Source organism: Nocardiopsis sp. iso_25, from assembly GCF_056173305.1.
Window position 1 is genome coordinate 4057951 of the sequence record NZ_CM149667.1, and the last position, 57671, is coordinate 4115621.

Sequence of the window (57671 nt, forward strand, 5' to 3'; positions counted from 1 at the left end):
CTCGACGGCGAACCCGCGCTCGTCCTTGGACGTCGCACCGACGTGTTGGCGGTCAACAGGATGGGCGCAGCGCTTTTCGCCGACTTCGAAGGCATGCCTCCCGCCCACCGCAACTACGCGCGCTGGATATTCCTCGACGAGGAGGCCCGCACGCTGTTCGTGGACTGGGACGACCAGGCCCGCGCAGCGGTCGAGAGCCTGCGGTTCGAGGTCGGCCGAGATCCCGACGACCGCGCCACCATCGCGCTCGTCGCCGAGTTGCGCGAACACAGCCGCGAGTTCGACCGGTGGTGGGAGCAGCATCGGGTGCACCAGCGCACCCACGGCTCGAAGCGTCTTCGCCACTCACTCGTCGGCGACCTGACCGTCGAGTACGAGACCCTCAACCCGCCCGGCGACACCGACACCACACTGTTCATCTACACCACTGAGGCCGACTCGCCGTCACGGCGGGCTATGGACATCCTCGCCAGCTGGACCGCGTCCAGCTCGGGAATCGGGATACAGCGCCAGAGCCGGGGCACCGACAGCGTCACCGACCAGGACTGAGCACCGCCTCCCAGAACACGGCCCGGAACCGCGCTGACACCCCCTCCGCCACCGGACGGACCGTGTGCAGCCGTTCGCCCGTGTGCGCGCCCCAAGTCCCCCGCGCTCTCCTCGGGCGCGCGTTCCCGGACGGCGGTCGCCCGTCCGGGAGCGCGGGGGCCGGTGGCCTACCCGAGGTTCTTGCTGTCGGTGTCCCACTCGGTGGAGCACAGGCCGCAGTCGTCGCCGACGAACTCCTGCCGGGCCCCCTGGTCGCCCTTGAGCTGCCACTCCAGCCAGGCGACGCCGACGCGGCCGTACTCACCGCCGTCGGGCTCGGCGAAGGTGCCGTAGTGGCCGACGTCGAGGTGGCCGATGAAGGCGGGCAGCCCCTGCGGCAGCCGTGCGTAGTCGTCCAGGGCGTTCTCGTAGGCGATGTCGCCGGGGCCGCCGGTGAAGTAGGCGACGGGGGCGTGCAGGTCCTCCAGCAGGTCGTTGTCGCGGTCGGTCAGCAGGCCGCTGTTCCACAGCACGGTGGTGTCCACGCGCGGGTCGTCGGCGACCTCGTAGGTCTCCAGGCCGCCGCAGGACTGGCCCATGATCGCGACGCTGTCGGTGTCGATGTGGCCCCGGTACTCGCTGAACAGGCGGTCGTTCTCCTCGATCGCCCAGTCGACCGCCTCGGTGAGCATCTCGGGGTCGGTGCTGCCGAAGCCGCCGGGGCGGCCGTTGGCGATGACCAGGAAGCCGTGCGAGGCGAACTCGGTGAGGATGTTCTCGAACCACGTCCCGTCGGCCCGGCAGGCGCCGTTGCCCCAGGCCACGATGGGCAGCCGCTCGTCCTCGGGCAGGTCCACGGGCCGGTAGACGGTGTGGTCGCGCAGGCGCAGGGTGGTGACGTACTCGGCGTCGTAGGGCCCCGTCCCGCCCAGGACCCGCACGGGGTCGGCGGCGGCCGTCCCGGGGGCGAGGGCGGCGACCGTCGCCAGGCCGAGGAGGACGGACGCCGTTCGGCGTGCCAGTGGTGATCCCATCTCATTCTCCTTGGGGGTGCGCGAAATGCGGGGGTTTGTCTTCCAGCGCGCTGGACACCGAATATCGGACGCCCCGCGGGGGCTGTCAACACACCCTCGCGCACGACACGTGGTTCCACCGATACACCCGCCGGGCCTGCGTTTTCTCCGCTCGGTGACGACGTGCGCACCTGACCAGGAAAGGAGCGGGCCGGGGAAAGGGAAAACGGCCCCGCGCGAAAAGGCGACGGTTTCTCCGACTCCGGCCGGAACACGGACGGATTCTTCCGCGACCGGAACGGCACGGCGCCGACCGATCGCGCCCCGGCGGCCCGCGCGGACTGTCGACGGTCGTCCGCACACTGGGGGAAGCCCACGCACCACGACCCGAACCCGAAGATCTCCGACCACGATCGCGGTAGTGTTTCTTCACGCTGAGACTCCCGGAGGGTGCTCTGTGCTCATCGACCCCCACCATCGAGACGACCGGCTGGCCCGGATCGGAACGTCCTGGAGAATCCTGGAGAAGGCCCTGCGCCGGGGCGAGGAGGGCTGGCGCAGCGCCACCCCGAGCCACGGGGTGGACGCCCCCTCCCAGTACGCCCACCGCTGGCGGCTCGCCGCGCTGCGGGACGAGCAGAAGCTCCACCACGGCTGGGACAACGCCCGCCTCCTGCAGATCGAACTCACGGTCGACGCCGAACGCACCACCGCCATCCAGACCCTGAGCGGCGACCACCACACCGGCAGCCCGAACCCGGCAGCCGTACCCCGCAACCGGCACCCGCGCGGCCCCAAGGGCCAGCGCCTGCTCACCGGGCACGGCGAACACGAACAGCTCACCCTGTTCCCCGAGACACCCCCGACCAGGCACAACGAGGTGTCCCTCGACGGCTGCGAGGAACTGGAGGTGTGGGTGCTCCTGGTCCACCGTGTGGACGACGCCGGGGACGGCCGCGTCTTCTGGCATAGTGAGTTGTCCCGGCCCCACCCGCCCAACGCACGGGGCTACATCACCGGGTGGCACGAGCGCGTCCCGCTCCCCGCCCTGGAGATCGGGACCGTGGCCCTCCCGGAGGGCGACGAGGAGCCGGAGGGACTCGACGTCCCCGTCAACTTCCGCTAACGACGACCGTGCCCGGCGGGTCCGCGCCCGCCGGGCCGTGGACAACGACAAGGCAGCCGCACACCATGGTCACGCCGTCACGCATCCGGCTCGCCCGGGAGCGCAGGGGACTCACCCTCGCCCGGTTGGCACGGATGAGCGGGATCTCGCAGCAGAGCCTGTCGGGTTACGAGAACGCGCACGCCGTCCCCACGGCGGACACGCTCGCCGCCATCGCGGGCGCCCTCGGGTTCCCCGCGGCGTTCTTCACCGCCGACGAGGTCGAGGAGGTCCCCTCCGAGGCCGTGGCCTTCCGGGCCAGGACCAAGACCTCGATGCGCAAACAGAAGGCCGTGCGCTCCCAGGCCGCCCTGGCCATCGAGCTCAACGACTGGATCGGGCGGCGCCTCGCCCTGCCCGAGCCCTCGGTCCCCACCTACGGCAGGCCCTCCCCCGAGGCCGCCGCGGAGATGGTCCGCTCGCTCTGGGAACTGGGCGACACCGCGGCCCCCAACATGGTGCACCTGCTGGAGGCGCACGGGATCCGGGTCTTCTCCCTGGACACCGAGCACCGGGAGGTGGACGCCTTCAGCTTCTGGCGCGACGCGGTGCCCTACGTCTTCCTCAACACCGGCAAGAGCGGCGAGCGGGGCCGCTTCGACGCCGCGCACGAACTCGGCCACCTGGTCATGCACGGCCACGAACGCCCCTCCAGCGGCCCCGGGGCCGAACGCGAGGCCAACCAGTTCGCCAGCGCCTTCCTCATGCCCCGCGCCGACGTCGTGGCCCGCATGCCCGCGGGCGCCCAGATCGACCAGGTCATCAAGGCCAAGGCGATCTGGCGGGTGTCGGCGATGGCCCTGGCCCACCGGCTCCACGACGTGGGGCTGCTCACGGACTGGCAGTACCGCTCCACCTGCCGCCAGCTCGCCGAACTGGGCTACCGCTCGGCCGAACCGGACGGCATCGCCCGCGAGACCTCACAGGTGCTGCCCAAGGTCTTCGCCCTGCTGCGCAGCACCGGCCGCACCCCGGCCTCGGTGGCCGCCGCGCTGCACATCCCCCTCTCCGAACTGCACGCGCTGATGTTCGGACTCTCCATCACCGCCCGCACCGGCACGGGGTCGGGAACCGCGGCCCCCGCCGACAGGCCCGTGCTCCGGGTCGTCCCCGACTCGCGGCGGTAGGGCGCACCGGAGTCCGCCGGACGCGGCGGCTCACAGCTCGATGACGGTCTTGACGTCGTCGCCGCCGGGTTCGAACGCCTCGTGCGCGCGCTCCAACGGCAGCCGCCGGGTGATCACCCGCTCCAGCCAGGAGTGGTCGGCCCGCGCCAGCGCCCGCGCGGCCATCTCGTAGTGGCGCAGGTTGGCGTTGACCGACCCGAAGAGCACGTCGTTCTCCAGGACCAGCCGACGGTTGATCTCCCCCGCGTCGACGTCGATCGTGTGCCCGCCCGACGAGATGCCGGTGAGGCACACGATCCCGTAGGCCGCGTTGTGGGCCATCGCGTCGAGGATGACACCGGAGGCGCCGGTGGCCTCGATGACCACGTCCGGCTCACCCGTGGCCGCGACCTCGGCGACGCCCCCCGTGTGGTAGGTCGCGCCGAGGGCGGCCACCAGCTCGGGTTTGACCCCGTGCTCCACCCGGTCCAGCACGTGCACGTCCAGACCGCGCTGGACGCCGATCATTGCGGCGAGCAGGCCGATCGGCCCGGCGCCGGTGACGAGCAGTCGGCGCGGCTCGAACCAGGCGCGTCCGCCGATCCGGTCGATCTGGTCCCACGCCTTGGCCACGACCGTGGTCGGCTCCATCAGCACGCCCACGCGCTCCAGCGACGGGTCGAGCCGGACCGCGTAGTCGGCCTCCACCGTCCACTGCTGGGAGCCGTAGCCGTGGAGCTGCTTGATGCCGCGCTCGGTGAACCGGCCGTTGCGGCACATGTCGAACTCGCCGTGCGCACAGGCCCCGCACGGCACGGGGTCGGGCCTGCGCACCACCCCCACCACCAGGTCGCCCGCGGAGAAGCCGCTGTCGTCGGGGGCCTCGCGCACCCGGCCCAGCGACTCGTGCCCCAGGACCAGGCGCTCGTGGCCGGGCGGCGCCTCGCCGTACTCGGCGGCCGCGATCTCGCGGTCGGTGCCGCAGATCCCCAGCGCGATGCCGTCGACGAGCAACTCCCCCGCGCCCGGCACGGGCGCCTCCACCTCGCTGACCCGCACCGAACCCGCCTGCGACGGCACCACTGTCAGAGCACGCATGGCCCTCCCCCTCACCTGACACACGTGTCGGCCCCGGTCCCGTGTACCGAGGCGCCCCCGGAACGCCGGCCCGGGGTCGGAAGCGGTCTCCGGCACCCGCCCCGCTCCCCCGGGGATTCTGCCAAGCGGCTACCCGGACGCCGCTCCCGACACACGAGGCGGGGCGCGAACGTGCCGGTGCGGAGCAGGAGCGGGACACGAACGGGACCGGGCGCGAACACGCCGGGCGCGAGCCGAGCCGAGCCGAACGCGAACGGACCGGGGCGCGAACGGCCCGAGGCCGCTCCCGCACCGCTCCTGTGGTGTACTGGCCGACTGGACAGGACACGACCGGAAGGGGCACGAGGTGCTGCTGGGTTCGGACGCGGGCGAGGGGACCGCGGTGAGCGTCGGCGGGGCGGGGCTGGACCGCGAGGAACTGTGGTCGGCCGCGGCCGCCGTGGCCGAGCGGGTGGCGGGGGTGGACGCCGTCGCCGTGCACGGCGAGGCCTCGCTGTCCACGGTCGTCGCGGTGGTCGGCGGCCTGCTGGCCGGGGTGCCCGTGGTCCCGGTCCCCGCGGACTCGGGGACCGCCGAGCGCCGCCACATCGTGCGCGACTCCGGCGCCGCGCTGTGGCTGGGCACCCCTCAGGAGGACGTCGACCTGCCCGTCGTCCCCGTGGACCCGGCCGAGCGCTCCTCGTTCACGCTCCCCGAACCGCCGCCCGACTCCACCGCGCTGGTCATGTACACCTCCGGGACCACCGGGCCGCCCAAGGGCGCCCTCATCCCGCGCCGGGCCGTGGCCGCCGACCTGGACGCGCTCGCCGACGCCTGGGACTGGACGCCCGACGACGTGCTGGTGCACGGTCTGCCGCTGTTCCACGTGCACGGCCTGATCCTGGGCGTGCTGGGGGCCCTGCGCGTGGGCAGCCCGCTGCTGCACACCGTCCGCCCCACCCCCGCCGCCTACGCCGAGGCCGCCCGGGGGGCTCGGCGCGGAACCCTGTTCTTCGGCGTGCCGACCGTGTGGTCGCGGATCGCCCGCGACCCCGACAGCGCACGCGCCCTGTCCGGGGCTCGACTGCTGGTCTCGGGCAGCGCCCCGCTGCCCGACACGGTGGCCGACGGCCTGCGGGGGGCGTGCGGCCACAGCCCCGTGGAGCGGTACGGGATGACCGAGACGCTGATCACCGTGGCGGCTCGCGCCGACGCGCCCCGGCGCACCGGCTGGGTCGGGACGGCGCTGCCGGGTCTGCAGACGCGGCTGCGCGGCGAGCACGGTGAGCCCGTCGCCTGCGACGGTGAGAGCGTCGGTGAGCTCCAGGTCCGCGGCGCCACCCTGTTCGGGGGCTACCTCGGACTGCCGGAGGCCACGGCCGCGGCGTGGACCGGGGACGGCTGGTTCCGCACCGGCGACGCGGCGGTCCGCGACGGGGACGGTTGGCACCGGATCGTGGGCCGGATGTCGGTGGACATGATCAAGACCGGCGGCTACCGGGTCGGCGCGGGCGAGGTCGAGGCGGTCCTGCTCGGGCATCCCGGGGTGGCGGAGGCCGCCGTGGTGGGCGAGGCCGACGACGACCTCGGCCAGCGGATCGTGGCCTACCTGGTGGGCGAGGGCATCTCCCCCGAGGCGGTCATCGACTTCGTGGCCGAGCGCCTGTCGGTGCACAAGCGCCCGCGCGAGGTGCGCGTGGTGGACACGCTGCCGCGCAACGCGATGGGCAAGATCCAGAAGAAGCTGCTGGGCAACGCGCCCGCATGAGTGGCGGCGGGGCGGCGGCCCGCCCGCCGGGGCGGGGGTCGGGGAACGCGTGCCCGCCGACGGCCGCGGGTCCGCCGCCGGGACGGGTGCGGGGCAGCGCGCGGGCGTGATCACGGGCTGTCCGAGCGGAGGGCTTCCTCCCGCTGGAGCGCCTAAGTAAGCGGCACTTTTACGACGTAGATCATAAAAAGGACATTCCGACAGCCGCCGGGACGCGGGTGGTCCACCGCCGTGGACCACCCGGCCGCGCACCAGCGGGGAACGGCGGGAACCGGGCGGGGCGTGCGGTGGGACGGCTCTCCCGGGTGCCGCCAGGGCCCGCCGGGCGGGAGCCGGCGCCGGGTTAGGCGCACCTTTGTTGGAATCATTCCAGAAAAGTGGTTCAATGGGCGCATGCACCAGACGGAGACCGAGGCCCTCCTCCGGGGGGCTTCGCTACGCGTGACCCGACCCCGGGTAGCGGTCCTGGAGGCGGTCGGGGCTCATCCGCACGCCGACGCCAGCACCGTGCTCCAGGCGGTCCGCGGCCAGCTCGGTGCGGTGTCCACACAAGCGGTGTACGACGTGCTCAAGGCTCTGACGGACGTCGGACTCGTCAGGCGGATCGAACCGGAGGGGTCGCCCGCGCGCTACGAGCGCAGGGTGGGCGACAACCACCACCACGTGGTCTGCCGCAGCTGCGGCACGATCGCGGACGTGGACTGCGCCACCGGAGCCGCGCCCTGCATGACGGGTTCACAGGACCACGGTTTCGCCATAGACGAGGTCGAGGTCACCTACTGGGGCATCTGCCCCGACTGCCAGAAGGCCTGACACACGCCCGGTGCCCTGACCGCGGCACCGAAAGATCCCACCTTAGGACCGAGGAATTCATGTCTCAGGACAACACGAAGCCGCTGACCACGGCCAACGGCGCCCCGGTAGCCGACAACCAGAACAGCCTCACCGCCGGACCGCGCGGCCCGATGCTGCTTCAGGACCTGTGGTTCCTGGAGAAGCTCGCCCACTTCGACCGCGAGGTCATCCCCGAGCGTCGGATGCACGCCAAGGGCTCCGGAGCCTTCGGTACCTTCACGGTCACCCAGGACATCACCCGGTACAGCAAGGCCGCGATCTTCTCAGAGGTCGGCAAGCAGACCGAGATGTTCGCCCGCTTCTCCACCGTCGCCGGTGAGCGCGGCGCCGCCGACGCCGAGCGCGACATCCGCGGCTTCGCCCTGCGCTTCTACACCGAGGAGGGCAACTGGGACGTCGTCGGCAACAACACCCCGGTCTTCTTCTTCCGTGACCCGCTGAAGTTCCCCGACCTCAACCGCGCCGTCAAGCGCGACCCGCGCACCAACATGCGCTCGGCCGAGAACAACTGGGACTTCTGGACCAACCTCCCCGAGGCCCTGCACCAGGTCACCATCGTGATGTCGGACCGCGGTATCCCCGCCGGCTACCGCCACATGCACGGCTTCGGCTCGCACACCTTCTCGTTCATCAACGAGGCCGGCGAGCGCTTCTGGGCCAAGTTCCACTTCCGGACCCAGCAGGGCGTCAAGAACCTCACGGACCAGGAGGCCGCCCAGGTCGTGGCCGGGGACCGCGAGTCCGCGCAGCGCGACCTGTTCGAGGCCATCGAGCGGGGCGAGAACCCCAAGTGGACCTTCTACGTCCAGATCATGCCCGAGGCCGAGGCGGCGGACTACCGCTTCCACCCCTTCGACCTGACCAAGGTCTGGTCCAAGAAGGACTACCCGCTCATCGAGGTCGGCGAGTTCGAGCTCAACCGCAACCCGGAGAACTACTTCGCGGACGTGGAGCAGGCCGCCTTCACCCCGGCCAACCTGGTCCCCGGCATCAGCTTCTCGCCCGACCGCATGCTCCAGGGCCGCCTGTTCTCCTACGGTGACGCCGCCCGCTACCGCCTGGGCGTCAACCACCACCAGATCCCGGTGAACTACCCGCGCGGCGCCAAGCTGGTCAACACCTACCACCGCGACGGCACGATGCGCGTGGACGGCAACCAGGGCGGCGTGCCCGGCATCGAGCCCAACTCCTACGGCCGCTGGCAGGAGCAGCCCTCCTACGCCGAGCCGTCGCAGGCCATCGGCTCGACCGCGGACCGGTTCGACTACCGCGAGGACGACGACAACTACTTCGAGCAGCCGGGCAACCTGTTCCGCCTGATGAACGCGGACGAGCAGCAGCGCCTGTTCGAGAACACCGCGCGCGCCATCGACGGCGCCTCCCAGGCCACCATCGAGCGCCACATCGGCAACTGCACCAAGGCCGACCCGGCCTACGGTGAGGGCGTGCGCAAGGCGATCGAGGCCCTCCAGGCGGGCAAGGTCTCCGCGACCGACCCCAACTCGGACGCCGTCTGAGCAACGCCCGAAGCCCTGACCGGGGCGAGGGCGTGAGGACCCCGGATCCGGGTCCGATCCACCGAGCCGACGCGGCCCCGACCGCGTCGGCTCGGCCCGTTCCGGGGCCCGGTCCCCGGAGGGCGCCGGGCGCCGTCGGGCCCGGGGGCCGCGGCGGCGCGGCCCCCGGATCGGGATCAGCGGATCAGGGCAGCAGGTGGGAGCGGCCGAACATCTCGGCCGCGGCGCGGGCGCTCGGCGTGCCCGCGTCGAGGTCGGCGCCCGCGGCGACGAGCAGCGCCACGATGCCCTCCTCCCCCTTGAACAGCGCACCGGCCACGGGAGTCTGGTCCCGGTCGTTGCGCAGGTCCACGTCGGCGCCGCGGTCCACGAGGGCGCGGACCACGGCCTCCTGGCCGTGGTAGGCGGCGAGCATCACCAGGGTGTTGCCCTGCTCGTCGCGGGTGTCCACGGGAAGGCCGTGGTCGAGGAACTCCAGCAGCTCCTCCGTGCGCCCCTCCCGGGCGAGGTCCATGGCCAGGGCGATGACCCGGCCCGTCTGCTCTGCGGAGAGTTCGTTCATGGGTTCCATGCTAGACATCTCCACCTGGCAGAACGCGCACACGCGGCCGCGGCGGGGCTCGGGCGGGCCCGGGGCGGGGCGGTGCGGGGCCGGACAGGGGACGCACGGGAGTGGCTGAGGGCACGGGTCCTTGCCCGGAAACCCCTGTGGCGCAAGGGTTTCGTGGTTGCGTTAGTGCCCACCGCGCCAGGACAATCGCAGCGCGACACCTACTTCCCCGAGAGGATTCCATGACCGCCACTCCCCCCATCGACACGTCGGTCCCCCACTCCGCACGCGTGTGGAACTACTGGCTGGAGGGCAAGGACAACTACCCCGTCGACCGGGAGCTGGGCCGGCAGATCGCGCGGGCCTTCCCCGAGATCGTGGAGGTCGCCCGCGCCGACCGGCAGTTCCTCGTCCGCTCGGTCACGCACCTGGTCGAGGAGGAGGGCGTCCGCCAGTTCCTGGACATCGGCACCGGCCTGCCCACCGCCAACAACACCCACGAGGCCGCCCAGGCCGCCGCGCCCGAGTGCAAGGTCGTCTACGTCGACAACGACCCCCTGGTGCTGACCCACGCCCGCGCCCTGCTCACCAGCAGCCCCGAGGGCTCGACCGAGTACGTCGACGCCGACCTGACCGACCCCGGCCCCCTCCTGGAGCAGGCCCGCCGGTACCTGGACTTCTCCCAGCCGATCGGGCTGACGTTCATGGGCACCCTGGGCCATTTCCCCGCGGACGAGAGCACCTACGCCCTGGCCCGCGCCTACGTGGACGCGCTGCCGTCGGGCAGTTTCCTGGCCCTGTGCGACAGCACGAGCACGAGTCCGCAGATCATCGAGGCGTCCAAGGCGTGGAACGAGGGCGCGAGCCAGCCCATCCACCTGCGCACCGCCGAGGAGATCGAGCGCTTCTTCGACGGCCTGGAACTGCTGGAGCCCGGCGTGGTCTCGGCGTCCCTGTGGCGCCCGCTGCCCACCGAACTGGGCGAGCCCAAGGAGGTCGCCCAGTACGGCGGCGTGGCGCGCAAGCCCTGACCGCGGACGCGTGCGCGGGGGCGCCCGGCCGGAGAAGCCCCGGTCGGGGCCCGGTGGCCGGGCGGCCCCGCGCTCACCGGGAGACGGGAGAGCCGGACGGGCGGCAGCGGAGCAGGGCGGGCGGCCCCGCGACCCTCGGCGGGTGAGCGGTACGCGGCGCGGTCCACGGACCGGCCTCCCCGAAAAATCCGGGATCCGCCCCGATCAGGCCTGTGGACAACCCGATCCGGCCGTGTCCGCGCGCGCATACTCAGAGCATGCTCTCCTCACACGCCTCCGCCCTGCTGTCCGCCCTCCTCGACGACCTGCCCGGCACCAAGCACCTCCTGACCCTGCACACCCGGCACGCGCTGGCCACGTCCGTCGAACGCCGGGAGGAGGGCTTCGACGTCGAGCATCCGGCGGTGGTGGAGCGGCTGTGCGCCGCCCTCACCGGCGGTGGCTCCGCGGCGGTGGTGCTGCACAGCCCCACCGACCGGATCTCCCACACGCTTCCCGACGGGGTGGACGTCCCCGTCACCCTGGTGCGCGGCTGGACGGTCGCCGACCGGACCCTGGTTCCCCTCGACGAGGCGCGGATGTTCGACGCCCACTGCACCGACTCCGCGTCGGGAGAGCCCGTCCCGCCGGAGCCGGGCGTGGTGTACACGGACGCGCCCGCGGTCGACCTCACCCTCTTCCACGGCACGTGAAAGCCCCCGGTGCCGCGCGGTGCGGCGCCGGGGGCCCTCACGTACCGCCCGGGGCGGCGCGGCGGCCGAGGCCGCCGCGCCACGGGTGGATGCCGGCGGCGTCCGGGGTCAGTTCGCGTTGCAGGAGACCGTCGGCCAGGTCCAGTTGCCGTTGTGGTCGATCGTCACGCCCCAGTTGTTGCCGTTGCCGTTGGGCCTGGCGGTCAGCACCTGGGAACTGGGGTAGTCGGCGCCGACGTTCCACGTGGCGCTGATCCTGGCCGGGGACGGCACGTTCATCGTCACGGTCCAGTCGTTCGAACCGCTGACCGAGACGTTGAGGTTGTACCGGTCGCTCCACTGCTGGCCCGCGGACAGGGTCGCGGTGCAGCCGCCGCCACCGGGGTTGCCGGGGTTTCCGGGGTTTCCGCCGCCGCTGGAGCCCACGGTGATGTTGGAGCTGCCGCTGCTCTGGTAGCCCTCCGTGGCCATGATCATGTAGTCGTGGTTGCCCAGGTTCATTCCGGCGCGGGCCCAGGCGTCGAAGTGGTTTCCGGAGGTGATGGTTCCGCCCGTGCGCCTGGACTGGCGCACGCTCCAGTACTGGGGGAAGGTCTGGATGCCGTCGATGGAGGGGGCGTCGTAGCGCATCGTCCGGTAGATGTCGTACGTGCCGCCGTCGCTGGTGACCGTGCCCATGTGCGTTCCGGTGGGCCGGTAGGTGCCCCAGTTGTCGACGATGTAGTACTCCACGAGCGGGCTCCTCGTCCACCCGTAGAGCGTCAGGTAGGAGTTTCCGGACGGGTTGAAGCTGCCCGAGTAGGTCACCGCCCTGCGCCCGCCGGTGGGCCAGCCCTTACCGGCGACGAAGTTGCCGGTGTTGCGCCAGGAGGTGGTGTAGTTGCCGCCGGAGCCCAGCTCCATGGAGACGGTCCCCTGGCTGTCGGTCCAGAAGGAGTAGAAGTAGCCGTTGTGGGTGCCGGTCTGGTTGGTGGTGATGGCCGCGCTGGCGGTGCCGGGCAGCAGCGCCAGGGTCGTGACCAGCGCGACCGCGACGGCGCAGACCCGGCCGACGAGCGTTCTGGCGCGACCGTCCCCGCGGCTCCGCGGGGGTGCGGGGGAAGGGTTCATGAGTGCTTCCTCCTCGTGGATGGGGGGTCAGGAGGCGTACGGAGGACCGGATCGGGGGTGATCCGACCCGACGGGGACCGTGATCCCCGTCACAGGGCCAGTGTCCGTCCGACTCCGTTGCGTTGTCAATAAATTCCGGAAGATTCCGGATAACTTGACGGGGGCCTCTCTTCGCGTTCGGCGTCCACACTGCTCAGCGGCGTGGGGATACGACGCGACCGCGACCGGACGCCCTTACTTCCGGAAGTCTTCCGGACCATGGTGGACGGGGTGCCGCCGTCCCACGGGCGCGCCAAAAGTCCGGCACGCGCGGGCAACGCCTTCCCGCGCGGGCAACGACAACGCGCTCCGGCCTCCCTCTCCGGCCCGATCCCGTGCCATGCTGGGAGTCATGGAGGTCAACGAACCGCGGCTGGAGATCGAGTACTGCACCCGGTGCCGGTGGCTCCCGCGGGCCACCTGGATGGCACAGGAGCTGCTGACCACGTTCGAGGCCGAACTCGGCGAGGTCGCGCTCGTCCCGGGCACCAACGGCGTGTTCGAGGTGCGTCTGGACGGGGAGAGCGTGTGGTCGCGCCGGACCGACGCGGCCTTCACCGACGCCGCCGAGCTCAAGCGCCTCATCCGGGACCGGATCGCCCCCGAACACCACCTGGGGCACTCCGAGCTGCCCTCGGACGGCTAGGGGCCGGGGTCAGGCCCCGTTCGCGCCGGGCGCGAACGGGCCCCTTCAGGAGCGCCGCAGGACCGGGGACGGCGACGGCCGCCGCCCAGCTCAGACCTGACCGGTGTACTCGGCCCAGTTGACGTAGACGTCCTCCAGCAGGTCCGCGGGGAGTTGGCCGACGAAGTCGCCGATCTCGTCCTTGGCGAGCGGTTGCGCGGCCACGACGCGTGCCCAGCACTTCTTGTCCACGTTGGCCACGCCGTGGTTGAGCTTCACGCAGTACTTGGTCCTGCGGGAGGACTGGCTCGAACAGGGCACGACCATGACGATCGGCCATTCCTCGTTCTCGTTCTCGGCCTCTCCGCTGATCACGATCACCGTACGTTGCGGGTGTGGATCACGGTCGTAGTCCGGGGGCAGGGTGAGACGGTGGTCGGGAACCCGGTAGACCCCGCCGCGCCTGATCGCGGGCTTCACTCCTCACCCAGCGCTTCCGTGGTCGCCCGGCGGCGTGCCTCGGCGAAGGAACCCATCTCCTCCAGCAGGTCCGCGCCGACGCCCGGGTCCGACTCCGCTGCGGTCCTGTGGGACAGACGCGCCCTGTAGCGCTCCTTGAGGGCCTGGTACTGCTTGCGGCGCCTGGCCCGGCTCAGGTCCAGCAGCACACCGCGCTCCCCCTCGGTCCGGGCCCCCGCCATGGGAGGCGTCTCGTAGGAGAGGTCGCGCAGGGCGGCCGCGGACTTGCCGCCGTGCTCGGCGACGACCTTCTCCAGGAAGACCGTCAGGTCACGGTCCAGGGTCACCTCGACGTCCTCGACCAGCCGGAGCCCGGCGTCCGCGGCAAGGCTGTGCGGGTCGTGCTCCCTGGTGATGACACCGGCGGTCACGAGGGCTTCCTCGACCCTGTACTGGGACGTGTCGAACGGGCCCTGGCTCTCCCAGCGCCATGTCGCCCCCGAGAACGCCACGCCCCCGGCCTCCACCGCGGTCAGGTCCGCGAGATAGAGGAGTGTGGCGACCTTCGCACGGTTGAGCACCCGGCCGTGGTCATGGGCGACCCGGAGCAGGGCGAGCACGGACCGCAGAAGAGGATCTTCCGGTTGGGTGAAGATCATGCTGTGTGCCACCTCCGCTTCGATCGCGCACGAGGGGGTCGTCATACCGAATCTCTTTCGAGTCTAGGGGCGGGCACGGGAAGACGGGGTCCACCGTGCCGAAGGCTCGACCATGCTTGCATGACCGGCTCTTCGGATACGGGCGTTCACCGAAAATCCGCCGGTGCCTGATCGGAGAACCGGCGCCGACCCGCGGCGGTCAGCGCAGAGTCTGGGCGGCGACGGCCGCTGCCCGGCCCGGACGGTTCAGGAGCGCCGGAACGGCCGGCGGCGCCGGGACCGGCGCCCTGACCGGGCACGCCCCCGGGGCGCCCACGGCAGCCACGGCTCGCGCGGCGGGTGGGCGACCCGCGTCTGCTCGTCCTCTCCGGCCAGCGCCCGTTCGGCCCCCTCGGGTTCGAGACCGGCGAACAGCATGATGTCGGTGGCGACCATCCGCACGTACAGGTGGGCCGCCCCGGTCACGGGGTCCTCCAGCGCGTCCTCGTCGAAGGGCCCGACCAGGGCGAGCACCCGGTCGACCGCGCGCTGGCGCGCCGCGCGGTCTCCGAGGCCCTCGGCCAGCACGTCGAGCACGGAGGCCATCTCGCACACCACCGGCGCCAGGCGTCGGCGCTCGCCGGTCTCCGTGGCGGCGGTGGTCCGCGCGAGGGACAGGCAGCTCTCCCCGAGGATGATGAGCCGGTCGATCCGCTCGTCCTCGTACCGCAGCGGCTCGGGGTCGGTCCACCGCGCCCTGGACCAGCGCACCGCGCGGTGGCTGTTCTCGCGTGCGCGGCTGAGGTCGGCCATGGGCCTGCTCAGGGCGCCCAGGCGGTCCACCGTCCACAGGGAGGGGTCCTCGTCCTCCTCCAGCGCGCGGCCGGTCGCGCCGAGCAGGCGGACCATCTCGGCCAGCGCGGCCGCCTCGGCCCGGCGCAGCCGCGAGACCACCCGGGCGGGGAACAGGAGCTGGCTCACCAGGAGCGCCACACCCGCTCCGATGAGGGCGTCGGTGAGCCTGCCGGTTCCGGCGAAGGCCACGGTGAGGATCGCACTGGCCGCCGCCTGGGCGATCACGAGCCTGGCGGCGCCGACGGCGACGGAGATCGCCATCGCCACGCCGGTGGCGGCGGCCAGGGCCCCGTAACCTCCGCCGGTGACGACCAGGGCCAGTTCGCCGACGACGATGCCGATGACCACGCCGAGCAGCATCCGCACGGCGTTGGTCCCCCGCTCCCCGCCCGCGGCGTTGAGCGCGATGACCGCGGCGATCGGCGCGAAGAAGGGGGAGTGGTCGCTGACGAGGCCGCCCGCGATGATCCACGCCGCGGTCGCGGCGAACGTGGCCTGCACCACCGATCCCCCGTCCGCGGACAGGCGGTCCAGCGCCGCCGATCCCGCGCGGGCCGCCGACCGCGCTCCGGCGCGGACGAGGCCGCTCAGAGACCGCATGCCCCTCCCGACGCCTCCGGGTCCGGCGGGCTCCGCACGCCCGCGTGGACACAGCCACTGCCCCCACAGCTACTCATGAGGATCACATGAACACCCTGCGAAACAAAAGCTCCGCGCGTCACTTGAGCAGAAGTCGGCCGCGCCGCTTGCCTCTCAGCGGCACGGGCTCCCCGCCGGGGGCGACGGAGCCCGCGCGGGAAACGGTCGGCCCCGGACGGCGAACCGGCCGACCGACCGCGCACGCCTCTGGCCGGGCGGGCACATGTTACGTACGCTTACTCTCAGTGAGGGAAAGAGCGCCTCCTCCGTACCCCGCTCACCGGGCGCCTCCCCCCTCGTCCGCAACCACCCCTGCCACCAGGAGAGACGTGAGCAAGAGGATCGGTATCGTCGGCGCCGGGACGGCGGGCCTGCACCTGCTGCGGCACGGTGTGGAGGTCACCGTTCCTGAACAGTGATCAGAAGTGACCCCCGGGGGGTCACTTCGGCACTGCGCCCATCCCGAACGGTGCTGGATGGGCTGGGTCACCGCGTTCCTGCCCCGTCCGGCCACGCGCATCGCGTGCACGCTCCGTGACAGGTGGGCGGTTTCCCTCACGCCCACACCTCCCCGATGCGGCCTGGACGGTCCGATGCCCCACACCATCACCCTGGTGGTGTGGGGGCGGTGCTGTCCGTCGCCGGACCGGGTGGCCCTGAGCGCGCCGCCCGACCGCGATGCTGGCCGCATCGTGCCGGGAGACCTTCCTACGTTTAGTGGTCAGGGGTCGTTGCCAGTGCTGGGCACCCCACCGTGATGTATACGCCGGGTCCACGGCGATGATCGCCATCCCCAGGGTGTGGGCCATCGAGGTCAGCCGGGACCGCAGCCGGGCGGTGGGAAAACCACTGATCAGCTGCCGGAAGCGTTTGCGCCGTCCGTGCTTTTCCCGGGTCTTCTCGCGGGCGAAGTCCAAGTCCTCCACCGCGATGGCCCGCACACCGCTTGTGGTGGCCCAGCGCAACAGTCGGGACAGGGCATGGCGGACCTGCGCGTCCCGGTGGGAGGCGCTGCCGGACAACTCGAAGGCGAACCGTCGCGGGTTCCCGATCGGGTTGCCGTGGGTGTCCAGCCGCCAGGCGGCCAGGTGGTCGGCGTTGGCGTCCACCCCCACCACCCCGCGGGCCAGCGCCGCCTCCCACGGCACCTGTGGGACAGGAGCATGCGTCCAAGACACGCTCACGTACCACCGGCCCCGGCCGGTGTCCAGGTGGAGGCGGTAGGCCACCGCCCCGTCGGCCTCAACCCGATCAGCCCACTCGGTGCCCCGGTGAGCGAAGGCCACCCGACCCGAGAGCACATACCGACCACGGGCAGCGTTAGCCAGGTGCGCCAACGGGGCGGGCAACCTGATCGAGATCTGCCCCTCGGGGGTGATGCGGATCGTCTCGTTGCCGTAGCGTTTGCCGGACTCACCCTCAGCTTGGAGGAAGAAGCGTGCGGCCTCCCACCGGGCCCGCCACTGGGCCTGGGTGAGTCCGGCCTGGTCCAGGTGGTGGCGGGTGTGCAGCAACCGCTTGCCGCCACGCACCACATGCACCCGCCCCGCCTCCCAGTCAGCGACCGCCACCGCATGGCGATGCTCCAGGGCGGCCAGGCGTCGTGACTTGGCGTGCCACTCCCTGCGACAGGAGTACCCGCCCGGCACGCCCTTGGTGCCCTTTTCTCCGAGTGGTTGGGAGAGCCGGTGGCGCAGGATGTCGATCCCCGTTTGGAGGCGGTGCAGGTGGGCGGCCTGGCTGCGGCGGGCCAGCGCCCACTGCTCGTTGGAGGCCCTGGTGATCGTCCCCGCCCACCGCGACGAGGATTCAGGGGTCAGTTCCCGTTTGCGGGCCGCCCAGGCGTCCTTGCCGTGGCTGGTGCCGTGCGCACACCGGGCGGCCAGGTCCGTGGAGGCGAGCGATCCCAGGTGCGCGCCCACGGCCTCCAGCACCGCTTCGTCCTCAGTGGTGAGGCCCTTGAGCCGGTCACGCACGCTCACACCGGTCGGTGCGGGGGCCAGGAACGGGTCGGCGAGGGTCCGCAACCGCCGCATACTGGTACCTGCCATCCCTTCCCACCTCCCGATCCTGCCGGTTTCGTCGCTGTGTTCGAGATGACCGTAGCCAGGTTCGGGGGCGCTTGTCCGGAGAATCAGCGAACTCCTCGGACGGAATTTCACCGGCGGGCCGTCCATCGGGGTGGGGACACACACCACACACCGCTTTCCGGCAGCAGTAGGGGCTCACTCCTGTGCCCTTGTGTGCGTTCGAGTCGCCTCCCGACCCAACAGCTAACAACCCCGGGCACGAGTACCGGGTGGGCCCCGGCCCGGAGCCCACCGCCTTCCGGGGCCGCTTCAGCGCGCCCAGCCGGGCCGTGGACTACCGGATCTACCAGCCCCGGCTGACCGAGGACTTCGCCGAACGCGGCGGGGAGCTCGTGCTCGGCCGCCTCTCCCCCGAGGACCTGCCCTCCCTGGCCTCCCGGTTCGACCTGGTCGTGGTGTGCACCGGACGCGGCCCGTTCGCGGAGGTGTTCGGGCGCGACCCCGCGCACCCGGCCTTCACCCGCCCCGGAAGGGCGCTGTGCGCCGGCCTGTTCACCGGCGTCGCCCAGCAGCCCGTCCCCCAGGTGACCTTCCACGTCTCCCCGGGCGCGGGCGAGATGATCGAGTTCCCCACCTGGACCGACGGCGGTCTGGTCATGGCCCTGGTCATCGAGAACCACCGCGGCTCCGCCCTGGAGGCCCTGGCGACCGCCCCCTACGAGGAGGACCCCGGGGCTTTCCGCAACCTCGCCCTGGAGCTGCTGCGCGAGCACTACCCGGACTGCTTCGAACGGATCGACCCGGCGGAGTTCGGCCCGCTGGACGGGCCGCGCGGAATCCTCCAGGGCGCGGTGACCCCCGTGGTGCGCCGCACGCACACGGTGCTGGAGGACGGCACCGTCGTGCTCGCCCTAGGCGACGCGCACGTCACCGTGGACCCCCTGCTCGGTCAGGGAGCCAACATCGCCTCCCACGCCGCGTGGGTGCTCGCCGAGGAGATCGTCCGCCAGGACGTCCTGGACCGCCGCTTCGTCGAGCACGTGGACATGCGCCGACAGGACCGCGTCCTGTCGGCGTTTCGCACCACCAACCTGTTCATGGAGAACCTGGAGGCCCTGCCTGCGGACTTCGTGGAGTTCCTCGGGGAACTGGGCCGCAGCCCCTCCCTGGCCGACGAGTTCACCGAGTGGTTCAACTACCCCGAGCGCTTCTGGGACGACCTGGCCGACCCCCGGCGCACGGCGGCCTGGATCGCCCGGCACGCCCCCGCCTCCGACTGAGGCGGGGCGGGCCTCACACCGGACCGAGGTCGGCCAGCAGGTCGTCCAGGACCGTTTCCTCCTCGACCCGTACGCCGTGCGCGGCCATCTCCTCGGCCAGGAGCGGATCCCAGCCGGTCGGGGCGGCGGTGCCCGACAGCGGCCGCGCCCGCTTCCCCAGAGAGGAGCGGTAGTCGGCGGCGGTGAGCCGCCACGGCCGCCACGGCACCTGTCGGGCCAGTGCGTTGGCGATACGCACCCCGCCCCAGTCGAAGTCGGTGTGCAGCCGGGTGAGGGCTCCCCCGTCCACCGCCTGGCGCAGCAGGGTCAGGGCTGCCGCGCTCGCCCCTCCCTGGAGGCAGACCAGCGGCGCGCACGCCGCGCCCCAGTGATCGGCGGCCGCGGCGACCACGACGGGGTTCTCACACACCGAGACCGTCCGGCCCGGCCACGGGGTGTGCCGGGGGTCGCAGACCAGCTGCCGCAGGGTCAGCACGGCCGGCTGTCCCGCCTCGGCCAGGGCAGCCAGCGCCCGGCCCGTAGCGGTCGCCGGGTCCCCGGGCAGGTTGAGGACCAGCACGGTGGAGGAGAGTTCGTCTTTGAGCACCCCCACCGAGGCCCACACGCGCCGCCGCCAGGCCGCGCCCTCACCCCCGGCCTCACCGCCCAGCAGACGGGCGGCGCCCAAGACCAGGGTGGTCACCGAACGGTCGTCGTCCAGGGCGTGGGCGTCTCCCAGGACCCCGGCGGCCAACTGGGACAGGGCGACACCGTCGGCGGGAAGCGCGTCCACCGTCCGGGCGACCGCCTCCACCAGGGGGGCGGCCTCCTCCGGCCCGGCGGCCATCCGGCGCACACGGCCGTCCCCTCGCACGTCGGCGCACCACGCCTCCAGGGCGGGGGCACGGGCGCACACCCGTTCCAGGGGGGCGAAGACCCGGTCCCAGGCGCGCTCCTCGCGTTCTCGCTCCTCCTCGCGCGCGACGACGGGCCCGGTGAGCAGTTCCACCGCCGCGGCCAGGCCGTCAGGGCAGGCGCCGCTGCGCCGGAGGACGTCGTCGATCCGTTCCAGACGCACACCGACGTTGCTTCCGCGTCCGATCCGGCGGCCCACCAGAGCGGCGAGCGCGGCCCGCTCCTCCTCCGTCGCACCGCTGCGGGTCACGGTCCCGGTCAGGGGTCTGCCCTCGTACAGGCGGCGGCGCGAACGCTCCAGGAGCCAGGCCGTGGCCGGGGTGCCGAGCAGGCGGCGCAGGCGCGGCAGGTCGGGTCCGGTCACTCCCACAGCCCCTCCTGGGCCGGCTGGCCGCCGTCCGCCCCCGAGCGATCCCCGGCGGCCGCTCCCCGCGCGGTCTGCCGTCCGGACCCGTTCGGTTCGTCGGCGAGGAGGCGCTCGCGGCCGTTCCACTCCCACCGGGTGACCAGGACCGCGGGGACCCCGTCCACTCTGGACAGCTGGGCGATGGCCAGGCCGGGGACCTGCGGGTAGCACCCCCACTCGCGCTCGCTGGTCATCACCACGTCCAGGTCGAAGGCGTGCAGCAGCCCCAGGCACTTGGCGCGGGAGTCGTCGTCGACCCCGGCGAAGGCCTCGTCCAGCATGATCAGGCGCGGGGCGTGCGGGTTGGTCGTGGTGGCGTAGTAGGAGGAGGCCGCGGAGAACAGCGGGATCGACGCCGAGAGCACGCGTTCGCCGCCCGAGGCGGGGCCGGTGGCGCTGTTCCACTGGCCGTGCTGGTGGCGCTGCACGGTGAACCGGTGCCAGGAGCGGTAGTCCAGTGCCCTGGCCAGGCGGTCGAACCACGGGGCGCCGGGGTCCCGGTCGCGTTCGCGTTCGATGAGGCGCTGGAGGAAGTCTCCGACGGCCGCGCGGTCGTCCGCCGACCACGCGTCCGCGGTCTGGCGCAGCAGCCGGTTGCGGGCTGCCGCCACGCCCTCGGGGGCGTCCCGGTTGAGCCGCCACAGCAGCCGCAGCCGCATACCGGTGCTGGTGGGGCGTTCCTCCAGTTCGGTGTTCATCCGCTCCACCTGGTGCTCGGCCGCGCCGATGAGGTTCTGCAGCGTGCCGGCGACCTCGGTGAGCAGGTGGTTCTCCAATACCTCGCGTTCGCGGGCCGAGAGGAGTTCGCGCCGTGCCGCCACCTCCCGGGCCAGCGCGGAGGAGAGTTCGGGGACGGGCTGTTCGCGCCCCTGGAAGGTGACCCGGACGATGATGGTCCCCGCCTCGGGCCAGGACGCGGCGCTGTGCCCGTGCTGGGACAGAGCGTCCTGCAGGTTCTTGAACTGCTGGGACAGGTTCTTCTGGAGCCGGTCCCAGGTCTGGTCGGAGTCCTCGGTCGCCTCCAGGGAGCGGTCGACGGCGCGCGCCAGGCGTACGGCCGGGTCGGCCGCCCACTCCCTGGCCGTATCGGGTGCCTCCAGGTCGGGCAGGGCGATGGCGAGCACACCGGTGGCCGCGAAGGCGCGCAGGGTGTCGACAGCCTCGGCCCGGGCACGCGCGCTCTCGGCGATGTCGTCGTCGAGCCCCTCCACCCGTCCGGCGGCCCGCCCCCTTCGGTCCAGGGCGTCGGCGCGCTCCCCTTCCAGGAGGTGTGAGCGCTCCTGGCACTCCTGGAGCTGTTGCGCGACCCGGGTGAGCATGCGGTTGAGCTCGGCCACCGCCGTTCCCACGGTCCGGCCGAGCGTGTCGCGGCGCTCGGCCGCCTCCTCTGCCTCCAGGCGCAGTTCCCCGGCCCGCTCCGCCAGGTCGGTGGCGAGCCGGGCGGCGCGCTCGGTCTCCTCCTGCTCGCCCTCCCGCGTCCGGTGCGTGTCCAGGTGCGTGCGGACCGCGGGCCACAGCTCGGCCAGGGCGACCCGGTAGGAGGACAGTGACTCGCGTTGGGCGGACAGTTCCGCTTCTTCGGTGGGTGTGCCCAGTTCGTCGGCGGTCTCGGCGAGTTCGGCCCGTTCCTGGTCCAGCCGGGCGCGGAGCCGGTCGAGTTCGGCGGCGCGTTCGTGCCTGCGGCGGGTGAGGGCGACGGTGGCGCGCACGGCGTCGGCGACCCGTGCGTGTGCGGCGCGCAGGGCGGCGTCGTCGGGCAGGGCGTCGAGTTCGGAGCGCAGCACGCGGCGGCGCTCGGCCAGGGCGGCCAGGGCGGTGTCCATGCCCGACAGGCGCTGTTCGACGGTGTCGAGTTCGCGGGCGATCTGGTCGATCCGGTCGCGGCGGGCCTGTTCCCGTGCGCCCTCTCCCAGGTGGCGGGCCTCGTCCTTGGTCCAGCTGCCGCGCAGGGCACCGGCGCGGAAACGGCCCCCGACGGTGACCCAGGTGGTGACGTCCTCGCGTTCGGAGGTGCCGACCGCGGCCAGGAGGGCCTCCACCCGCGAGGCGGCGACCGCGTGTGCGCCGGGGTCGTCGGGGTCGATGGCCGGGCGCAGGAGCAGACCCAGGTGGGGGCCGGGTACGGGGGCGTCCGCGACGACCAGGGTGTCGTGTCCCTCGGCGGTGGTGAGGGAACCGTCGGGTGCCACCCAGGCGTCCAGGAGTCCGGAGGCCTCCAGTGCCGCTTCGAGGCGGGCGCGTTCGGGTGCGGTGAGGTGCTCGGCGAAGTCGACGAGCTTCCACAGGGGCGCGCCGGGGCGCTGGCGACCGCGCGGGGCGGTGCGGGTGTGCGGAACCGGCGGGGGCGCGGGGCGTCCGGCCCGGAGCTGTTCGCGTTCGTCCTCCAGCGCCTGCCGGTCGCGGCGCAGGGTGTCGCGCTCCACGCCCAGTTCGGCCTCGTGCGCGGCCAGTGCCGTCTCCACCCGTTGGGCGTGGCGCCGGGTGCCCTGGCGGACGGGGTCGGGTCCCTCCAGGGTGGTGGCCCAGTCCGCGGCCTGGTCGAGCATCCCCGGCAGGTCGTCGGGGCGCAGCTCCGCGCAGGAGTCGAGGTGGCCGCGTACGGAAGCGACGTGGTCGCGGGCTGCCGCGTCCAGGTCCTGTTCGGCCTGGGAGCGGGCCAGGTCCAGGTCCGCGAGTTCGGTCTCGGTGTCCTCCAGGCGGGTACGCGCCTGAAGGTGGTGGCCCTGGGCCTCGTCCGCGGAGCGCAGCAGCGCGGCGGTGTGGTCCAGGGCGCGGGCTCGGCGCTGGACCAGGTCTTCGGCGTCGCGGCGGGCGGGTTCGGCGTGATCGGGAAGGGCCCGGTCGACCGTGTCGCGGTGCTGGTCGCCCAGGCCCGCGAACCGGGCCTCCGCGCCCGCCCGGGCCCGAAGGCGTTCCAGGTCCAGATCCGCCTGTTCGGCGGCCCCGGCCGCCTGGTCGAGCCGGTGCCGGGCGCGGGCGGCGTCACCGCGGGCGCGTGCGGCGTCCGCGGCGCCCCGGTCCGCACGGTGCGCGGCCTGGTCGGCCTCCGCGCGTGCCCGGTCGAGGTCGCGCGCGCTGTCCATCTCGGGGCTGCGGCGCAGGGACTGGTCCTGCCCGCGCAGGCGCGCGGTGCGCGAGGCCAACTCGTCGGCCTCGGTGCCGATCCGGTCCAGGTCGGCCTGGGCGGTGTCGCGGGCGGCCAGCGCGGCGGTGCGTTCGGAGGTGAACCTCTCGTACCGGGAGTGCTCCTGGCGGGGCGGGCGGGCGGCGCGCCTGGCGGCCACGCGCGCGTAGTGGCGGTAGTGGTCCAGGAAGGCGGAGGAGGCGCGTTCGGCGTCGGCCATCGCCTCCAGTTCCTCCTCGTCGTCCTCCAGTTCGCGGTAGGCCTCGGCGACGTCGGCGATGACCGCCTGGTCCACCGGCGGCAGCGCCTCGGTGAGCGCCTTGGACAGGGCCGCCTCGCTGGGGCGCTTGGACAGCTGGGGCTGGCGCAGCTGGATGAGCAGGTCCACCAGGGAGCCGTAGCGTTCCTCGCCCAGGCCGAAGAGGGCCTCGTCCACGGCCCTGCGGTAGTCCCCGGCCTGGTCGTAGACCATGCCGCGGCCCTCCACCGCCTCGATCAGCCGGTCCCGGGACAGGGCGGTGCGGGTGGCGTCGAGCAGGCTGAGCCCGTCGGGTCCGGCGCCGATCCGCTGGGTGGTGGAGAAGTACCAGCGGCGGGCGATACCGCGCCCGGTGACCGCCTTCAGACCGCATCCCAGGGTGCGGTACTCGGTGGTGCCGTCGGCGTCGCGGCGGCCGAATTCGATCCAGGTGTAGCCGAGCCGCTCGTCGTGCGGGTGTTCACCGCCCAGCAGCAGGTTCCACTCCATGCGCTTCTTGGGGTCGCCGTCGGGTTCGACCCGGTGGGCGGCCAGTTCCCCGTCCAGCAGGAACGGCAGGGTCAGGGCGAGGACCTTGGACTTGCCGGTGCCGTTGTTGCCGCGCAGCAGCAGCCGCCCGTCGCGGAAGTGGAACTGCTCGTCCTCGTAGTAGAACAGGTCGACGACACCCAGGCGCAGGGGCTGCCAGCGTTCCCGTCCGGGTTCGGGCAGGGTCACGGAGTCTCTCCCTCGGGTGTGCTGACGTGGGGTTCGGCGACGGCGTAGCGGGCCAGTGCCGGGCGCGGCGCGACCGCGGGACGGCCGTCCACGAGGACCGTCTCGACCAGTCCCAGGCCGCGCAGGCGCTCCACGGCTGTGGCCACCAGCGCGGGTTCGTTGCCGGGGGCGCGGGCCGACTTGGACCAGTAGGAGGAGTGCTCGCGGGCCAGTTCGCGCACCTTGTCGCCGAGTTCGTCCAGGGTGAGGGGACGCCCGGCCGCGGCCAGGTGTTCGGCCAGGAGCAGGGTGGCGTGCCCGGGGGTGCCCTGTTCGGGCATGCGCAGGTCGGTGAGGGCGTCGTCTGGGTCGACCATGGCGATGCCCTCGGCGCGGACCTCGGCGACGAGGCCGGTGAGCTCGCCGATCCTGCGGGTGATGGCGGCGCGCTGGCTGACGAGGTAGGCGTGCTCCTCCTCGGTGAGGGTGTCGAAGTACAGGACGGGGTCGTCGAGCAGGCGCCGGGTGAGGCGGTGGCGGATGGCGGTGTTGCGCAGGTCGTCGCTGTCCAGCTGGTGGGCCACTCCGTCCTCGGCCAGCGCGGACAACCGCGCGGCGTGGTCGGTGTCGGCGATGGTGGAGGGGCCGCGCGCGCCGGCGAGCATCCCCGTCAATACGCGCCGGTCCACGTCGTAGAGGGCGTCCCCCCGGTCGCCGACGAAGGCGCCTTCGTCCCCGGCCACCCGGGACAGCACCCCCAGGCCGACCAGGAGCCGCACCACCGCCACCAGGTCCATGCGCTGGTCCCGGGTGGACAGGGTGAAGCCCAGATCGGCGAACTCGGGCGCGGAGGCCTCCAGTACGACCTGTTCGGCCAGGCGGCCCAGGGCGGTCTGCGCCTCGGCCCGCTCCAGGACGGCCAGGGACAGGCAGAGCAGGACGTAGCGGCGCCGGTCGAAGGCGAGTCTTCCCCTGCCCTCCTCACGGGCCGGGTGGGTGGCGTCTGCGGGGTCTCCGGGGACCTTGCGCAGCCGTGCCGTCTCGGCGTCCACGTGCAGGCGCCAGCCGGTGTTGCGGTCGAACCACTGGCGCAGTCCGAGGGCGTGGTCGCGTACCTGCCGGAACTCGCGGGGGTGGGCTGAGGAGCGCAGCAGCGGTTGGCGGAGCAGGGCGCGAGCGGCCCGGTGCAGGTCCTCCTGCGTGTTCATCCGCCCCCGCCGGTCAGGTCGACGATGCGCACCAGGTGGTCGGGGCCGTGGAAGGTGCCGCCGGGGGTGCGCACGGTGGCGGTGCGGCCGTCGTTCAGGGCGCTCAGGTGGATCTCCATGGTTCCGTCGTTGCTGGTGGCGACGGTGTGTTCGGTGTCGGGTCCCCAGCGGGACAGGGCGTCGCCGAGCAGTTGGAGGAACAGCCCGAAGGCGACGGGGTCGAGTTCGGCCAGGTCCGACAGGCGCACCCGGCCGCGGGTGGCGAGCCGGGCGCGGGCAGCCGCGGCCTCCTGGGCCTGTTTGCGGGCGAGCTCGGCCAGGTAGCGGCGTTCGTCGCCGCGGTCGATGACCTTGCGCGCGCGGCCGCGCCGCTCGTAGCTGCCGGTGCGGCGCAGGCGCGGGCTGATGGTGAGGCGGTCGGCCTCGGCCCAGGGCGTGGTGGAGGCGATGGGTTCGCGTTCGCGCTGCTCCGCAGTGGCGGGGTCGACGGTCAGGTGGCGGGAGGAGTGCAGGGCGAAGGCCGTGCGCCACAGCCGGTGGCGGGCGTCGTCGTCGGGGGCCTCGGCGAACCAGCGGGCCAGGGTCCGAAAGTCCGCGGACCGGTCGGAGCGGCCGGTGCGGCGCTCGTTGATGACCGCGACCACCCGCAGCAGTTGGGGGATGGCACCGCGGGCGCTGACCCGCAGGCGCTGCGCCTGGGCCGGAACGCCGGGGGCGGACAGGAACCAGGAGCGCAGTCCCTCCCAGCGGCGCTGCCAGCGTTCCAGGGCCCGGTCGAAGTCCGCACCGCCGGTGGCCTCGGTGCCCGGGTCGGCGGGTCTTCCGTCCGGGGCGGCGTCGGCGGCCTCGCGTGCGGCGGCCACCCGCAGCAGGTTCCCGACCGGCCCGGGACGGGAGGCGGTCCCGTCGAGCTCGGCGAGCAGGAGGGCGATCTCGCCGCCCCGGGTGATGAGGTCGCCGATGAAGCGCTCCAGGTAGGAGATGAGGCGGTCCTTGTAGGCCAGGAAGGCCTCGACGTCGGCGTCGTGCAGGTCGATGGTGCGCTGGAGGGACCCCATGAAGGCGCGGGCGTTGTCGGCCAGGTCGGTGAAGCGTTCCACGAGACCGAGCAGGGTCAAGTGGACGACCGCCTCGTCGGAGGCCTCATGCGCGGCCAGTTCCCGCAGGGCTCGCAGCTGGGTGGCGATGTCGGCCAGGGCGACGGCCTGGAGTGAGCCCTTCTGTCCCAGCGCCTCGTCGTAGGCCGCCAGGGCCCGTTCGGCCGCCTCGCCCTCCCGGGTGAGCTGGTAGATGTGGCGGCGCCGGTAGAAGTCCTCCACCGCCGTGACGCGCTCGGTGTCGGGGTCCTGGCGCAGGTTGCCCCACGTGTAGAGGCTCTCCAGGGCCTTGGCGACCGGTTCGGCGGAGGCGGGCCGCACCTCCTGCGGCAGGCCGGTGTGGACCTCCTCGGGGCGAAGGTGCACGCGGAACTGCTCCTTGGCCCGGACGAACACCCCCATCACCGCGCGGTAGAGATCGTTGTTGGGAGCTGTGAGGTGGGCGAAGACCGCGTAGGGCGTGTGGTCTTCGGGAGGGCGGGAGGGAGCGGTCCCCTCCGAGAGCGGCCCGGATCCAGAGGGAGGAGTCATCTCTTCCAGTATCGGTCCTGTGAACTGTGCGTGGTGCGCCTTCGTGCGGGTCGTCCGCCCGGCTCGGCGGTAGCGGTCCCGCGCACAGACGACGCTGCTGGGAACGACAGCCCTGCATACAGAAGGCGCGGCCGGAGGCGACGGCCCCGTACGCGGGCGGCGCGGCCGGGGGCGACGGTTCACGTGGCCGGATGCGGACAACCGCCCCGTGGCCGAGGGCCATCCGAGCGGGCCGCTCCCCTCACCGTGATCTTGTACCTATAGCGAGGTTCGACGGCCCAAACTCGCTATAAGTACAAGATCATCGCAGGTCAGGACCCAACGACTCGCACCGGCAACATTTCCGGCCAGGCTACCGGACGGCCCCGGACCCAGCGCACGGCGGTCACCGGCGCCGCGGCCGGTGCCGGAGCGCGGCGCGGGCGATGTTCACCCCCGTCGGAGTGGTCGTGCTGTGGCCCCGCCTGCCCGGGTAAGCGCCCATCATGCGCAGCACACCGTGGTTGCGGCGGACCAGGCGGACGACGCCCGAACCGGAGAGGCCGTTGGTGCGGACGACGGCGGCCTCGTGGCTCCTGTCGCCCTGTACCGGTCGTGGCCCGTGGTTCTGTTGACGAGTACGGCGAACAGCACCTGGCGGGGGTCAGCCCCCTGGCCCCGGGTGAAACGGTCCCGGGCGAACGTGTGTACCTCCGGCACGAAGGGTGGGAGAGCCGTGTCCGCCCGGTCATCCGGGCGGACACGGAGTGGTCCGTTCAGAGGCGGACGGGCGCGATCTCCATCTCCTCCAGCCGCTTCCACAGCGGCTGGAGCGCGGCCTCGGGGTCGCGGAAGAAGCGGCTGCCGCGGATGCGCACGAACGTCCATCCGACCCGCTCCAGTTCGCGCTGGCGCGCCGCGTCCTCGACCGCGTTGGCCTCGTTGTGGAAGGCGTCACCGTCGCACTCCACAGCCAGTCGGCGGGTCCCGCCCTCGACCACCAGGTCGATGCGGTAGTACCCGGCCGGGTACTGCGGCAGGACCCGGTAGCCGCGGAAGCGCAGAGCGCGGTAGACGCGCTGCTCGAAGAGGCTGTCGAAGGGCTGCACGCGCTCGTCGGCGGGCACGTCTCCCAGGCCCGTACCGTCCTGCTCGTTCGCGGGGCGGTCCAGGTAGTCCAGGTAAGCGCGGCGCAGATCGGTCTCACCCAGATCGGTGAGGGCGAAGCTGTGGAAGTACCAGACCTGGTCGCGGGCGCGTGAGGCCGCGACGTTGATCGCCTGCTGGTGGGCGACAGAGCTGTAGGGGCCCGGACGGCGTCGCGCGCCGTCCGTGTCGAAGGGGGCGTATACCGCGCTGACGAACACCACGTCGCGTTCGTCCCCCTGGAAGGCAGCCGGGGTGCCGACCCGGATGCGCCGCTGGACCCGCTCCTCCAGCGAGAGGCGTTCGCTGAGCAGATCCTCTACCAGTGTCTGCTGGGCTCCGCTCTGGAGGACGACCACCCCCATGGTGCGGCCCTCATAGGCCGGGTCGGCGCAGCACTCGGCGATCTGGTCCACCAGTCGGCGGGCCTCGGCGGGGTTGCCCAGACGCTGGTTGCGCCCCTGGAGAACCCCCTCCGGGACGTGGACCGCGCACAGTGGCGGCAGCCGGTCGGCTCCGTACTGGCGCAGCGGCTGCAATCTGCCGTCGTAGAAGTTCTCGTTGGAGAAGCCGACGATCTCGGGCATGCAGCGGAAGTGTTCGCTGAGCATGAGCTGGCCGCGGCTGCCCGCCAGCCCCGAGACGATGTCGAACAGGCTCCGGTTGGGGGAGAACAGGTTGCGCCGGGAGGCCGGGAGGACTCCGAGGTGTCGTTGCTGGAGCATGAAGACCTGCTCCTGGTCCACACCGACATTGGCGGGACTGACCTGCTTGTCGTCGCCGACGACGACGAGGCGCTTTCCCAGCCACGCTAGGAGCAGGGCCTCGGGGCCCGATTGGCTCGCCTCGTCGACGATGACCACGTCGAAGACGCCTGCGGTGTCCATGGGCACCGTGGACACCACCTGGTAGAGCGGCATGATCCAGGCGGGGACGGCGGGCTGGCACTCCCGCAGGCTCTCGCGGGCATGGCGCTGGTGGCGCTGGGCGTACTTGCCGGTGCCCTTGCCGATCTGCCGGACACTCTGCTGGTAGGAGCGCAGCGCCACCTCCTGGTCGGGGGTCAGCCTCTCCAGGCAGGCACGCCAGGCCTTGGCCGCCGCGAGTTTGGCCAGGGTCAGCCGCGCGTCGCCGTCGGCCTCTGTGAGGCGGGCACGGCACCTGTCCTCGGCGGCGGGGTCCGTGAGCTCGGCCAGGCGCCGGTTCCACACCGACCACGCCCACGCCTGCTCGATCCGGCCGAGGCGTTCCTCCCACACGGGCGCGTCCGGCTCCTCCGCGACGGCGCGGGCCAGGGCCTGGTGACCGGAGGCCACGACGGCGTGCGCCCGCCGGTACTCCGTCTCCAGGCGGGCTGCCTCCCGTACGCGCGCCATGTCCGCGCAGGCGGCGGTGTAGGCCTCCGCGTCCGCGGTGTCCACCGCGAGGCGGGCACGGCGCAACGCCTCGGGTTCGGGATACGAGCGGTCGGCCCACGTCCGCAGCTCGGTTCGGGCACCCTCCACCGTCTCACGGGCCGGGGCGGCGTCGTACTCGGCGTCCACGGCTGCCAGGAGTACACCGACCCGTTCCGTTTCGGAGGTGTCGGCCCAGTCCAGGGAGGCCAGTCGGGGCAGGTCCGCCGCCGCCTCGTCTAGAGCCGCTCGCGCCGCGGCCAACGCGAGGAGGTGGTCGAGGTCGGCGAGGGCGTCCCTGAGGCGGGCGGTGCGTGTCCGGGGATCCTGCCACAGGGCGGCACCCGTCTCCGGATGCAGGGAGGCGTCGGCCTCGAACAGGGCGCGTTCGGCTTCGATCCGGTGCAGCAGGACCGCGGCGCTCCGCACCGAGTCGGGCGCCCGCCCGTCCACGGTGACGGCCTGGAGGAAGGGCGCGTTCTGTTTGGCGAGTCGGCTGCGCAGGCCCAGGACCTTGTGCAGCCTGTCCCCGGAGGACAACCCCTTGTGGAGGTCGGTGGCGTACCCGAGAGCCTCCCCCAAGCCGAACCGGTCGATCCCCTCGACGAGGGCGCGCCCCACTTCTGCCATGTCGTGCTCGGCGCTCTCCAGGGCGGCGCGTACCGACCGCGCCCGCTCCTGAACCTCCTGCCCCCTGCCCGTCAGCGCCTTCTCCCGCTGGGTCTCCCACCTCGGGTCCAGTCGGGTGGCCACCGCCCGTACGGCCGTGAACTCCTCCAGCCGCAGCCTGAGCAGGGCGCAGTGCTCACGGGACAGACCGCGCAGGAGGTCGTCGATGTGACCGTCCCAGAGACCGGACGCGCTCCGGGCCGCCTCCCGGGCGCGGTCGAGGGCGGCAAGGGAAGCGGCGAAGACGCTGGGGGCGGGCAGGCGTGCGGCCTCGGGCACCTCGGCGGTGACGGCCCGCTGCTCGGGGGTGTAGGCGCGTGCGGCGCGCAGAAGATCCAGGGCCTGCTCGCTGCTGAACAGCGGCCGCTCGGAGCCGACCTCGCCGATCCAGGAGTAGCGCGGCTCCTCCTCGGCGAGGCGTTCGGCAATGGAAGCGAGGGTGCCCCCGTAGTCGCCGACCTCACGCGGATACCGGTGGGTCTCCCGCTCCCGGATCGCGCGCAGGTCCTTCAGGGCGTGGTCGCGCCTGCCCCTGGCGTCGGCGAGCCGCCGCTCAAGGTCGGTGATCTCCCGACGCGCACGCGCCGGATCCCGCCCTGCCTGACGCCCCAGGATCTCCTGGACGGAACCCTCCAGCTCCCGCTGCGCCTCCACACCGTCACCGGTACGGCTAACCGCCAGGGGTCGGATCTCGTCGGGGAGCTTGTCCTTGAGCACCTTCAGCGCCCGCGCGGTGTGGCTGGTGATGAGGATGCGCTGCCCCTGGGCGAGGAGGTGGGTCACCAGGTTGGCGATGGTGTGGGTCTTGCCGGTGCCGGGCGGGCCCTGGACCACGACGAGGTCGCTGTCGCGCAGGCGGTCGGCGATGGCGCGCTGCTCATCGTTGGAGGGCAGGGAGAAGTACAGCTCCTCGGGACGCCCGGCGTCCGAGGGCCTCCCTTCCGCGCCAGCCTCTTCCGGCGGGCAGGCGGACCGCTCGGTGTCGGTGCCCTGGCCGACGATGCGGCGCAGCAGCGCGGTCGGCGCGCCGTGGCGCTCCACCGCGTCGCCGACCTCGCGCAGGGCGTTGAGCTGCCCCCGTTTGGGGCGCTCCCGCAGCACCAGGGCGGGGGCGAAGGTGACCAGGGCGGAGTCGTCGGCGGTGTTCGCGTTCGGACGGTGGACGTCCTGTTCGTAGCGGGACCCGGAGGAGACTGAGAGCGCCCATTCCTCCAGAGCGGCGTGGAGGTGTTCGGCCCCGTCCGGGCCCGTGCTCTCGGAAGCGAGTTCGAGCCGGGTGAGCACGCGCTCCCTCGGTTGTTCGCGCAGGCGCTGGGAGGGGTCCAGCATGTCCTCCTCCAGCGAGAACCCGGACGCGTCCGGATCCGGGGTGGTCGTGAGGCTCCCCCTCTCGTCCATGGTGATGACGATCCTGCGGGTGAGGAGGTGGCGGCGGACCGCGTGCCCCTCGACAGTCCACGTCAGGTAGCCGGTGGCGAGAACCAGTTCGTAGGACTCTCCGAGGTCGGCCGCCTCCTGGTGGATGCGGTAGACCTGCTCGTAGAGCCTGACCAGCGGGGCGACACGGCGTTCGCGTTCGGCCCAGTCGCTCCAGGCCCGCGCCCACTCCCGGTGCGCGGCGAGCACGCCCTCGCGGTCGGGGAACTCGGCGAGGGTCACCATCCGCTCCGCGGCCGGAGCGTCGGGCGTGTCTCCCCCGCTCTCGGACTCCTCCCCCGCTGGGACAGCCGTGAGGGTGCGCTCACGCGGTTGCGGTGGCCGCACCCGTTCACGGTCGCGGACCTGCTCCGGGTCCACCCAGGGCCGGAGCGGTCCGGGCAGGGTTGGAGGCTCGGAGTGGTGCACCCGGTCGACCCGGAGCCAGGTCCCGGAGGCGTCTGCGTCGAAGAGCCCGGAGACCACGCTGGGCGCGTCCCGGGGCAGGTCGCCGAGCCAGAGGATCCGGGCGGCTCCGTCCAGGGTGCGCGCGGGGTTGCTGCGCAGTTCCTCCGTCTCCAGGAGGAAGCGGTACATGCGCTGGATGCTGTCGATGGTCGGATCTGCCGGGGTAGCGGACATGCGTCTTCTCGCGCTCTCTGGTCGTGGCGGGGCGGGGTCGCGGGAGCGGCCGTGGAGGCGTTGAGGGGCCCGGGCGGTCGGCGCGCCCGGGAAGGGGGTTTCTGGGGGAAGTCAACCCGTCCGGGTGCGCCGACGCGCGGTGTTCGGGAAAAAAGACCGTGCGGAAAGCCGCTCAGCGGTTGATCAGGGACCTTCGTCCCGGTCCCGGTGGGACGGAGCGCTCATAGGGAACGTCTCGCCGGGAGAGGAAGGAGGCCACGCGCTCCAGGTCCTCCTCCGGCAGTGCGAGCGCCAGGAGACGGCGGGCACGCGTGGCGGCGACGTAGAGCACGCGAACGTCCTCGTCCGGGTCGCGGCCCGGGTCGAGCCAGCGGTCGATGACCGTCGGAACCCTCGACCACGCCCTCCTGGCCGGGATCATGACCAGGACCGCATCGGCCTCCTCCCCCTTGACCCCGTGGACACTGCTGGTGCGTCCGACACCGGGCAGAGGGTTCAGCGGCGCGACCGAGTCGTCGTAGAGGCGACGCGCGGGAGCGGTGCGAAGACCCGCGTCCGCCTCCTGCCAGCGCACACGACCCGGTGGTTCGGTACGCACCGCGTAAGGACTATGCCGGAGCAGGGATGAGGTCAGCCTGCGCTCCCACTCGGCCAGGGGCAGGTCGGCGGAGGGGTATTCGTAACGCACCAGGGCCTCGGCCCGGTCGAACAGGGCGGTATCGATACCGGCGGCCCGCATGCGCTCGGCCTCGGTGACCCGCGAATCCGCCTCAGGTGCGCACCAGAGGTCGAGCAGGGTCGAGCGCAGGGCTTTGCGGGCCCGCTCCCGGAACCTCTTGCCGGGGTTCGGGGCGGCCAGCACCTCACCCGCCCAGACCAGGCGTGCGAGGTCGCCCGAAGGTACCTTCGCCGTACCGGCCAACTCACGAGGTAGGGCACTCCAGCGGTGGGCGAGGACGAGCGTCTCCTCCTTCTTGACGCCCATGCCCTCCGCGGCGGCGTGGAAGGCACGGACCGGATGGCGTTCGCCCGGAGCGTGGGGAAGGAGCAGGACGGGGCTGTCCTGGTCCCTGTGCCTGCCGACCGCGACATCGGGCTCGGGGTTACCGCGTAGCGTGGCGGTGAAGCGGCACAGCCGCTGGCCGCTGCGCCAGTTGTGGCGCAACCGGAGGGCGTTGTCCCGGGGCAGGGGCCGGATCGTGTGGCCCTGGCTGCCCTTGGCCCGGCGGAACCCGTAGACCGCCTGGTCGGTGTCGGCCACCAACAGCAGCGGAAGGCCCCGTTCGCTCAGGCGCAGCAGGAGTTCTTCGTCCACGTCGGAACAGTCCTGTGCCTCGTCCACCACCAGTTCGGCGAACCGGGCGGTGAGGGCGGCACCGATCGCCGCCGCGAGGCCGGGTTCGGACAAGTTGGCCAGTGCTCGTTGCCTGACCTGGTCACCGGTCATGTGGCCCTTGCCGGTGAGGGAGGCGTGCTGCCGCTCCGCCCATGCCAGGGCCTGGGACCGCGTGAGGCGTAGTTTGCGGATCTTCCACACCGAATCATCGTCGAGGGCGGCGCCGGACGCGGTGAACGTGAAGTCGTCCAGGGTGAGCCCGCCGTCGAACCCCGCCGAGGAGGGGTGCTCCTCCCAGGAGTCCAACCGGTTCCACTCGGTGCTGGCGTCCCGCGGCGCTCCCAGGTAGGGGCGGACCAGGTGGCGCCAGAAGAAGGTGTCCAAAGTGGTGACGGCGTTGGGGTGTTCGGCGGAGGCGGGCCCCGCCTCAGAGATGATCCGGGAACGCACCTCCCGGCTGGCGGCCCTGGTGAAGGAGGCGATGGCGCGTCCGCGCCTGCCCGGTGGGGGCTGGGCCAGGTGCCGGTCCACGATGACCCGGGTCTTGCCCGCCCCGGGGCAGGCCTTCACCCAGAGCACCTCGCCGGGATCGAGCAGGCGGGTGGCCGCCTCGGCCTGAGCCCTCGCGGCGTCAGCGCACAGGACGCCGAGGTCGACTGCCGCAAGGGTGTCAGTGCTCATGACGGCTCTCCTCGGTGATCCAGCGCAGGGCTTCGGCGAAGTAGGCGGGGGCGACCAGCGACTCAGCAACCGCGGGATCGGCGGAGAGGGCGGCGAGGTCTTGGGCGAAGTCTCCCTTGCGCACCTTGCGGGTCTTGAACATCGTGGCGAAGTACGCGTCCCGGGTTACGGACGGCTGCGCCTCAAGCTCCCGCCAGTGCCCCTCGGCGGCCTGACGGCGCTGGAGCTTCCACGCCCTCCTCATGAGTTCGGCGTTGTCGGGGTGGGCCTTGAGCAGCTCGGGTTCCAGGGTGGTCTCATTGGCGAACACCTTGGCGACACCCTCGTCCGCACCCAGGTCCGCGAGCAGTTTGCGCAGGTTGGTGGCACGGTCGACCTTCTGCTTGCCGGCTGGATCGTAGAAGTCCCCGTCGGTGATGACCGCGACGCGCTGGGCGATGCGCTGCCCGCTGGCGGGGTCGACGTCGAGCAGGACCCTGAGGTAGGGATCGAAGTCGACCCCGTCAATGGGGACGACGGCCGTGCCCCGCAGGCGTCGGCGCCCGGGTCCGCTGAGCACGCCCGCGCCCAGGGCCGGCACCAGTACCGCCTCGGCGATCCCCTCCACGAGCAGGACCCGGGACGCGAACAGCAGGGTGCTCCTGGTCGCGTTGAGGTAGTTGCGGACCTTGACCAGGTCCCGGTTGCCCAGGTTGAGGTTGCGCACGGCCACGCCCGTGGTCCCGTGGAAGGCGGGGGGAGCCTTCTTCTCCTCTGGGCCGGTTTCACCGACGCCGGTCGCCGTACCACGGCCGTGCCGCTGGAGGACGACGAGGTCCTGCGGCGGTACCGAGGTGGCGATGTGCGGGGAGTGCGTGGTGACCAGGGCCTGGACGCGGCCCAGCCAGGGCTGTCCGGAACGGTCGCGCTTCTGGCTGTTCTCGGTCTCCTCACGGAGGCAGTCCATGAGGATGGTCTGCAACTGCGGGTGCAGGTGGGCCTCGGGCTCCTCCACCAACAGCACGGTCAGGTCGGCCTCGGCCGCCTTGTGCAGTTGCGCGAGGACAGTGGCGATGTAGAGCAGATTGGCGTAGCCCAGACCGCTCTCGGCCACCTCCTGCGGGGAGAGGTCGTGCTCTTTGAGCCGCATGCGCAGGGAGCGCACGACCGATCGGACCGTGGCCTGGGACAGTCCGAGGCCCGTGGACTGGGAGCGGACACCGTCCGTCAGGGCGGTGAGCTTGCTCTGCACCTCCTCGCCCACCTTGGGCAGGGGTGTGAGCTTGTCGAAACCGCCGAAGTACTCCCGAGCCTCCTTCTGGAACGTCTCCGCCGCTCCCTCCTCCCTGAGGAAGCTGCCGACCAGGTGCTGGATGCTGTTGCCCGCACCGGAGGCGAGTTCGCGCCGCGCGTCGCGCAGGGGCGGCAGGTACAGGTGCCGGACGCGCCGACGGGCGCCCGGCTCGGGATCCCGGTCCGTGGTGGGTGTCTGCCCGGCGCGCCAGCTCGTGGTCCCCCGCTGCGCCCCGATGTCCGGGGGCGCGTAGGTCAGGTGGTAGCTGACCGTCGTCCGGTCGGCGTTGAGGGCCTGGTCGTAGAGGGCGAGATCGGTGGGGTCGTCGGGGTTGTCGGAGGCGTAGCGGGCCTCGAAGTCGATCGTGCGTCGGCATCCCTCCCCGTGCGCGTCTTCGCCGCAGCCGTCGCGGTACAGGTCCTCGGCGCGGAGGTAGAGGTCGCGCTGGCCGTCCAGCGGGGCGGTGAGGTGGCGGACCGCGTCGATGACGTTGGTCTTGCCGGCGTTGTTCTCGCCCACCAGGGCCGTCACGCCGGGCTGGAAGGTGACGGTGGTGTCGGCCAGAGAGCGGAACCCCTGGACATGGAGTCGCTGAAGGTACACAGGAAACCTCCTGAAGAGCGCTTGGGAACAGCCATAGCTAACAACACCACGAAAGCACTGTCAACACGCTGCACACGCTCGGGGTGTTGAATCCTCTCCAGCCCCACGAGACAACAGAGGGAACGCACTTACGAAAAAGCAGCCCCAGGCAGGAAGGACACTCGTTTCACCCCGACTCCACCCTGGCCGCCAAAAATACGAGACCCACAGAGGCAGTCACGAGCGCCACTGACCAGGGGGAGGCTCAAGAACAGAACAAAAGCCCGAATTATCACCCAATGGGCTTTTTATGGACACACCGGTCGACGCCATACGATCGAAGACCTCCAGCACCATGTCCTTGGTGCGGTAGGTGCCGTACCGGGCGATCTCGTTGTTCTTCAGGCCCCCGCTGGAAGTCTGGAAGGATTCCAGCACGTACTCGGTGTCCTCCCTCCCCAGGCCGTAGAGGTGGAACATGTAGGCGTCCAACTCGGCACGGATGGCCGCACGGCGTTCCTCGTCCCAGGCGAAGGGCGGTCCGTCGTGGCCGAGGTCCCGCGCCAGGGGCTCCATGTCGTGGGCGGTGTAGACGAGTTCGAGCACGCGGGGCACGAAGAAGTCCAGATGTGGTTCCAACTGGTCGGGGCGCGGGACGGGCAGCTGCTTCCAGACAAAGAGCCCCATGCTGCTACCGCTGATCTTCTGTCGACTGATGTAGTCGAACACCAGAGAGCTCTGCACAGCACACAGCCCTGCCATGAAGCTTCCAGGAAGATCGGAGAACATCAAAGGAAATTTATGACCCACGGCAGCCCGCGGCACAAAAGCCGGAATGGCGGTGCGTTCGTTCGTAGCATTAGTGACGTCGCGCCAACCGTAGAGCCAATGCCTGTCCCAGCCGGAAGCGGCCAGCCTGGTGGAAACACCCTCTTGGTGTACAGGACGACCCCGGTAGTCATGTTCGCCAGCCGGACCGTCGCCCTCGGGCACCCAGTAGCGGGGCAGAGCGGCCTTCGCCGGATCATGCTTCTCAGCGGGGCCCAGTTGGCGAACATCGTCACCTTTCGCCCCTGAAAAAATGTTCCACCGGTGATCGAAATGATGGGCCATCTTCGCCTCGTACAATGGCAGCATTCGCTGCCGGTCCCGGTGGAAGACGTTGCCCTGGAGGACCCACCCCTCCCCCTCCAGATCCACACGGGTACGGAAGAGATCGGAATCGTCGGTCATGTTGAAGAGGTTCCGGAAACGGATTCCCCACGGGTTCCCCCGGCCCTTCCCCTCTTTCTGCAGTACTGGGATCGAGTGGTACACGGAGGTGGTGAGGTCGGCGTCGCGTCGAGAACGAAACGCCGGAAGGCTTCCGGTGTTGGGACTGAGAAGTTCGATCTCGTCGGGGTTGAGCTCGAACACCTTACGCTGGTCGTCGAGTTGCACTGGGTCGTGAACGAAGAAGGCGTACTTCGCAGCGGGCGCAGGCCTGTCCCCGCTGTCCAGGGTCAGGAGGCAGAATCTCTGCCTGGCGTCGACAGCGGAGAAGATCTTCTGAAGGTTCTCGAAATCATAGAACGACCTCACCCGGCGGCGTCTGGTGAAAGCGTCGAACAGCTTCTGCGCCCCAGCTCCCGTGGCTAGAGCAGTGGGCGCGATCGCTCCGATCCTGCCTTCAGGGTGTGCGAGTGCCGTGAACCGCTCCACGAAGAGCTGGTCGGCCTGGAGTGAGTTGACGCCCTTGACCTTGAGCCCCTCCGCGCACTTCTCATAGCTGCCCGACCTCGCCGCGAAGTGGAACGTCGACTTCACCGCGCGACGCGCCCGCCGGTACTCCTCCCCCGCCTCGGGATCCTCCTGCGCCCACTCCGCGATGCGTCGACGCCGGGCGACCCCGGCGATGCGCGCGATGGAGGGCTCCACCACGCTGAAGTACTTCTTGTCCTCGAAGTCGAGCTTGTCCCAGGGCGGGTTGGCGAGCACGCAGTCGAACCCGCCGCTCCACCCCGCACCGGCCTCCCCTCGCGGCGCGTCATCGGACCCGACGGGGAAGATGTCGGGGAACTCCAGGTGCCAGTGGAAGAAGCGGTGGCTCTCCCCCAGACGCCTGATCTCCGCGTGGGTCCGCGCCGGGGTGGCCGACTCCTCGAAGGCCTTCAACGTCTCGAAGGCCTCGTGCGTGACCGGTCGTGCGGCCCCCGCCCGCTTCTCCCAGAAGAAGGCCGCGCACCAGGTGTCGGCGATGTACAACTGCCTGCGGTACGCCTCCGACTCCCGCCAGTCCCGGTAGACCTTCTCCTGCCGACGGACGTCGCGCAGGCTTCCCACCCGGATCGCGTAGAGGCAGTTGAGCTCATACGAGAAGTCGGTGTTGGAGAGCCGGAACTCCTCCTCCGGGTCGAAGAGGCTGTCCTGCCCCTGCCGCTCCAGCTGGTTCGCCCGCTGGAACGCGGCGGCGACCTTGGCGTCATCACCCTCTACAGCCGTGAAGGCGGCGTCGGGGATCCCCCCGTCGATCTGCCGGGGAGTCGCACCGACGAGGGCGTTGCCGTGCTTGAGGTGCGGGTCGAGCAGGTCCAGGGGCCGCCCCGCGGCCATGCCTTCCAGCCAGAGCGACATCCGGGCGATGGCCACTGCCATGGGGTTGAGGTCGACGCCGTAGAGGCAACGGGCGACCACATCGTGCAGCGCGTGGCGGTAGGCCTCCTCCGGAGGTTCGAGGGTCCCCTCACGGTAGGCGGCCACACGCTTGGCGATGCGGTGGCCCGCGGCCACGAGGAAGTGCCCGGATCCGCACGCGGGGTCGCACACCGTGACGGAGAGGAGCATCTCCGCGATGGTGTCGGCCGGGTCGAGTTCGGCGTGCTCGGTGGCCAGCTGCTCCCCGCGTTTGACCGCGTCGTCGAGGACGGGTTCGAGCGCGGAGTCGAGCAGGCGGGAGATGAGCGAGGCGGGGGTGTAGTAGGCACCGGTCGTTTTCCTCGTATTCCCCGCACGGTGCACCAGCCGGAAGGACCGGCCGTCGGCCCCGTACTCGGGGACCATCTCAAGGAGGGATTCGTAGACGGCGCCGAGCTCCCGGGAGGACAGGGTTCGAAAGGACACCCGACGCCAGCGCCGCGACCCGGCGTCACGGACACGGGACAGACTGCGCGTGGCGCGCAGCAGTGCCTCGTTGGACAGGCGCATCCCGCGCAGGGGAGCGTCGTCCTCGGTCGGGCTGAACAGCCCTCCGAGGCCCACCAGTGCGATCTCGGGCCGCCCCTCCTCATCGCCCAGGGCGTCCAGCACCAGGCGCAGCGCCTCGTAGAGGTCGCTGTGCGCGGTGCCGCCCCTGCGGTCGGCCGTGCGGCGCAGCCGGGCGGTGGAGAAGTAGGCGGCGTAGCGCTGGCGCTCACGGGCCTCGGCACCCGGCGGGTGGAGGAGGTCGCGGTCCTCCACGACCATGAGGAACACGATCCTGAACACGAGCCGGAGCAGCGCCCCGTGCAGTCGGCCCGCGTCGGGTGAGGCGCGCAGTGCCGTGTTGGCGGGGTGGCACAGGAACCCGGTGCCCAGGGCGGTGACGGCCTGTTCGACGTTGTCTCGCAGGGCGTCCAGGGCGCGCACACCCGAGCGCATGGCCTCCTCGCGCCACTCCTCCAGTCGGCAGGTGGAGGGCGGACCGTCGCCGCGGGCCTCGAAGCGCGAGGCGTGCAGGAGCTGGAGGATGAGGACGAACTCGTTGAAGAGCTCGCCGTCGAACACGGCTGCCAGGTCGATCTCGACGTAGGTCGATCCCGCGAGGGAGTTGGAGTCGCGCAGCAGCCTGAGTCTGCGCCCGTTGGTGACCATCCCCCACAGGTGCGCTGAGGCGCGGTTGAGCGCCTCCTGTACCAGGGACTGGGGAGGCGGTCCGCCCGCCCGCTCGCGCCGGTCCAGCTCCTGGCTCCAGGGGACAATGTGCACCAGCGCCTGGGCGTAGCGGTGGCTGACGGCAAGGGTCCGTTCGGGGTCGTCGTCGGCCGTGACACCCGGGGAGCGCAGACCGGCCAGCCGTCCGAAGCCCAGTGCCTCCAGGAGCGGCCCCACCCACCGGGTGAGGGCGGCGTTGGCGGGATCCGCGGGAGGGGGCGCGTCCGCAGCCTCTCTGGGCAGAGCCCGGCGCAGCTCCCGCCACACGGCCAGGAGGTGGGGCCAGAGGCGCTCGGCCTCGTCGGAGACCGAGGAGACACCGACCATACCGTAGTCGCCGGGTGCCGTTCCGGGGAGGCCGCGGTCCCGTGCCACGCGCAGGAGCATGTCCTCGGGCAGCAGGCCGCCGACGGTACGCACGGCGAGAAAGGGGAAATCACGCACACTGGCCGACAACGCCGTTTCCTCCGGGGGGTCGAGGAACTGCCTACGCCAGTAGCCATTATGAGTTCACCAACAGCGGAACAACAGCCCCACGCCCCACTTTTCCCGCATCCGGAAAAGGGTGCGAGCCGAACACCGATACGATTCGCTCATCCCACCCTGGAGGCAAACAACAAATCCTCCACCAAAACAAAAATCACAGGCCCCGGCAGAAGTCCGGGCGACAGACTCCTCAACACAAAGCTGATTTCACGATTGACCCTCGTGTCACATCAGAAACTCGGCTTTATCTCTTGCGCGCCAGAACCAGTGTTCTCACCCGTGACCGGTCAGGTCCCGGGCCAGGGCGAGCAGGCGCTCGCGCCGCCCGGGCACGGGCTCACCCCCTCCTCCGCCCGGCGCTCTCTCCCGGCGGTGTCGCCGGTCGCGTCCTCCATGACCGGCGCGTGCCCCTGGGCACGCAGCGCGGCTGCGGGGCCACCCCCACTTACCCTGCCGTTCGGCAGGTCGGCAAAGGCCCGCAGGAGGCCCCGCAGGCCCGGGCCGGTGCCGTAGCGCTCCCGGCCCTGCTTTGCGAAGGCCGGTGCGCTGCGGAACGGGGTGTCGGAAATGCCCGGGACCACCCTCTGCCAGGAGCTGAGCAGGTCGAAGGCCAGCGGTGCGCCGGAGGCTGCGTCGGCCCTGGCCCGTGCGGGTACGGCGAGCATCCCGGCGGCGCGCTCCGGTGAGCAGGCACCGTCGAAGGCGTGCACGCGCGGATCGGCCTCGCTCCAGAGCAGGGTGCGGGGTGAGAGTCGGCGGCCCATGTGCTGAGCGTGTCGCACCGAGGCCCCGTCCTCGAACGGTTTCCGTTCCGGTTAGCGTCGGGTCATGGTGATCCCGAGCGACGAAGAGATCCGCGCGCTGCACGAGAGGTACGCGCCCACGCGTGAGGCGTTCGATCTCGTCTACACCCACTGCGAGATCGTGTGCGCGGTCGCCGAGCAGCTGCTCGACCGCTCCGGCCCGGCGCTGGACCGCGCCCTGGTCCGGGCGGGGTGCCTGCTGCACGACATCGGGGTCTACCGGCTGTACGACTCCTCCGGGCGGCTCGACCACGCGCGCTACGTGAGCCACGGGGTGCTCGGTCACGAGATCCTCGCCGGGGAGGGGCTGCCCGAGGCGCTGTGCCGGTTCTGCTCGCACCACACCGGGGTGGGGCTGACCCGGCAGGACATCCGCGACCAGGGGCTTCCCGTTCCGGAGGGGGACTACGTGGCCGAGTCCGCAGAGGAGGAGCTGGTGATGTACGCCGACAAGTTCCACAGCAAGCGCAACCCGCCGGTGTTCTTCTCCGCCGACTCCTACGCCGCATCCGTCGCCCGCTTCGGCGAGGACAAGGTGACCCGTTTCAAGGAGCTGCGCACGCGTTTCGGGGTCCCCGACCTGGCTCCGCTCGTGGCCGCCCACGGCCACGCCCTGCTCTGAACCGGGCTTGTCTGCCGACGCGTCAGACGGGGTGCCCGTTCACGGACCGGCGCCCGTGAACGGGCGCTCCCCTTACCGGGCGCCGTTCCCCGGGGACCGGTGTGGGACCGGCGGGGAGAGCCGCACGACATTTATTTGACAAGGAAGAAACTTCCCTAGGATGGTGTTGTTGGGGCAAAGCAGCCCCGAGCTCCGAGGCACGGGAAACCCCTCGGACCTACTGACTGGGAGACCACCATGTCCGACGTGACCGAGTCGACACCGCGGGCGTCGTCCCCGGACGAGCGCAACCTGAGCGACGACACGGGCATGGACGCCGTGACCCTGCGCGTGGGCGACCTGGAGTCGATGACCTCCTACTACGCGAACGCGCTCGCCCTGGAACCCGTCGAGGAACGGGCGCACGGCCGGGAGGTGCACCGCGTGCTCGGCCGCGGCCGGACCCCCATGGTCCGGCTGGTCTCCACCCCGGGGCTGCCCGCCGTCGACCCGCGCCAGGCCGGGCTGTTCCACACCGCGTTCCTGTTCGAGACCCCGGCGACGCTCGCCGCGACCGTCTACCGCGCGGCACAGGAGCCGCGCAGCCGGTTCGCGGGCTCCTCCGACCACCTGGTCAGCGAGGCCTTCTACTTCACCGACCCCGAGGGCAACGGCATCGAGCTCTACACCGACCGGGACCGGTCGGCCTGGAGATACGACCAGGGGCGGCTGCGGATGGGCACGCTGTACCTGGACCCCAACGACTACCTGCGCACGCACCTCGACGAGGCGGTCGTCGCCGAGGGACCGCACCGGGCGGGCAAGGTCGGACACGTGCACCTGCAGGTCGGCGACATCGAGACCGCCAGGGCCTTCTACGTCGACGCGATCGGGTTCGAGACCACGGTCGACACCTATCCCGGCGCGCTGTTCGCCTCGGCGGGCGGCTACCACCACCACGTCGCGATGAACACCTGGCAGAGCGCGGGCGCGGGTCCGCGCGCCGCGAGCCTGGGACTGGGCGACGTGGCGATCACCGTACCCGCGCGCCAGGACCTCGACGCGCTCGTCGCGCGCCTGAGGGAGCACAAGCTGGACCACGCCGACACCGGCAGGTCGGTGGTGCTCCGTGACCCGTGGGAAACACAGGTGACGGTCGCCCTTCCCGGCACCGGCACGGAGGAGCTCCTGGACCGCTGACCGTGCGCGGCCGCCTGGCCGGGCCGGACCGAGGACCTGTCCGGGGTCCGGGTCAGGCCCGGACCAGGGAATCCGGGGTCGGCGGGGCGGCGATCAGCTCCTCGGGGGCGGTCAGGTACCAGGCCTCCAGGGTGAGCTCGCTGAGCTCGTCCAGGTCGATCCCGTCGAGGTGGACGACCACCCAGCCGAACCCGCCCGCGGTGAACTGCACCTCGAACACCTCGGGCCGCTCGGCCACCAGCGCGGTCTGCTCCAGAAGGGTCTGCTTCAGCCCCACGGTGGCGGTGCGCGGCCACAGGTAGCCGAAGGGCCTGCCGCGCACGCGGAACGTCGTGTACTGGTCCGAGTCCTTGGACTCGCACTCCGGCAGCGCGCTCACCAACCGCATGAACCGCTCGATCTCCACACCCATGGGAGGAGCCAACCACACGCCGCCGACAGGTCGGCACGCGGCGGGCGGCCACCCGTCGGCGCCGGGGCCGGTCCCGGCACCGGTGAGCCCCGCTCGGGCGGGAGGAACCACAGGTCAGACCAGTGCGGCGACCACCGCCTGCTCGTCGCCCCAGCGGGCGAGAAGCCGCACGCTCCCCTCGGGCTCACCGTCCAGGACCCGCTGGACCAGCACCCGCCCGCCCCGGGAGGAGCCGGCGCCTGGCTCCCTGGAGACCACGACCTGCTGGGGCCTGTTCTCCAGGCGGCGGCCCTCCTCCCAGACCTCCAGCTCCGCCTGCTCCTGCCCGCCCTCCAGCGCCCGCCGGAAGCAGGCGAGGGACACCTCGTCCTCGGTGCCGTCGTAGACCCAGCGCGTTCCCAGGACCGAGTGCTCCAGGGTGCCGACGAGGTGGTCCTCATGCCCGGGCAGGGGCGCGCCCCGGTAGGTCAGCGGCAGGTGGAGCAGACGCTCCCCGCGCCGGACCAGGAACACCTCCACCCCGACCTCGCCTTCCGGGTCGTCGAACCGGTACGCGCCGAGGATCTCGCCGGGCCCCTGGCCCGCCCACGGCTGGCCGTCCAGCCAGGCGCCGATCAGCTCGGGTTTGCTCGGTGTGAGAGTGGCCTTGTAGATGATCGCCATGGGCCCAGTATCCGGCACCGGCGTTAGACACCGGCCTTTCGGCGAACGGGAGACCGGAACCGCCAACGGCCGCGACGGAGACGAACTGACGACGTCCGTCTTCGATGCCCTCGGGGTTAGTCGATCGTGACGACGATCTTTCCGACGTGCTGGTGGTGCGTGAACTGCTCCTGGGCCGTGGCCAGGTCGTCCAGCGCGTACCGGGCCGCGATCACGGGCTGGACCGTGCCGCCTCGCGCCGCACGCAACAGCACGGCGAAGTGTTCGCGGGTGTGCATCGACGAGCCGATGAGGCTGATGTTGTGCAGGTACAGCCGACGCAGGTCGAACTCGACGACCGGTCCGGCGACCGCCCCGGCCACGACCCACCGCCCGTCGTCACGGACCAGCGGCATGAGCTGGGAGACCAGTGGACCGCCGACCACGTCGGCGACCGCGTCGACGCCTCCGGGAGCGCACCGGTCGATCTGCTCGGCGAGGTCGCCGCCTCGGTCGACGGTGTGCGAGGCCCCGGCGGCGAGCACCTCGGCGGCCTTGTCTCCACTGGTGACCGCGATGACGTTCGCACCGCGTGCGGCGGCGAGCTGTACCAGGGCCAGGCCGACACCGCCGGAGGCACCGGTGACCACGACCGTCTCACCGGCGGTGACATCCGCGCGTTCCAGCATGCCCATGGCGGTGCCGTAGGCCACCGGGAGGGCGGCCAGCTGTTCGTCGGACAGCGGCGAGCCGGTAACGTCGTGGGCCTGCTCGGCGGTCACGACCACGAACTCGGCGAAGCCGCCGTCGGCCTCGCTGCCGAGCAGTCCCACCGGCGGCGCGTCGCGCGTGTGGTCGCGGTACAGGGCCGGGTCCACCAGGACGCGCTGGCCCACCCGGTCGGCGTCGACGCCCGGGCCCGCCTCGGCGATCACACCGCAGATGTCACCGCCCTGCACGCGCGGGAAACGGAGGGGGCCGCGCCAACCGGCCCGCGCGTCGGGGTCACCGGGCAAGCCGTAGGCCCCCTCCCGCGTCCAGACGTCGGTGTTGTTGACCGCCGCCGCCAGGACCCGGACCAGCACTTCGCCGACACGGGGTACGGGTCGGGGCCAGTCACTCCGTGCGTGCAGTACCTCCGGTCCGCCGTGCGCGGTGAGCACGACCGCTCTCATCCGTCCCATGCACCCATCGTGGCATCCTCACACCACACCATCCCAGCACGGACCCGCCGCGGACACGGGGTCGCAATCCCTGGCCAGGCGTTCCGTCCGAACATGGAACCGGTGGCGCCCCGACGGCGGGCGCGGTGGTGGCGGTCGGCCCGGTTTGACGCGGCCTGCCGGAAGGCGCGCGAAAACGGGCCGCTCCTTCGCGGGCGGGCCCGGAAGGAGCGGTTCGGCGGCCGTGCGGCCGCCGGATCGCCCGGACCTCAGACGAGGTAGTTGCGCACCGACTCGCGGATCCTCTCCGCGTGGAGGTAGATCTCGTCGATCGACCCCAGGGGGTGCCGGGTCTCGTTCTTGTCGGCGTCGAAGGTGCCGAGGTACTTCTTCGACCTGGCGTTGAAGTGCAGGCGTGCGATCGGCTTCCGGTTGTTGTCGTCCAACAGGACGGCGAAGTAGCTCTTGGAGTCCCGTTGTGTGACCCGCTGCGGCTTGACCTCGCTGCACGCGATCGCCTTGACGACCTGGTAGCCCTCCAGTTCCTCCAGGGTGGTCTCGATGCCGCTACCGCGTTCCAGGTCCTCCTCCGCGACCTCCTCGCCGCTGACCGGCGCCGCCTCCTCCTGCTGGGGACGCGTGGACTCCAGCGCCTTCTTCAGCCGGACGTTGACCTGGTCGTCGAGGAAGGCGGAGGCGGCCTCCTTGACAAGCGGCGTGAACTGTTCGCGGGCCCGCTTGGTGAAGGACTTGTCGTAGACGCGGCTGGCGAAGAACTTGACCCACTCGTCCTCGGGATCCTGGAACTGTTCGGCCAGAGCGCGCTTGATCGCCCCGAGGTACTTGAGCTTCTCCGCCGCGTCGATGACCGAGGTCAGGTCGAAGGAGGCCTTCGTCAGCTTGTGGAGTTCGGGAAGCAGGGTCTCGTCCACGTCGCCGAGGTCGAGCACCATGAACGGCTTGGAGTCCATGCGGTTGGGCGCTTCGAGGTCGGTGTAGAACTGGTACTCCACGCCGTTGGTGAGGACCGCGATCCGCGCGTTGGTGACGGAGAAGTAGCGGTAGAGCTGCGAGGCGTGCTCGATCCGCAACTCACCGTTCGCCTTCTTGCACTCGATGAGCATCTGCACTTCGTTGTCGCGCATGATGGCGTAGTCGACCTTCTCGCCCTTCTTCATGCCGACGTCCGCGGTGAACTCGGGCACCACCTCGCGCGGATCGAAGACGTCGTATCCGAGGACGGTCGCGATGAAGGGCATGACGAAGGCGTTCTTGGCCGCCTCCTCGGTCTGGGTCATATCACGCTGCTTCTGCACCTTGGCACTGAGCGCGGAAACCTTCTCGTCGAATTCCATAACGGCCCTTCTACGGCAACCCGGTCAGCGCACCCTAGCAAGGGGGAAAGGACCGAATCCACAGGTCGACACATTCGTTACAACGGTGCCTCCAATAACTCGGGGCACCAGAAATAGCCCGCCCCCACCGGCGAGGAAACGAGCGAAACACATTCCGGGGCCCACGGGCGGGAGGGTTCGCCCGACAAGGGAGAACACCGAGGTGCCCCTCTCCCCGTTGTCGGACGAAGCGCACCCTGTTCAGTGGGCGCCCCGTCGGAGCTCCTGTCCTCCTCTCCCCGCCCGGGTGGGCCCGGTGCAGTGCGCGGCGAACCGGTGGACCCTCGTGGTCACCCCGCTAGAACGGCCAGAACCGGGAGGCCGCGGTGGCCGCCCCCGAAACCGTGGCCAGGAAGAGCAGTGCCGCGCCCGCGCAGCCACCGCCGCTCTTCCTCTGCGGCTCCACGGTGACGCGGGCGTTGATCCTGTGCGGTCCCCGGTCGGATCGGCGCTCGTGTGACGCGGCACGGTCACGGCGTTCGAAGGGCGCCACGAACTGTTCGTGGTACTGCCGGTCGGACAGCTCGCGGGGGCGCCAGAACGCCTGCCAGGGCTTCCTGTCCGCCTCCTCCTGCTGCTCGGCGCGGAGCTGGGCGGCGACCATCACCCCGGTCCCGTCATCGAACAGGCCGCGCTCCGCCTTGTCGACGGCCGCCTTCAACAGGTCCCAGGCCTCGGCGGGGGTTGCCACCCGGATGTCCGCGTCCTGGGCCCTGCGGACCTTCGCGTCGTCCGTTCCCGGTTCGGCGATGACCAGCCGCACCGTCTTGGTGACGTTGACCCCGGCCGTCGCGCCGTGGGACACGGCGAAGTCCACGACCGCGTTCACCGACCCGTCCTCCCCCGCGGGCACGACCCGCCAGCCCTTGAGTGGGCCGTTCCTGCGCGCCTTCTCCTGGTCGGCGACGTAGAGCAGGTCCTGGATGACGTGTCCCGCGCCCAAGTTCCTGGCGGCCTTCTCCAACTCCCTGAGTTCGGTGGAGGTGACCCGCCGGTCGGCCTCGGCGCGGGCGCGCGCCTCCAGGAGCACCTGCTCGTGCACCCGGCGCAACGTGGACCGGGTGAACCCGGCCCGGGTGGCGAGCAGGGCCAGCCGTTGCGCCTCGTCGCCGACGATCCTCCCGTCCGCCAGGGCGTGCCCCAGCATGGAACGGTAGGCGGCCACGCCCTGGGGAAGGGGGCGGGGCGAGGGGTTCATGTCGGGCAGTCCGGCGGCCAGGTTGGCCAGCCACCCCTCCTGACCCTTGCGGAGGTCGCTGGTGCGCGGAGCGATCCGCCCGCTGCGGGGCACCTGCGGCGCGGGCACCGGTCCGGTTCCGGTCCAGGCGAGCGGCTGGGGACTGTCGTTCACCAGTACCGAGAGCATGCGGGCGAGGTGGCGTGCGTCGGCCAGGGCGTGGTGCTGGCCCTGCATCCACTCCCCGGTCATCAGCTGGTAGAGCTGGTGCTGGCGGTAGGCGTACCGGTCCAGGTGGACGCGGAAGGCCTGGAGCGTGCACAGTCCGGGCAGTCCTGAGGGACGCATGCCCAACGCTTCCCTCTCTGTCAGATTGGGATGAAACATCACTTCATGTCCGTTTAGGCAGGCAGAGACCAACAGGGGAGCATCACCCGTATGACCAGCCAGAACACCAACCCCGCAGCCAAACCCCAACGCCGGACCTTCTCCGCCCAGTACAAGCTGCGCATCATCGCCGAGCACGACGCGTGCGCCACCGGAGCCGAACGCGCCGCCCTGCTGCGCCGTGAACGCCTCTACCACTCCCACATCATCGAGTGGCGCAACGCCCGCGACGCCGGCGCCCTGGAAAACCTCACCGACAGGCGCACCTCACCCAGGCCCGTGGACAGGCGCGACGTGCCGTCGGACTGTCGAAGCGTTCCGGTTCGGTCCGGCAACGTGCTCGACTGGAGCGGCTTCTGGAACCTCGGGTTGTGTCAGGAGGCGAGCAGGTGGAGTAGGGCGATGAGGGTGCCGGAGCTCTGTACCCGCCCTTCAGAGACCAGGTCGCGGACCTTGGCCAGGGGAACCCACTCGTAGACGCCCTCGTCGAACTCGGTTGGGTCCGCGACCAGCTCGGCGTCACGTCCCACGAAGACGTGATGGGGGCTGCGGACCGTGCCGATCATCGGCTCGAACGTGGCCACATGCTCTACCGCGCCAACTCTGTGGCCGGTTTCTTCCAGCGCCTCGCGGACAGCGGTTCGCTCCGGTGTCTCCTCGGGGTCCAAGAGGCCGCCGGGCAGCTCCCATCCCCACACGTCGGGCACGAACCGATGCCGGTAGCTCATCAGGACGCACTCGTCGCCCTGGTCCAGAATCGCGATCACCGCGGCCGAGGGCAGAGTCACGGTGTGGTGCTCGAACCTGTTGCCCGAGGGTGTGGTGATGTCGGCCTTGCCCAGCCGCACCCACGGGCTGTCGTACAGGGCACGCTCACCGTGCACCATCCAGCGGCCCTGGCTGTTGTCGCTCCTATCCATGTGGTGACGTTATCGCGGCCTCAGAAAGCAAGTGCTGATGCCCTGGAGGCCGCGCCGGGTCCCGATCCGGCGCGGCCTCCTGATGTGGTTCGAGTGCGGAAGGCTCCCCCGCTACAGCAGGACCGTGGCCAGGTAGTGGGCCAGGGCTCCGGTGCTGATGGCGAGGATGTAGGCGGCCAGCAGGCGGGCCGGGCCGGTGCTGCCGAGGTGACCGAAGCGACTGGGCTTGCGGCGGCGACCGTGCGGACGCTTGGGGCGGCGGCGCGGCAGGGGCGGGCGCTCCCGGCGGGACGGGAACGGTCCGTCGTCAGGGGCCGGGCGCGGACGCGGGACCGCGGGTTCGGGTGGGCGCTTCGGCTGTGTGGCGGGCTTGCGCGGGCGTTCTTCCGGGCGTTCGGTGGTTCGAGAGGCGCGCTCGTCCAGCCGGGCGGCGTGGACGTGCATCCAGGGCGGAAGTTCGCCGTGGGCTTGGCGGTAGGCGACGCGGGGGTTGCCCTCCATCTGGGCGATCAGCCGCTGTTCCCGGGTGAGCGGGGTCGGGTAGCCGGGCTTGGAGAAGCGGCGTCCCCGGGGCGCGTCCAGCACCGCGCGCACCCCCGAGGACACCGTCTCGGCGGTCATCGGTCAGCCTCGGCAGTCGCGGTGTCGCTGGCGGGGGTGAGGGTGAACTCGGCCCACACGATCGTGCCCAGGCCTCCGCACGACGGGAAGTCCACCACGGCCCGGGTTCCCCAGCGCGTGGCCAGGGAGTCGATGAGCAGCAGGCCCCGGCCGCGTTCGGCCTCCTCCCACTCGGACGCGGTGCGCTGGCGCGGGATCTCCGGGAGGCAAGGGGCCTCGGCCCGGACGCCGTCGTCGGTGATGCCCAGGTGCAGGGTGGTGGCGGTGGGCATGGACAGAATCCGGATGACCCGGCCGCCCTCCTGACCGGAGCGGGAGTGGTCGACGCCGTTCGCGAACATCTCGCTGGCGCACAGCACGATCGTGTCGGCCAGGTCGGGGCACAGCCCCTCCAGGCGGAACAGGTCGGCGCGCAGGTCCTCACGAACCCAGACTGCCTGGGAGAAGTCACCCGGATAGACACGGGAAGCCCAGCGCCGCCCAGCGAAGGGCGGGGTGGGGGTGTGGATCGAGGCGCGGGGACGCGGCACAATGGTCATGACGCACAACTCCTCATGTACAGGGTTCTTGTGTTGTCGATCTGGGCTCTGGGGGCGCGGCAATCGCCCCCAGAGCCCGTTTTCGTGTCAGCCGTCAACCAGGTCAGCGGCTGTACCGGCGATGGACAGTGCCCCGCCGGAGACTGGGCAGACTCCGGCTTCTCCTCTTGGACAGCGGAGTGTGTAGAGCCGACTACAGTAAAACCCAGCAGGCATCAACTTACAAGCCTGCAAGTTAAAGGCGTGTAGAACGCCCTGAAAGATCCGCTTTGGACGCAAAAGCGCAGTTCAAGGGCATGGCAGAGTAAAGCCACAACGTCGATGAACGAAGGATGCGATGGCTGAACCGATCCCCACGGTGCGGCAGTACCGACTCGCGCAAGACCTGCGAGAACTCCGTACCGCAGCGAAGATGACTCAGGAGCAGGTAGCCGCCAGCATGGACTGGCACGTTTCCAAGCTTTTCCGTCTGGAGAACGCACGCAGTCCCCGCGTGAACTGGTTGGACATCCAGGGGCTACTCGATCTCTACGGAGTGGCCAGCCCTCAGCGGGAAGCCCTCATCCAACTGGCGAAGGACTCCAAGAAGCGCGGTTGGTGGACCACCTACCAGGACGTCTTCACTGGCTCGTTCGTCGCCCTGGAGGATGAGTCCCACCTCATCCGGTATTACTCCTCGGAACTGGTTCCAGGCCTGTTTCAAACCGAGTCGTACGCACGTGCCGTGATCCAGGGGCTGCGCCCCGGCTACGACGCCCAAAGCGTTGAACGTCGGGTAACCGCCCGCATGGCCCGCAAAAAGATCCTTGAGCGGGAGAAGCCTCTGCACCTGGACTTCATCCTCAACGAAGCCGTGATCAGGCGGAGCGTAGGTGGCCGGGAGGTCATGACCGAGCAGCTCAACACCCTGCATGAGGTCGCGGGGAGCGAGACGGCAACCCTGCGCATGCTTCCCTTCCAGGCTGGTACACACGCGGCCATGGAGGGCGCTTTCACGATCTTCTCGTTCCCAGCAGAGCTGTACCCCGATGTGGTCTACATCGAGGGCATGATGGGCGATCTGTATCTGGAGAGCGCCGAGAGCGTCAGTCGCTACAGGGACGCGTTCGAAAGCCTGCGTGATTCGGCTCTATCACCGTCTGACACGATGGCCTTCATCGACTCGTTGGCAAGGGAGCTCCGGTGATCCATTGGTTCAAGTCCAGCTACAGCGGAGGGGACAACAACTGCGTGGAGGCAGCGCACCTCCCTGCACGACCGTGGCATAAGGCCAGCTACAGCGTTGAACGAGGCGAGTGTGTAGAGGTCTCAGAGGGACCGGTTACCGGAGTCCGAGACACCAAGCACCGCGAGCTGGGCGCGCTCTTCTTCGGTACCGGCGAGTGGCGTGCCTTCGTCAACACTGCTCGGAGCGACTTCCGCTAAAGTCACGAAGACACACGTTCGGCCCCGCCTGCTGTGAGCCAGCAGGCGGGGCCGAACGTTCTACGGATCAGGCGGGGGCGTGCCGGGGACCGTGGCCAGGCGGCGGGGTGAGGGTGGACGTGAAGTTCTCACCATCGATCACCGGAGTGTCGAGCGAGACACCAACCTTCGCCATCCGGTCGTAGATCTCCAGGATGAGTTCCTTGGTCCGGTAGGTGCCGTACGCCGATTCGTCCTTCCGCTTCACAATGGGGAAGGTCTCCATGATGTAGTCCACGTCATCACGGTTGATCCCGTAGAGGCGGAAGAGCAACGCGTCCAACTCCGCCCGCATGACGGCGCGGCGCTCCTCATCCCACCGGAAGGGCGTTCCCTCATCTCCCACATCTTGAGCGAACGGTTCCATGTCGCACGAAGTATAGAAAAGTTCAGTGACCCGTGAGGCAAGGAATTCGACATGGGTTTTTAGCATATCGGGAGAAGGAGCCGGGAGCTGTTTCCAAGCCATGAGGGACATATGTGCACCGCTGATCTTTTGCCTACTGACGAAGTCGTAGACAAACGAGCTCTGCGCCGCCGACAAGGCAGCGAAAAGCGCCGGTTCGCACCAAGAGAGCATCAGCGGGTACGTGTGCCCAACACCTGCACGAGGAACGAAAGCAGGGATTGAAGTTCTCTCATTGGTGGCAGCAGTAACATCACACCACCCATAGAGCCACTCACGTTCCCAGCCCACCTCCGCCAGGCGAGATGCGACACCCGGAATGTACACCCCATTTCCCTTGCGGTCAAGCACCTTAGTGGGAACATCAGATTCTGGAACCCATTTCAAAGGCATAGCCGGACGCGCTGCATTCCTCAGCTCAGACTCGGTGAGGTAGCTGGGCTGGTTCTGGCGGTTCACTGCCGTCTCACTCTTCACCACGTCAGCAGCCCGATGATTGAAAAAGTCCACCATCTTGGCCTCATACAGAGGAAGCATGCGCTTGCCATCACGATGGAAGACGTTGCCTTCGAGGACCCATCCTTCCCTCTCCAGGATCTCACGGCCCCGAAACAAGCCGGAGTCGTCGGTCATGTTGAAGAGGTTCTTGAACTTGATGCCCCAGGAGTTCCCATTGCGCACCGACTCGTTCCACAGCACCGGAATGCGCTGGTACACCTCAGCGGTGATGCGGGCATTCTTCCTGTTACGGAAGACCGGCAAGGTTCCCGTGTTGGGGTTGATGAGGTGGATCTCCTCCGGAGTGAGCTCGAAGGTCCTTTCCGCAGAGTCCAACTCCGCCGAATCCTGCACGAAGAAGGCCAACCTCGTGACAGGCTCGCGGATATCCCATCCCGCGAGGGAGAATAGGCAGAACGGGTAACTCGAATGCACTCCCTGAAACAGCTTCTTCCTGTTCTCGAACCCGTACAGCGCGCGAATCACTCCGCGTGCGGTCAGGTCCTTGAACAGGTTCTGAGCCGCCGCTCCGGTGGCGATCGTGGTCGGGATGATCACTCCGCAACGCCCACGTGAAGCGACGATCGAGTCGAACCGCTCCGTAAAGAGATGGTCGGTCTGAAGGGAGTTGACTCCCTTGGCCTTCAGACCCTGTTCACACTGGGGGAACGATCCCGACCTGCTGGCGAACAGGAAGGTGGACTTCACCGTGCGGCGCGCCTGCAGATACTGCTCCATCGCATCGGGGAACTCTGCTCCCCACCTCTTGATGCGTTCCTTCCGCGCGACACCGGAGACCCTGGCAAGCTCGGGTTCTACCACGCTGAAGTACTTCTTGTCCTCGAAGTCCACCTTGTCCCAGGGCGGATTCCCCAGCACGCAGTCGAACCCCCCGGTCCACCCCGTACGCCCGTCCACGTCCTGTCCGTTCTCCGGCACGGCGAAGACCTGTGGGAACTCCAGGTGCCAGTGAAAGAACCGGTACTGCTCCCGCAGACGAACGATCTCCGCGTTGGTCTCGGCGGAAGCCCCCGAGCCCTCCGGGTCAGCCAGTCCTCGGAATACCGAGTACGTCACCGGCGGCGGCGCGTCCTCCGTTTTGCGCCACATGAACGCCGCGCACCAGGCGTCCGCGACGTGCAGCGCGCGCACGTAGTCACTGCTCGCCGCCCACTCGCGGTACGCCTCCTCCTGGCGTCGCACGGCGCTCAGCGGGCCACCCGAGGCCTGGGTGATCTGGAGTACCTTCTCAGCGAAAGCGGCGTTGGCGACCCTGACTGTGCCACGGTCCGTGTCGAGCAGCGTGCCCTGACCAGCCATCTCCTGAGCGTTGACCGCCTCGAAGCTGCTCGCGTACTTGAGGTCGTCGCCCTCCACAGGTTTGAACGCGGCTTCGGGGATGTCCCCCTTCAGCTGGCGCGGTGTCGCACCGACGAGCGCGTTGCCGTGCTTGACGTGGGCATCCAGGAAGTTCAGCGCCTTGCCCGGCTCCATCGCCTCCAGCCACAGCGAGACCTTGGCCAGCTCCACCGCCATGGGGTTGAGGTCCACCCCGTAGACACAGCGGGCCACCACCTCGTGCATCGCGTGGCGGACGGCGTCGATGGTGGGCTCCGGGTTGCCCTCGCGTACGGCCGCGACCTTCTTGGCGATACGTCGCGCCGCCGCGACCAGGAAGTGCCCGGAACCACAGGCCGGGTCGCAGACCTTCAGAGACAGCAGTTCACCGATGATCGCCCCGGCTGCCTCGGGCTCGCCCTTCTTGGCCGCTTTCTCCTCTCCTCGTTTGACCGCATCGTCGATGACCAGGTCGAGGGACGAGTCCAGCAGTGTCTCGATCAGGGAGGTGGGCGTGTAGTACGAACCCGTCTTCTTGCGTTCGTTCCCGAGCTTGGCCACAAGGTCGAAGGACCGGTCGGAGGCCTGGTACTTGGGCACTGTCTCCAGGAGGGACTCGTAGACCGAGCCCAGTTCCTCGGCACCCATGTTCCGGTAGTCGATCGGCCTCCACTTACGTGATTCCGTGTCTCGGACCAACGCCAGGTGTCGGACCGCCGCGAGCAGGGCGTCGTTGGACAGCGCTAGGCCCTTCAGTGCCGCGTCGGCATCGGTGTCGTCGAACAGGCCGCCCAACCCGGGCAACGCCAGTTCGGGAAGCCCCTCCTCCTTGCTCAGCCCGTCCAGCACGATGCACAGCGCTCGATACTGGTCGCCGTGAGCCGTGCCCCGCCGTCTGCGGGCGTGGGAGCGCAGTCTCGCCGACGAGAAGTACTTCGCGTACCGTTCCTTGGCTCGCGCTTCGGCGTTAGCGGGGTGCAGAACTCCCCGGTCCTCGATCACGAAGAGGAACAGCATCCGGTACACCAGCCGTAGCAGGGCCTTATGTAGCGCCTCCACGTCCAGCTCAGCACGGAACGCCGTGTTGTCCGGATGCTTCAGGAACCCGGTTCCCAGAGTCCTGATGGCCTCCTCGACGTTCTCCCGGAGAGCTTCCAGGGCCTGCATCCCGGACGTGATCGCGTCGGTGCGCCATTTCTCCAGCCAGCACGTCGCCGGAGGCTCGCCCTCCTTGACCTCGAATCGAGAGGCGTGCAGCAGCCGGTACAGCAGCACGAACTCGTTGAAGAGCTCGCCGTCGAAGATGGCCTCCAAGTCGAACTCCACGTACGCCGCCGTGGCCAACGCGCTGGAGTCCCGGAGCAGCCGCAGCTGCCGCCCATTGGTGAGCACCGCCCACAGGTGTCCCGAGGTCCGGTTGAGCGACTCCTGCACCATCGACTGGGGCGGGGTAGTGCCCGCTCCACCAGGCCGCCGATCCAGGTCCGTAGCCCAGGTGGGGATATGGATGGGCACGTGCTGCCAGCGGTGGCTGAGCGGGAAGACCTTCTCCGGGTCGTCGTCGGCGGTGATCCCCCCTCCGCCGACCTCGGGGAGCAGGCCGAATCCCAGCTCCTTGAAGAGCGGCAGTACCCACCGGTTGAGCGCCACGCCGGTGTGGTCCGCGGCGGGCGCTCCGGTGCCAGCGGGCAGCTGCTTGCGCAGCTCACACCAGAGCCCCTTGAAGTAGGCCCAGTGGCGTTCGGCCTCGTCGGTGACCGAACCCAGCACCACACCGTAGTCGGCGGGTTTGGACCCGGGCACGTCCCTGCCCTCGGCGATGCGGGCCAGCATGTCGGTGGGCAGCAGGCCGCCCACCGTGTGGACGGCGCTCAGCACCTGGTTGCGTGCGATGGCGGACATCAGGCGGTTCCTCCGGCGGGGGCGGCCGCGGACGCGTCGGAGGCGGAGGCGGCGGGGTTGGCGACGGGCAGGTAGACGTAGGCGCCGAGGATGTCGGCGGGCTCCTGGGGTTCGACCTTCAGACCACGGCGGATCTCACCGGAGGCGCCGCGCACGCGGCGGTGGGAGTCGGCGAGTTCCTCGGCCAGTTCGCGGCCGTGGGCAGCCAGGTGGTCGTTCAGCGCGGGCAACCCCTCCAGGACCCGGGTCATGCGGCGCTGGGCGGACTCCGGCTCGGTGTTGGCGTCCGGCCGGGCCTCCAGCAGCGCGGCCGCCTCGGCCGGGCCCAACCACTCGGCGCGGTCGGGCGCTCCGCGGAAGGCCAGCAGCCGGGCGTCCTCGGCCACCAGCTGGCGGGTGCCGTGCCGGGAGGGCAGGGTCAGGTGGAAGCGGTAGCGCACCAGCAACAGGGTGGTGGCCTTGCCCACGGCCGCGGTCCGCACCACGCCGCAGCGGCGGGCGGGGCGCGGACCGGAGGTGTCGGGGTCCAGGGCGGCGTCCAGCACGTGGGAGGCCAGGGCGCCGACCACGGGGTCGGTGCGCACCAGGGCGGCCTCGCCCCGGGCGACGGCCGCGGTGTCGCGGAACGGGAAGGGTTTTCCGTCCTCCACGGCGGCCGATCCCAGGACCGGGGCGAAGGCGTCGCGCAGACCGACGGGGGTACCGGAGACGTCGGCGGTGAACCCGTCCGCGATGGGGCGCAGAACGGCCTCCATCTCCCTCAGCGAGGTCTGTGTGAACGCCCGGACCTCGCCGCCGCCGCCCAGGGCGTCGCGGACCGAGGCGACCTCACGGGCCACCTCCTCGGGGTGGATGGCGCGCTGGGCGTACTTGGATCGGGACAGCTTCTCGCGTTCGGCCGCCGACTTCCACCGGGCGTCCAGTTCGTCGGCCCGCACACCGACTTCGTCGGTGCCGAACAGCGCCTCCTGCTCGCCGGTGCGCGAGCGCATGAGCAGCCAGTCGACGATGGCGTCGGTGACGCCGGAGGAGGACTCGTCGGGCACGGACACGGCGATGCCCAGGTCCTTGCGGATCTGCCGGTACTTGCGGATCAGCACCTCCAGGACCTTGCCGTCGATGCCGTTGTCCTCGCCGTACAGGGTGACGACGCGGACCTCGTCGCGCTTTTGCCCGTACCGGTCGACGCGGCCCTCGCGCTGGTCGTGGCGGGTGGGGTTCCACGCCAGGTCGTAGTGGACGACGGCGTCGAAGTAGTGCTGGAGGTTGACACCCTCGGACAGGCAGTCGGTGGCCACCAGCACCCGGCGGGTCCCGGGCCCCGGCGCCTCCTCTCCCCCGGCCTCGCGGGCGGTCTCGGCCGCGGCCTCCTCAGCGAACTCCTCGATGCGCTGCACGCGCTGCTGCGGGGACAGGGCGCCGGTGACCGCCCTGACGGTGGTCCTCCAACCGCCCTTGCCGCCCTTGTTGAGCAGGTTCTTTCCGCTCCGGCCCTCCTCGGCGAACTCGCCGGACAGGTA

42 protein-coding genes (2 of these 42 only partly in view) are annotated in these 57671 nt (G+C 70.8%); 15 read left to right on the forward strand and 27 right to left on the reverse strand.

The window, feature by feature from the left end:
* A protein-coding gene (locus AC0VX6_RS17510) for a helix-turn-helix domain-containing protein (RefSeq protein ID WP_274973750.1) crosses the window boundary here: on the forward strand, positions 1 to 549 show its 3' portion. It extends 354 nt beyond the left edge of the window; the window shows 549 of its 903 coding nt (coding positions 355-903); its start codon lies off the left edge, out of view; it ends in the stop codon at positions 547 to 549.
* 167 nt (positions 550 to 716) lie between these two features.
* Here AC0VX6_RS17510 and AC0VX6_RS17515 read toward each other — a convergent pair whose 3' ends face one another.
* Complete coding sequence (locus tag AC0VX6_RS17515) at positions 717 to 1562, reverse strand: alpha/beta hydrolase (RefSeq protein ID WP_274973751.1); 846 nt, start codon at positions 1560 to 1562, stop codon at positions 717 to 719.
* A 436-nt stretch (positions 1563 to 1998) separates the two neighbouring features.
* Between AC0VX6_RS17515 and AC0VX6_RS17520 the strand changes: the two genes are divergently transcribed.
* Together AC0VX6_RS17520 and AC0VX6_RS17525 are read left to right on the forward strand one after the other, a co-directional pair.
* On the forward strand, positions 1999 to 2667 hold the full coding sequence (locus tag AC0VX6_RS17520) for a hypothetical protein (RefSeq protein ID WP_274973752.1): 669 nt from the start codon (positions 1999 to 2001) through the stop codon (positions 2665 to 2667).
* Between the two features lie 65 nt (positions 2668 to 2732).
* Positions 2733 to 3833 (forward strand): helix-turn-helix domain-containing protein, encoded by a 1101-nt coding sequence (locus AC0VX6_RS17525; protein ID WP_475465270.1) that lies wholly within the window; start codon positions 2733 to 2735, stop codon positions 3831 to 3833.
* Positions 3834 to 3863: 30 nt separating this feature from the next.
* Here AC0VX6_RS17525 and AC0VX6_RS17530 read toward each other — a convergent pair whose 3' ends face one another.
* Positions 3864 to 4910, reverse strand: a complete 1047-nt coding sequence (locus tag AC0VX6_RS17530; RefSeq protein ID WP_274973754.1) for a glucose 1-dehydrogenase — start codon at positions 4908 to 4910, stop codon at positions 3864 to 3866.
* 346 nt (positions 4911 to 5256) lie between these two features.
* On the opposite strand from AC0VX6_RS17530, the gene AC0VX6_RS17535 reads away from it, so the two are divergent.
* The 3 genes from AC0VX6_RS17535 to AC0VX6_RS17545 all read left to right on the forward strand — a co-directional run bounded on the left by AC0VX6_RS17535 (position 5257) and on the right by AC0VX6_RS17545 (position 9029).
* A complete protein-coding gene (locus tag AC0VX6_RS17535; protein WP_475465271.1) occupies positions 5257 to 6657 on the forward strand; it encodes an acyl-CoA synthetase in 1401 nt (466 codons plus the stop codon).
* A gap of 393 nt (positions 6658 to 7050) precedes the next feature.
* On the forward strand, positions 7051 to 7470 hold the full coding sequence (locus AC0VX6_RS17540; protein WP_013153727.1) for a Fur family transcriptional regulator: 420 nt from the start codon (positions 7051 to 7053) through the stop codon (positions 7468 to 7470).
* A 59-nt stretch (positions 7471 to 7529) separates the two neighbouring features.
* Positions 7530 to 9029, forward strand: coding sequence for a catalase (locus AC0VX6_RS17545; protein WP_475465273.1), 1500 nt, complete (start codon positions 7530 to 7532; stop codon positions 9027 to 9029).
* Positions 9030 to 9213: 184 nt separating this feature from the next.
* On the opposite strand, the gene AC0VX6_RS17550 is transcribed toward AC0VX6_RS17545, so the two are convergent.
* The gene (locus AC0VX6_RS17550; RefSeq protein ID WP_416026668.1) at positions 9214 to 9591 is read right to left on the reverse strand and encodes an ankyrin repeat domain-containing protein; all 378 of its coding nucleotides are present in this window, start codon (positions 9589 to 9591) and stop codon (positions 9214 to 9216) included.
* Between the two features lie 230 nt (positions 9592 to 9821).
* Between AC0VX6_RS17550 and AC0VX6_RS17555 the strand changes: the two genes are divergently transcribed.
* Positions 9822 to 10610 carry an SAM-dependent methyltransferase gene (locus AC0VX6_RS17555; protein WP_475465274.1) on the forward strand — a complete coding sequence of 263 codons (789 nt, stop codon included), beginning with the start codon at positions 9822 to 9824 and terminating at the stop codon, positions 10608 to 10610.
* 257 nt (positions 10611 to 10867) lie between these two features.
* On the forward strand, positions 10868 to 11302 hold the full coding sequence (locus tag AC0VX6_RS17560) for a hypothetical protein (RefSeq protein WP_274973759.1): 435 nt from the start codon (positions 10868 to 10870) through the stop codon (positions 11300 to 11302).
* Between the two features lie 108 nt (positions 11303 to 11410).
* On the opposite strand, the gene AC0VX6_RS17565 is transcribed toward AC0VX6_RS17560, so the two are convergent.
* Positions 11411 to 12412: a glycoside hydrolase family 11 protein gene (locus AC0VX6_RS17565; protein ID WP_274973760.1), complete on the reverse strand. Its 1002-nt coding sequence runs from the start codon at positions 12410 to 12412 to the stop codon at positions 11411 to 11413.
* 391 nt (positions 12413 to 12803) lie between these two features.
* Here AC0VX6_RS17565 and AC0VX6_RS17570 point away from each other — a divergent pair, with 391 nt between their 5' ends.
* Positions 12804 to 13097, forward strand: coding sequence for an Rdx family protein (locus AC0VX6_RS17570; protein WP_212643831.1), 294 nt, complete (start codon positions 12804 to 12806; stop codon positions 13095 to 13097).
* A 90-nt stretch (positions 13098 to 13187) separates the two neighbouring features.
* Here the strand turns inward: AC0VX6_RS17570 and AC0VX6_RS17575 are convergent, their stop codons facing one another.
* The 4 genes from AC0VX6_RS17575 to AC0VX6_RS17590 form a co-directional block, all read right to left on the reverse strand.
* Positions 13188 to 13556, reverse strand: coding sequence for a type II toxin-antitoxin system PemK/MazF family toxin (locus tag AC0VX6_RS17575; protein ID WP_274973761.1), 369 nt, complete (start codon positions 13554 to 13556; stop codon positions 13188 to 13190).
* Positions 13553 to 14239 carry a hypothetical protein gene (locus tag AC0VX6_RS17580; RefSeq protein ID WP_475465275.1) on the reverse strand — a complete coding sequence of 229 codons (687 nt, stop codon included), beginning with the start codon at positions 14237 to 14239 and terminating at the stop codon, positions 13553 to 13555. Before AC0VX6_RS17580 ends, AC0VX6_RS17575 begins: the two co-directional genes overlap by 4 nt.
* A gap of 201 nt (positions 14240 to 14440) precedes the next feature.
* Positions 14441 to 15628 carry an FUSC family protein gene (locus AC0VX6_RS17585; protein ID WP_274973763.1) on the reverse strand — a complete coding sequence of 396 codons (1188 nt, stop codon included), beginning with the start codon at positions 15626 to 15628 and terminating at the stop codon, positions 14441 to 14443.
* A gap of 479 nt (positions 15629 to 16107) precedes the next feature.
* A complete protein-coding gene (locus AC0VX6_RS17590) occupies positions 16108 to 17718 on the reverse strand; it encodes an IS200/IS605 family accessory protein TnpB-related protein (protein WP_475465278.1) in 1611 nt (536 codons plus the stop codon).
* A gap of 182 nt (positions 17719 to 17900) precedes the next feature.
* Between AC0VX6_RS17590 and AC0VX6_RS17595 the strand changes: the two genes are divergently transcribed.
* Positions 17901 to 18977, forward strand: a complete 1077-nt coding sequence (locus AC0VX6_RS17595) for a styrene monooxygenase/indole monooxygenase family protein (protein ID WP_475465279.1) — start codon at positions 17901 to 17903, stop codon at positions 18975 to 18977.
* A gap of 13 nt (positions 18978 to 18990) precedes the next feature.
* Here the strand turns inward: AC0VX6_RS17595 and AC0VX6_RS17600 are convergent, their stop codons facing one another.
* From AC0VX6_RS17600 to AC0VX6_RS17640, 9 genes are all read right to left on the reverse strand, one after another.
* Complete coding sequence (locus AC0VX6_RS17600) at positions 18991 to 20241, reverse strand: TIGR02679 family protein (protein ID WP_274973766.1); 1251 nt, start codon at positions 20239 to 20241, stop codon at positions 18991 to 18993.
* On the reverse strand, positions 20232 to 24377 hold the full coding sequence (locus AC0VX6_RS17605; protein WP_475465281.1) for a TIGR02680 family protein: 4146 nt from the start codon (positions 24375 to 24377) through the stop codon (positions 20232 to 20234). The genes AC0VX6_RS17600 and AC0VX6_RS17605 overlap by 10 nt, the downstream gene beginning before the upstream one ends.
* On the reverse strand, positions 24374 to 25564 hold the full coding sequence (locus tag AC0VX6_RS17610) for a TIGR02678 family protein (protein WP_274973768.1): 1191 nt from the start codon (positions 25562 to 25564) through the stop codon (positions 24374 to 24376). The genes AC0VX6_RS17605 and AC0VX6_RS17610 overlap by 4 nt, the downstream gene beginning before the upstream one ends.
* The gene (locus AC0VX6_RS17615) at positions 25561 to 27192 is read right to left on the reverse strand and encodes a TIGR02677 family protein (protein ID WP_475465282.1); all 1632 of its coding nucleotides are present in this window, start codon (positions 27190 to 27192) and stop codon (positions 25561 to 25563) included. Before AC0VX6_RS17615 ends, AC0VX6_RS17610 begins: the two co-directional genes overlap by 4 nt.
* 755 nt (positions 27193 to 27947) lie before the next feature.
* Positions 27948 to 32438 carry an AAA domain-containing protein gene (locus AC0VX6_RS17620; RefSeq protein ID WP_475465283.1) on the reverse strand — a complete coding sequence of 1497 codons (4491 nt, stop codon included), beginning with the start codon at positions 32436 to 32438 and terminating at the stop codon, positions 27948 to 27950.
* A gap of 172 nt (positions 32439 to 32610) precedes the next feature.
* On the reverse strand, positions 32611 to 34455 hold the full coding sequence (locus AC0VX6_RS17625; protein ID WP_475465285.1) for a UvrD-helicase domain-containing protein: 1845 nt from the start codon (positions 34453 to 34455) through the stop codon (positions 32611 to 32613).
* On the reverse strand, positions 34445 to 36331 hold the full coding sequence (locus AC0VX6_RS17630) for an ATP-dependent nuclease (RefSeq protein ID WP_475465286.1): 1887 nt from the start codon (positions 36329 to 36331) through the stop codon (positions 34445 to 34447). The genes AC0VX6_RS17625 and AC0VX6_RS17630 overlap by 11 nt, the downstream gene beginning before the upstream one ends.
* Positions 36332 to 36547: 216 nt before the next feature.
* Positions 36548 to 40618, reverse strand: coding sequence for an Eco57I restriction-modification methylase domain-containing protein (locus AC0VX6_RS17635; protein ID WP_475465287.1), 4071 nt, complete (start codon positions 40616 to 40618; stop codon positions 36548 to 36550).
* A 353-nt stretch (positions 40619 to 40971) separates the two neighbouring features.
* The gene (locus tag AC0VX6_RS17640; RefSeq protein WP_475465288.1) at positions 40972 to 41448 is read right to left on the reverse strand and encodes a hypothetical protein; all 477 of its coding nucleotides are present in this window, start codon (positions 41446 to 41448) and stop codon (positions 40972 to 40974) included.
* Between the two features lie 64 nt (positions 41449 to 41512).
* On the opposite strand from AC0VX6_RS17640, the gene AC0VX6_RS17645 reads away from it, so the two are divergent.
* Positions 41513 to 42109 carry an HD domain-containing protein gene (locus AC0VX6_RS17645; protein ID WP_274973776.1) on the forward strand — a complete coding sequence of 199 codons (597 nt, stop codon included), beginning with the start codon at positions 41513 to 41515 and terminating at the stop codon, positions 42107 to 42109.
* 237 nt (positions 42110 to 42346) lie between these two features.
* Positions 42347 to 43288, forward strand: coding sequence for a VOC family protein (locus AC0VX6_RS17650; protein ID WP_274973777.1), 942 nt, complete (start codon positions 42347 to 42349; stop codon positions 43286 to 43288).
* A gap of 52 nt (positions 43289 to 43340) precedes the next feature.
* Here AC0VX6_RS17650 and AC0VX6_RS17655 read toward each other — a convergent pair whose 3' ends face one another.
* From AC0VX6_RS17655 to AC0VX6_RS17675, 5 genes are all read right to left on the reverse strand, one after another.
* Positions 43341 to 43700 (reverse strand): MmcQ/YjbR family DNA-binding protein, encoded by a 360-nt coding sequence (locus AC0VX6_RS17655; protein ID WP_444960397.1) that lies wholly within the window; start codon positions 43698 to 43700, stop codon positions 43341 to 43343.
* Between the two features lie 114 nt (positions 43701 to 43814).
* Positions 43815 to 44363 (reverse strand): CG0192-related protein, encoded by a 549-nt coding sequence (locus AC0VX6_RS17660; RefSeq protein WP_475465290.1) that lies wholly within the window; start codon positions 44361 to 44363, stop codon positions 43815 to 43817.
* A 116-nt stretch (positions 44364 to 44479) separates the two neighbouring features.
* The gene (locus AC0VX6_RS17665) at positions 44480 to 45526 is read right to left on the reverse strand and encodes a zinc-binding dehydrogenase (RefSeq protein ID WP_274973780.1); all 1047 of its coding nucleotides are present in this window, start codon (positions 45524 to 45526) and stop codon (positions 44480 to 44482) included.
* A gap of 248 nt (positions 45527 to 45774) precedes the next feature.
* The gene (locus AC0VX6_RS17670) at positions 45775 to 46860 is read right to left on the reverse strand and encodes a type I restriction endonuclease (protein WP_274973781.1); all 1086 of its coding nucleotides are present in this window, start codon (positions 46858 to 46860) and stop codon (positions 45775 to 45777) included.
* Between the two features lie 337 nt (positions 46861 to 47197).
* Positions 47198 to 48424, reverse strand: a complete 1227-nt coding sequence (locus AC0VX6_RS17675) for a 3'-5' exonuclease (protein ID WP_475465292.1) — start codon at positions 48422 to 48424, stop codon at positions 47198 to 47200.
* A 90-nt stretch (positions 48425 to 48514) separates the two neighbouring features.
* Here AC0VX6_RS17675 and AC0VX6_RS17680 point away from each other — a divergent pair, with 90 nt between their 5' ends.
* Entirely contained in the window at positions 48515 to 48940 is a 426-nt protein-coding gene (locus AC0VX6_RS17680; RefSeq protein ID WP_475465294.1) for a hypothetical protein, read from the forward strand.
* Here the strand turns inward: AC0VX6_RS17680 and AC0VX6_RS17685 are convergent.
* From AC0VX6_RS17685 to AC0VX6_RS17695, 3 genes are all read right to left on the reverse strand, one after another.
* On the reverse strand, positions 48838 to 49383 hold the full coding sequence (locus AC0VX6_RS17685; RefSeq protein WP_475465295.1) for an NUDIX hydrolase: 546 nt from the start codon (positions 49381 to 49383) through the stop codon (positions 48838 to 48840). The two genes, AC0VX6_RS17680 and AC0VX6_RS17685, sit on opposite strands and share 103 nt — an antisense overlap.
* A gap of 111 nt (positions 49384 to 49494) precedes the next feature.
* Positions 49495 to 50004 (reverse strand): hypothetical protein, encoded by a 510-nt coding sequence (locus AC0VX6_RS17690; protein ID WP_475465296.1) that lies wholly within the window; start codon positions 50002 to 50004, stop codon positions 49495 to 49497.
* The gene (locus AC0VX6_RS17695) at positions 50001 to 50543 is read right to left on the reverse strand and encodes an ATP-binding protein (protein ID WP_475465298.1); all 543 of its coding nucleotides are present in this window, start codon (positions 50541 to 50543) and stop codon (positions 50001 to 50003) included. Before AC0VX6_RS17695 ends, AC0VX6_RS17690 begins: the two co-directional genes overlap by 4 nt.
* 337 nt (positions 50544 to 50880) lie before the next feature.
* On the opposite strand from AC0VX6_RS17695, the gene AC0VX6_RS17700 reads away from it, so the two are divergent.
* Both AC0VX6_RS17700 and AC0VX6_RS17705 read left to right on the forward strand, forming a co-directional pair.
* Positions 50881 to 51729: a helix-turn-helix domain-containing protein gene (locus tag AC0VX6_RS17700; protein ID WP_475465300.1), complete on the forward strand. Its 849-nt coding sequence runs from the start codon at positions 50881 to 50883 to the stop codon at positions 51727 to 51729.
* Positions 51726 to 51968: a DUF397 domain-containing protein gene (locus tag AC0VX6_RS17705; RefSeq protein ID WP_475465301.1), complete on the forward strand. Its 243-nt coding sequence runs from the start codon at positions 51726 to 51728 to the stop codon at positions 51966 to 51968. Before AC0VX6_RS17700 ends, AC0VX6_RS17705 begins: the two co-directional genes overlap by 4 nt.
* A gap of 67 nt (positions 51969 to 52035) precedes the next feature.
* On the opposite strand, the gene AC0VX6_RS17710 is transcribed toward AC0VX6_RS17705, so the two are convergent.
* Together AC0VX6_RS17710 and AC0VX6_RS17715 are read right to left on the reverse strand one after the other, a co-directional pair.
* A complete protein-coding gene (locus AC0VX6_RS17710) occupies positions 52036 to 56151 on the reverse strand; it encodes an Eco57I restriction-modification methylase domain-containing protein (protein ID WP_475465303.1) in 4116 nt (1371 codons plus the stop codon).
* Positions 56151 to 57671 carry the 3' portion of a DEAD/DEAH box helicase gene (locus AC0VX6_RS17715; RefSeq protein WP_274973797.1) on the reverse strand. Its footprint extends 1512 nt past the window's final position, so the window shows 1521 of its 3033 coding nt (coding positions 1513-3033); its start codon lies off the right edge, out of view; the stop codon is at positions 56151 to 56153. The genes AC0VX6_RS17710 and AC0VX6_RS17715 overlap by 1 nt, the downstream gene beginning before the upstream one ends.

What these genes read in the sequence shown, in the direction of transcription:
- AC0VX6_RS17515 (WP_274973751.1), bottom strand. Translation starts at nt 1,562, where the DNA reads ATGGGATCACCACTGGCACGCCGAACGGCGTCCGTCCTCCTCGGCCTG.
- AC0VX6_RS17525 (WP_475465270.1), top strand. Translation starts at nt 2,733, where the DNA reads ATGGTCACGCCGTCACGCATCCGGCTCGCCCGGGAGCGCAGGGGACTC.
- AC0VX6_RS17530 (WP_274973754.1), bottom strand. Translation starts at nt 4,910, where the DNA reads ATGCGTGCTCTGACAGTGGTGCCGTCGCAGGCGGGTTCGGTGCGGGTC.
- AC0VX6_RS17540 (WP_013153727.1), top strand. Translation starts at nt 7,051, where the DNA reads ATGCACCAGACGGAGACCGAGGCCCTCCTCCGGGGGGCTTCGCTACGC.
- AC0VX6_RS17545 (WP_475465273.1), top strand. Translation starts at nt 7,530, where the DNA reads ATGTCTCAGGACAACACGAAGCCGCTGACCACGGCCAACGGCGCCCCG.
- AC0VX6_RS17550 (WP_416026668.1), bottom strand. Translation starts at nt 9,591, where the DNA reads ATGAACGAACTCTCCGCAGAGCAGACGGGCCGGGTCATCGCCCTGGCC.
- AC0VX6_RS17555 (WP_475465274.1), top strand. Translation starts at nt 9,822, where the DNA reads ATGACCGCCACTCCCCCCATCGACACGTCGGTCCCCCACTCCGCACGC.
- AC0VX6_RS17560 (WP_274973759.1), top strand. Translation starts at nt 10,868, where the DNA reads ATGCTCTCCTCACACGCCTCCGCCCTGCTGTCCGCCCTCCTCGACGAC.
- AC0VX6_RS17565 (WP_274973760.1), bottom strand. Translation starts at nt 12,412, where the DNA reads ATGAACCCTTCCCCCGCACCCCCGCGGAGCCGCGGGGACGGTCGCGCC.
- AC0VX6_RS17570 (WP_212643831.1), top strand. Translation starts at nt 12,804, where the DNA reads ATGGAGGTCAACGAACCGCGGCTGGAGATCGAGTACTGCACCCGGTGC.
- AC0VX6_RS17580 (WP_475465275.1), bottom strand. Translation starts at nt 14,239, where the DNA reads ATGACGACCCCCTCGTGCGCGATCGAAGCGGAGGTGGCACACAGCATG.
- AC0VX6_RS17585 (WP_274973763.1), bottom strand. Translation starts at nt 15,628, where the DNA reads ATGCGGTCTCTGAGCGGCCTCGTCCGCGCCGGAGCGCGGTCGGCGGCC.
- AC0VX6_RS17590 (WP_475465278.1), bottom strand. Translation starts at nt 17,718, where the DNA reads ATGGCAGGTACCAGTATGCGGCGGTTGCGGACCCTCGCCGACCCGTTC.
- AC0VX6_RS17610 (WP_274973768.1), bottom strand. Translation starts at nt 25,564, where the DNA reads ATGAACACGCAGGAGGACCTGCACCGGGCCGCTCGCGCCCTGCTCCGC.
- AC0VX6_RS17615 (WP_475465282.1), bottom strand. Translation starts at nt 27,192, where the DNA reads ATGACTCCTCCCTCTGGATCCGGGCCGCTCTCGGAGGGGACCGCTCCC.
- AC0VX6_RS17620 (WP_475465283.1), bottom strand. Translation starts at nt 32,438, where the DNA reads ATGTCCGCTACCCCGGCAGATCCGACCATCGACAGCATCCAGCGCATG.
- AC0VX6_RS17625 (WP_475465285.1), bottom strand. Translation starts at nt 34,455, where the DNA reads ATGAGCACTGACACCCTTGCGGCAGTCGACCTCGGCGTCCTGTGCGCT.
- AC0VX6_RS17640 (WP_475465288.1), bottom strand. Translation starts at nt 41,448, where the DNA reads ATGGGCCGCCGACTCTCACCCCGCACCCTGCTCTGGAGCGAGGCCGAT.
- AC0VX6_RS17645 (WP_274973776.1), top strand. Translation starts at nt 41,513, where the DNA reads ATGGTGATCCCGAGCGACGAAGAGATCCGCGCGCTGCACGAGAGGTAC.
- AC0VX6_RS17650 (WP_274973777.1), top strand. Translation starts at nt 42,347, where the DNA reads ATGTCCGACGTGACCGAGTCGACACCGCGGGCGTCGTCCCCGGACGAG.
- AC0VX6_RS17655 (WP_444960397.1), bottom strand. Translation starts at nt 43,700, where the DNA reads ATGGGTGTGGAGATCGAGCGGTTCATGCGGTTGGTGAGCGCGCTGCCG.
- AC0VX6_RS17660 (WP_475465290.1), bottom strand. Translation starts at nt 44,363, where the DNA reads ATGGCGATCATCTACAAGGCCACTCTCACACCGAGCAAACCCGAGCTG.
- AC0VX6_RS17665 (WP_274973780.1), bottom strand. Translation starts at nt 45,526, where the DNA reads ATGGGACGGATGAGAGCGGTCGTGCTCACCGCGCACGGCGGACCGGAG.
- AC0VX6_RS17670 (WP_274973781.1), bottom strand. Translation starts at nt 46,860, where the DNA reads ATGGAATTCGACGAGAAGGTTTCCGCGCTCAGTGCCAAGGTGCAGAAG.
- AC0VX6_RS17675 (WP_475465292.1), bottom strand. Translation starts at nt 48,424, where the DNA reads ATGCGTCCCTCAGGACTGCCCGGACTGTGCACGCTCCAGGCCTTCCGC.
- AC0VX6_RS17680 (WP_475465294.1), top strand. Translation starts at nt 48,515, where the DNA reads ATGACCAGCCAGAACACCAACCCCGCAGCCAAACCCCAACGCCGGACC.
- AC0VX6_RS17685 (WP_475465295.1), bottom strand. Translation starts at nt 49,383, where the DNA reads ATGGATAGGAGCGACAACAGCCAGGGCCGCTGGATGGTGCACGGTGAG.
- AC0VX6_RS17690 (WP_475465296.1), bottom strand. Translation starts at nt 50,004, where the DNA reads ATGACCGCCGAGACGGTGTCCTCGGGGGTGCGCGCGGTGCTGGACGCG.
- AC0VX6_RS17695 (WP_475465298.1), bottom strand. Translation starts at nt 50,543, where the DNA reads ATGACCATTGTGCCGCGTCCCCGCGCCTCGATCCACACCCCCACCCCG.
- AC0VX6_RS17700 (WP_475465300.1), top strand. Translation starts at nt 50,881, where the DNA reads ATGGCTGAACCGATCCCCACGGTGCGGCAGTACCGACTCGCGCAAGAC.
- AC0VX6_RS17710 (WP_475465303.1), bottom strand. Translation starts at nt 56,151, where the DNA reads ATGTCCGCCATCGCACGCAACCAGGTGCTGAGCGCCGTCCACACGGTG.